This is a genomic window from Prevotella sp. PTAC, assembly GCF_013166535.1.
In the GTDB taxonomy this organism is placed as follows: Bacteria; Bacteroidota; Bacteroidia; order Bacteroidales; family Bacteroidaceae; genus Prevotella.
Genome location: NZ_JABKKK010000006.1, coordinates 1 through 57,671 on the forward strand (window position 1 = coordinate 1; position 57,671 = coordinate 57,671).

General features: G+C 47.9%; 48 protein-coding genes (1 of these 48 running past the window's edge). 20 read left to right on the forward strand and 28 right to left on the reverse strand.

What is annotated here, in order from left to right:
- Positions 1 to 583 precede the first annotated feature (583 nt).
- Complete coding sequence (locus tag HPS53_RS05490) at positions 584 to 1,054, reverse strand: helix-turn-helix domain-containing protein (protein ID WP_104368840.1); 471 nt, start codon at positions 1,052 to 1,054, stop codon at positions 584 to 586.
- Positions 1,055 to 1,830: 776 nt separating this feature from the next.
- On the reverse strand, positions 1,831 to 2,856 hold the full coding sequence (holA, locus tag HPS53_RS05495) for a DNA polymerase III subunit delta (RefSeq protein WP_172204929.1): 1,026 nt from the start codon (positions 2,854 to 2,856) through the stop codon (positions 1,831 to 1,833).
- Positions 2,857 to 3,098: 242 nt separating this feature from the next.
- On the opposite strand from holA, the gene HPS53_RS05500 reads away from it, so the two are divergent.
- Positions 3,099 to 3,551 carry a type I restriction enzyme HsdR N-terminal domain-containing protein gene (locus HPS53_RS05500; RefSeq protein WP_172204932.1) on the forward strand — a complete coding sequence of 151 codons (453 nt, stop codon included), beginning with the start codon at positions 3,099 to 3,101 and terminating at the stop codon, positions 3,549 to 3,551.
- Positions 3,552 to 3,879: 328 nt separating this feature from the next.
- On the opposite strand, the gene HPS53_RS05505 is transcribed toward HPS53_RS05500, so the two are convergent.
- A complete protein-coding gene (locus tag HPS53_RS05505) occupies positions 3,880 to 4,725 on the reverse strand; it encodes a zinc ribbon domain-containing protein (RefSeq protein WP_104368843.1) in 846 nt (281 codons plus the stop codon).
- 9 nt (positions 4,726 to 4,734) lie between these two features.
- The gene (locus tag HPS53_RS05510; protein ID WP_104368848.1) at positions 4,735 to 5,520 is read right to left on the reverse strand and encodes a Nif3-like dinuclear metal center hexameric protein; all 786 of its coding nucleotides are present in this window, start codon (positions 5,518 to 5,520) and stop codon (positions 4,735 to 4,737) included.
- 171 nt (positions 5,521 to 5,691) lie between these two features.
- Here HPS53_RS05510 and HPS53_RS05515 point away from each other — a divergent pair, with 171 nt between their 5' ends.
- Positions 5,692 to 6,945: a TlpA disulfide reductase family protein gene (locus HPS53_RS05515; protein ID WP_172204935.1), complete on the forward strand. Its 1,254-nt coding sequence runs from the start codon at positions 5,692 to 5,694 to the stop codon at positions 6,943 to 6,945.
- Here the strand turns inward: HPS53_RS05515 and HPS53_RS05520 are convergent.
- The 3 genes from HPS53_RS05520 to HPS53_RS05530 are packed head-to-tail and all read right to left on the reverse strand — an operon-like array spanning position 6,940 to position 9,245.
- On the reverse strand, positions 6,940 to 7,788 hold the full coding sequence (locus tag HPS53_RS05520) for a DNA/RNA non-specific endonuclease (RefSeq protein WP_172204938.1): 849 nt from the start codon (positions 7,786 to 7,788) through the stop codon (positions 6,940 to 6,942). The genes HPS53_RS05515 and HPS53_RS05520 overlap by 6 nt on opposite strands.
- A 17-nt stretch (positions 7,789 to 7,805) precedes the next feature.
- Complete coding sequence (locus HPS53_RS05525; RefSeq protein ID WP_104368846.1) at positions 7,806 to 8,594, reverse strand: ABC transporter permease; 789 nt, start codon at positions 8,592 to 8,594, stop codon at positions 7,806 to 7,808.
- 3 nt (positions 8,595 to 8,597) lie between these two features.
- Positions 8,598 to 9,245 carry an ATP-binding cassette domain-containing protein gene (locus HPS53_RS05530; protein WP_172204941.1) on the reverse strand — a complete coding sequence of 216 codons (648 nt, stop codon included), beginning with the start codon at positions 9,243 to 9,245 and terminating at the stop codon, positions 8,598 to 8,600.
- 1,170 nt (positions 9,246 to 10,415) lie between these two features.
- On the opposite strand from HPS53_RS05530, the gene HPS53_RS05535 reads away from it, so the two are divergent.
- From HPS53_RS05535 to HPS53_RS05550, 4 genes are all read left to right on the forward strand, one after another.
- On the forward strand, positions 10,416 to 11,192 hold the full coding sequence (locus HPS53_RS05535; RefSeq protein WP_104368961.1) for a dihydroorotate dehydrogenase electron transfer subunit: 777 nt from the start codon (positions 10,416 to 10,418) through the stop codon (positions 11,190 to 11,192).
- Positions 11,180 to 12,091, forward strand: coding sequence for a dihydroorotate dehydrogenase (locus tag HPS53_RS05540; RefSeq protein ID WP_172204944.1), 912 nt, complete (start codon positions 11,180 to 11,182; stop codon positions 12,089 to 12,091). Before HPS53_RS05535 ends, HPS53_RS05540 begins: the two co-directional genes overlap by 13 nt.
- Before the next feature lie 150 nt (positions 12,092 to 12,241).
- Positions 12,242 to 15,712 carry an autotransporter-associated beta strand repeat-containing protein gene (locus HPS53_RS05545; protein WP_172204947.1) on the forward strand — a complete coding sequence of 1,157 codons (3,471 nt, stop codon included), beginning with the start codon at positions 12,242 to 12,244 and terminating at the stop codon, positions 15,710 to 15,712.
- Between the two features lie 215 nt (positions 15,713 to 15,927).
- Positions 15,928 to 16,263, forward strand: coding sequence for a hypothetical protein (locus HPS53_RS05550; protein ID WP_172204950.1), 336 nt, complete (start codon positions 15,928 to 15,930; stop codon positions 16,261 to 16,263).
- Here the strand turns inward: HPS53_RS05550 and aroC are convergent.
- Complete coding sequence (aroC, locus tag HPS53_RS05555; protein ID WP_253942827.1) at positions 16,258 to 17,343, reverse strand: chorismate synthase; 1,086 nt, start codon at positions 17,341 to 17,343, stop codon at positions 16,258 to 16,260. The genes HPS53_RS05550 and aroC overlap by 6 nt on opposite strands.
- A gap of 9 nt (positions 17,344 to 17,352) precedes the next feature.
- Positions 17,353 to 17,946: a peptidylprolyl isomerase gene (locus HPS53_RS05560; protein WP_172204956.1), complete on the reverse strand. Its 594-nt coding sequence runs from the start codon at positions 17,944 to 17,946 to the stop codon at positions 17,353 to 17,355.
- 377 nt (positions 17,947 to 18,323) lie between these two features.
- Between HPS53_RS05560 and HPS53_RS05565 the strand changes: the two genes are divergently transcribed.
- The 3 genes from HPS53_RS05565 to HPS53_RS05575 all read left to right on the forward strand — a co-directional run bounded on the left by HPS53_RS05565 (position 18,324) and on the right by HPS53_RS05575 (position 22,002).
- Positions 18,324 to 18,686: a hypothetical protein gene (locus HPS53_RS05565; protein WP_104368820.1), complete on the forward strand. Its 363-nt coding sequence runs from the start codon at positions 18,324 to 18,326 to the stop codon at positions 18,684 to 18,686.
- Between the two features lie 177 nt (positions 18,687 to 18,863).
- Complete coding sequence (locus HPS53_RS05570) at positions 18,864 to 21,071, forward strand: S8 family serine peptidase (RefSeq protein WP_216651891.1); 2,208 nt, start codon at positions 18,864 to 18,866, stop codon at positions 21,069 to 21,071.
- A 55-nt stretch (positions 21,072 to 21,126) separates the two neighbouring features.
- Positions 21,127 to 22,002: a M48 family metallopeptidase gene (locus tag HPS53_RS05575; RefSeq protein WP_104368822.1), complete on the forward strand. Its 876-nt coding sequence runs from the start codon at positions 21,127 to 21,129 to the stop codon at positions 22,000 to 22,002.
- A 424-nt stretch (positions 22,003 to 22,426) separates the two neighbouring features.
- Here the strand turns inward: HPS53_RS05575 and HPS53_RS05580 are convergent, their stop codons facing one another.
- The 5 genes from HPS53_RS05580 to HPS53_RS05600 form a co-directional block, all read right to left on the reverse strand.
- Positions 22,427 to 23,221: a prephenate dehydrogenase/arogenate dehydrogenase family protein gene (locus HPS53_RS05580; protein WP_172204962.1), complete on the reverse strand. Its 795-nt coding sequence runs from the start codon at positions 23,219 to 23,221 to the stop codon at positions 22,427 to 22,429.
- A complete protein-coding gene (locus HPS53_RS05585) occupies positions 23,218 to 24,282 on the reverse strand; it encodes a bifunctional 3-deoxy-7-phosphoheptulonate synthase/chorismate mutase type II (protein ID WP_104368347.1) in 1,065 nt (354 codons plus the stop codon). The genes HPS53_RS05580 and HPS53_RS05585 overlap by 4 nt, the downstream gene beginning before the upstream one ends.
- Positions 24,283 to 24,333: 51 nt before the next feature.
- Complete coding sequence (locus tag HPS53_RS05590; protein WP_172204965.1) at positions 24,334 to 25,515, reverse strand: pyridoxal phosphate-dependent aminotransferase; 1,182 nt, start codon at positions 25,513 to 25,515, stop codon at positions 24,334 to 24,336.
- Positions 25,496 to 26,338, reverse strand: a complete 843-nt coding sequence (locus HPS53_RS05595; protein ID WP_104369261.1) for a prephenate dehydratase — start codon at positions 26,336 to 26,338, stop codon at positions 25,496 to 25,498. The genes HPS53_RS05590 and HPS53_RS05595 overlap by 20 nt, the downstream gene beginning before the upstream one ends.
- A gap of 432 nt (positions 26,339 to 26,770) precedes the next feature.
- The gene (locus tag HPS53_RS05600) at positions 26,771 to 27,646 is read right to left on the reverse strand and encodes a lipopolysaccharide assembly protein LapB (RefSeq protein WP_104369260.1); all 876 of its coding nucleotides are present in this window, start codon (positions 27,644 to 27,646) and stop codon (positions 26,771 to 26,773) included.
- 290 nt (positions 27,647 to 27,936) lie between these two features.
- Between HPS53_RS05600 and HPS53_RS05605 the strand changes: the two genes are divergently transcribed.
- Positions 27,937 to 29,973: a cation-translocating P-type ATPase gene (locus HPS53_RS05605; protein ID WP_104369259.1), complete on the forward strand. Its 2,037-nt coding sequence runs from the start codon at positions 27,937 to 27,939 to the stop codon at positions 29,971 to 29,973.
- A 131-nt stretch (positions 29,974 to 30,104) separates the two neighbouring features.
- Here HPS53_RS05605 and HPS53_RS05610 read toward each other — a convergent pair whose 3' ends face one another.
- On the reverse strand, positions 30,105 to 31,490 hold the full coding sequence (locus HPS53_RS05610; protein WP_371741796.1) for an aminopeptidase C: 1,386 nt from the start codon (positions 31,488 to 31,490) through the stop codon (positions 30,105 to 30,107).
- Between the two features lie 360 nt (positions 31,491 to 31,850).
- On the opposite strand from HPS53_RS05610, the gene HPS53_RS05615 reads away from it, so the two are divergent.
- Positions 31,851 to 32,381, forward strand: coding sequence for an outer membrane beta-barrel protein (locus tag HPS53_RS05615; RefSeq protein WP_172204968.1), 531 nt, complete (start codon positions 31,851 to 31,853; stop codon positions 32,379 to 32,381).
- Between the two features lie 90 nt (positions 32,382 to 32,471).
- Here HPS53_RS05615 and HPS53_RS05620 read toward each other — a convergent pair whose 3' ends face one another.
- The 6 genes from HPS53_RS05620 to HPS53_RS05645 all read right to left on the reverse strand — a co-directional run bounded on the left by HPS53_RS05620 (position 32,472) and on the right by HPS53_RS05645 (position 40,301).
- Entirely contained in the window at positions 32,472 to 33,092 is a 621-nt protein-coding gene (locus tag HPS53_RS05620) for a superoxide dismutase (RefSeq protein ID WP_172204971.1), read from the reverse strand.
- Between the two features lie 413 nt (positions 33,093 to 33,505).
- Positions 33,506 to 35,407 carry an ATP-dependent DNA helicase RecQ gene (locus HPS53_RS05625; RefSeq protein ID WP_172204974.1) on the reverse strand — a complete coding sequence of 634 codons (1,902 nt, stop codon included), beginning with the start codon at positions 35,405 to 35,407 and terminating at the stop codon, positions 33,506 to 33,508.
- A gap of 37 nt (positions 35,408 to 35,444) precedes the next feature.
- A complete protein-coding gene (gene recJ, locus HPS53_RS05630; protein WP_172204977.1) occupies positions 35,445 to 37,172 on the reverse strand; it encodes a single-stranded-DNA-specific exonuclease RecJ in 1,728 nt (575 codons plus the stop codon).
- 200 nt (positions 37,173 to 37,372) lie between these two features.
- The gene (locus HPS53_RS05635; protein WP_104369254.1) at positions 37,373 to 37,615 is read right to left on the reverse strand and encodes a hypothetical protein; all 243 of its coding nucleotides are present in this window, start codon (positions 37,613 to 37,615) and stop codon (positions 37,373 to 37,375) included.
- Between the two features lie 62 nt (positions 37,616 to 37,677).
- Entirely contained in the window at positions 37,678 to 38,883 is a 1,206-nt protein-coding gene (locus HPS53_RS05640; RefSeq protein ID WP_172204980.1) for an aminopeptidase C, read from the reverse strand.
- Positions 38,884 to 38,906: 23 nt separating this feature from the next.
- The gene (locus HPS53_RS05645; protein ID WP_172204983.1) at positions 38,907 to 40,301 is read right to left on the reverse strand and encodes an aminopeptidase P family protein; all 1,395 of its coding nucleotides are present in this window, start codon (positions 40,299 to 40,301) and stop codon (positions 38,907 to 38,909) included.
- Between the two features lie 1,066 nt (positions 40,302 to 41,367).
- On the opposite strand from HPS53_RS05645, the gene ffh reads away from it, so the two are divergent.
- The 7 genes from ffh (at position 41,368) to HPS53_RS05680 (ending at position 46,677) form a co-directional block, all read left to right on the forward strand.
- Entirely contained in the window at positions 41,368 to 42,711 is a 1,344-nt protein-coding gene (ffh, locus tag HPS53_RS05650; protein WP_104369390.1) for a signal recognition particle protein, read from the forward strand.
- A gap of 140 nt (positions 42,712 to 42,851) precedes the next feature.
- On the forward strand, positions 42,852 to 43,730 hold the full coding sequence (folD, locus tag HPS53_RS05655) for a bifunctional methylenetetrahydrofolate dehydrogenase/methenyltetrahydrofolate cyclohydrolase FolD (protein ID WP_104369391.1): 879 nt from the start codon (positions 42,852 to 42,854) through the stop codon (positions 43,728 to 43,730).
- Complete coding sequence (locus HPS53_RS05660) at positions 43,730 to 43,909, forward strand: tetratricopeptide repeat protein (RefSeq protein ID WP_104369392.1); 180 nt, start codon at positions 43,730 to 43,732, stop codon at positions 43,907 to 43,909. The genes folD and HPS53_RS05660 overlap by 1 nt, the downstream gene beginning before the upstream one ends.
- Positions 43,910 to 43,977: 68 nt before the next feature.
- A complete protein-coding gene (locus HPS53_RS05665) occupies positions 43,978 to 44,211 on the forward strand; it encodes a 4Fe-4S binding protein (protein WP_104369393.1) in 234 nt (77 codons plus the stop codon).
- A gap of 4 nt (positions 44,212 to 44,215) precedes the next feature.
- Positions 44,216 to 45,304: a 3-methyl-2-oxobutanoate dehydrogenase subunit VorB gene (locus tag HPS53_RS05670; protein ID WP_172204986.1), complete on the forward strand. Its 1,089-nt coding sequence runs from the start codon at positions 44,216 to 44,218 to the stop codon at positions 45,302 to 45,304.
- 8 nt (positions 45,305 to 45,312) lie between these two features.
- A complete protein-coding gene (locus HPS53_RS05675; RefSeq protein ID WP_172205198.1) occupies positions 45,313 to 46,074 on the forward strand; it encodes a thiamine pyrophosphate-dependent enzyme in 762 nt (253 codons plus the stop codon).
- A gap of 60 nt (positions 46,075 to 46,134) precedes the next feature.
- Positions 46,135 to 46,677, forward strand: coding sequence for a 2-oxoacid:acceptor oxidoreductase family protein (locus HPS53_RS05680; RefSeq protein WP_104369431.1), 543 nt, complete (start codon positions 46,135 to 46,137; stop codon positions 46,675 to 46,677).
- Between the two features lie 126 nt (positions 46,678 to 46,803).
- Here HPS53_RS05680 and cobC read toward each other — a convergent pair whose 3' ends face one another.
- Entirely contained in the window at positions 46,804 to 47,334 is a 531-nt protein-coding gene (cobC, locus tag HPS53_RS05685; protein ID WP_104369395.1) for an alpha-ribazole phosphatase, read from the reverse strand.
- Between the two features lie 286 nt (positions 47,335 to 47,620).
- Here cobC and fucO point away from each other — a divergent pair, with 286 nt between their 5' ends.
- On the forward strand, positions 47,621 to 48,775 hold the full coding sequence (gene fucO / locus HPS53_RS05690; RefSeq protein ID WP_172204989.1) for a lactaldehyde reductase: 1,155 nt from the start codon (positions 47,621 to 47,623) through the stop codon (positions 48,773 to 48,775).
- Between the two features lie 254 nt (positions 48,776 to 49,029).
- Here fucO and cobS read toward each other — a convergent pair whose 3' ends face one another.
- From cobS to HPS53_RS05705, 3 genes are read right to left on the reverse strand one after another with little or no spacing between them, the layout of a single operon-like run.
- Positions 49,030 to 49,818 carry an adenosylcobinamide-GDP ribazoletransferase gene (gene cobS, locus HPS53_RS05695; protein ID WP_104369397.1) on the reverse strand — a complete coding sequence of 263 codons (789 nt, stop codon included), beginning with the start codon at positions 49,816 to 49,818 and terminating at the stop codon, positions 49,030 to 49,032.
- Complete coding sequence (cobT, locus tag HPS53_RS05700; protein ID WP_104369398.1) at positions 49,793 to 50,863, reverse strand: nicotinate-nucleotide--dimethylbenzimidazole phosphoribosyltransferase; 1,071 nt, start codon at positions 50,861 to 50,863, stop codon at positions 49,793 to 49,795. Before cobT ends, cobS begins: the two co-directional genes overlap by 26 nt.
- The gene (locus HPS53_RS05705; protein WP_104369399.1) at positions 50,850 to 51,401 is read right to left on the reverse strand and encodes a bifunctional adenosylcobinamide kinase/adenosylcobinamide-phosphate guanylyltransferase; all 552 of its coding nucleotides are present in this window, start codon (positions 51,399 to 51,401) and stop codon (positions 50,850 to 50,852) included. The genes cobT and HPS53_RS05705 overlap by 14 nt, the downstream gene beginning before the upstream one ends.
- 239 nt (positions 51,402 to 51,640) lie before the next feature.
- On the opposite strand from HPS53_RS05705, the gene HPS53_RS05710 reads away from it, so the two are divergent.
- Positions 51,641 to 52,786 (forward strand): OmpA family protein, encoded by a 1,146-nt coding sequence (locus tag HPS53_RS05710; protein ID WP_172204992.1) that lies wholly within the window; start codon positions 51,641 to 51,643, stop codon positions 52,784 to 52,786.
- A gap of 694 nt (positions 52,787 to 53,480) precedes the next feature.
- Here HPS53_RS05710 and HPS53_RS05715 read toward each other — a convergent pair.
- The 3 genes from HPS53_RS05715 to ilvC form a co-directional block, all read right to left on the reverse strand.
- Positions 53,481 to 55,874: a glycoside hydrolase family 2 TIM barrel-domain containing protein gene (locus tag HPS53_RS05715; RefSeq protein ID WP_172204995.1), complete on the reverse strand. Its 2,394-nt coding sequence runs from the start codon at positions 55,872 to 55,874 to the stop codon at positions 53,481 to 53,483.
- A gap of 186 nt (positions 55,875 to 56,060) precedes the next feature.
- Complete coding sequence (locus HPS53_RS05720; RefSeq protein ID WP_255401893.1) at positions 56,061 to 56,504, reverse strand: HIT family protein; 444 nt, start codon at positions 56,502 to 56,504, stop codon at positions 56,061 to 56,063.
- A 231-nt stretch (positions 56,505 to 56,735) separates the two neighbouring features.
- Positions 56,736 to 57,671, reverse strand: partial view of a ketol-acid reductoisomerase gene (ilvC, locus tag HPS53_RS05725; RefSeq protein ID WP_104369403.1) — the 3' portion only. Its footprint extends 114 nt past the window's final position; only the last 936 of its 1,050 coding nucleotides appear in the window; its start codon lies beyond the right edge, outside the window — the gene reads right to left on this strand; it ends in the stop codon at positions 56,736 to 56,738.

A 57,671-nucleotide genomic window follows, 5' to 3' on the forward strand; every position in this document is an offset into this window, starting at 1 on the left:
GTTTTTAAGGATGCCGAGCGGGCTTTGTCATTTTGCAACGGGCACCTTATTGGCCTGCATTTAGATACCCGTTGCTCTGCGATTAGCGTCTAAACGTCTTTCATTTACTTGCCAATCACGTTCCAACGAGCGTCCCGTTGCGGCAAAAACGAATGTTTTTCACCTCACCGCAAGTATGCTATCGCGTTATGTATAGCCCTGTATATCGTGCGGATTTTTCTGTTTCGAAGAAAATAAAGATGCCTTTTTAATGATATTTTTATTACATTCCGACAATAGGTTTCACGCTTAAAAACACCATACACTATCTTGGCATTATATAATCATCACCACGCCAAGAGCAAATTATCACATTCCTGGACAGCAATTGAAACATAACAACATCCTATATACCCGAATATACGAACTGCCTCATCAATATCAATTACGTAAAACCCGGCAATACCCATAAAAAGTCACAATGTCCTAATGATTTTACTCATTACTTCTCATAGAAAAACAAGCCTGATAAATATCATTTTTTATGGTTTATACATTAAATAATTGAATAGTAATAGGTGACATTATGAGATAAAAGAAACACTTATTTACCTTTTGACGGTACAAACGTCTCGTATGTAAGGTCATCGAAATAAATCTTTATCTCGGTGATTTTTCTTTGTGGCCTGTCAATATATTTTATCTCTTCACGGATAATTTCGGGACGTGTATTTCTTACACCATTCCCTAAGCTGTCCGCCTGAACCATCGGCGGGGTAGCGGCAGGACTCTCGTCATCGAAATCAAGAGTGGCTTCAATTCCTATCTCTGCCTCCTCCTTGCCAATGGCGGGAGTACTGTCACGTCCTGTAAACATCTCTCCCGAACCGAACATAAGCCAATCTGTATTTATGTTGGGAATTTTCTTTTTTATGGCTTCGACTATGTTCAGGGTGGGACGGGTACGTCCGTTGAAGATACTGCTGAGCGAAGCCGGTGACATTTCAATGAACTGGGCGAACACTTGCTGGCTCATGTGCTGAGCCTCCATTATCTGTCTTATTCTATCTTTCATTACCGTAAAATAACTGTTTGAGGGCTTTTAGCCCAAATTTTCATTGCGTTTACAAAGATAAACCTTTTTTCTTGTATACGCAACAAATGTTGATTGAATTTTAAATACTGATATTTGGATTTGTGTTTTTAAACTTGTAAACTATAAACGGGTAAGGCTTCATATCATTAGTTGTGATTTGTAAATGTGAATAATGTATGTAAACAGATAATAAACATGAAATAAAGATTATTTAGTTAAAGTACTGGTTGTTAGCTAAGTATCAACATATATATTACGGGGATATGTGTTATAACAGGTGAATATTGACTAATAAAAGGACATTTAGCCGTGTTCTACTTCAATATTTATATACAAACAATTGGATTTTAGATGTTTATAGTGAATAAAAAGACCTGTATTTTTATAAATTTAAATATCCGAATAGGAGTGTTTGGATTTTAATATTTACATTTTACAACTCACATATTTGTCTTTATAAATGTAAATACAATACATTTTTAATTCATTTAGTGTTAATTGTGTTTTGATTTACATTTCAATATTCAAGATATTAAACCTTAATAAATGCGAACACTGAATTTCTCAAGAGCCAAAACAAGAAAATTCGAGAATACGGGGAAATTTCGAACGACGGTCCGAAATAAAAAAAATAAGCGAGTTTTGAATGGGGTAAAAACACCCGAAATGCCTGATTTATATAGGAGTTAGGTATAAAAAAAGCACTCCTTACGAGTGCTCAATCTAGAAAAAAACAGTCATTAAAAAGCCGTTTTTCAATGCAAAATGAAGAAAATAAGCTCTTTCATCAGCTCTCCTGCAGGCGTATTAGGGTTGTCAAGTCCCTTACTTTTGGCATCTGTCTCTCTAATTCGGGAAATAATCTGCATAACTTTCATTCCCGTGTAATTTCGCATGCCTGTCATATAGTCTTTGGCGGCCCACGGATTGCGTAGATCCAGCCACTTGGCAACCTGCTCCGGACTGTTCTTTTGAGGACAATAATATGCTATCAGCAAATTCTGGAAGTAATTGAAGAGCATCGGAAGAAAACCGTATATGCTTCCGGCCTTGGGATTTTCGTCAAAATATTTCATTATCTGATTTGCCTTGAATATGTTGCGGTTTACTATCGCGTCACGCAACTCAAACGAATTGAAATCCTTGCTCACCCCTATCTGCTGCTCTACCAGCGCCGGTGTAACCCTCCTGTCATTCTCTGGCATGGCAATTAGCAATTTTTCAAGCTCGCTCACAAGTCGCAACAAGTCTGTACCTATAGAGTCTGCAATTATCTGTTGCGACTTTGGATCGATAGAGGCTCCTCGTCCACGGAGGTATGTTTCGATAAAAGGAGGAAGATCCCGTTCACGAAGTTTCTTGCTCTCAAAGATTATTCCAACCTTGTCTATCGACGAAACTATTTTCTTCCGCTTATCGAGCACTCCGTTTTTATGACACATCACAAGCACAGTCGATGTCAGCGGATTTCTTAAATAAGCATCGAGAGCATCCAAGTTCCGTATGTTCTGAGCCTCTTTGACTATGACAACCTGACGTTCAGACATCATCGGATAACGCTTAGCCGCATCCACTATCTGAGCCGCCGTCACGTCTGAACCGAAAAACACAGTCTGGTTGAAGTCTTTTTCCTCATCAGCGAGCACATTTTCCGCTATATAGTCAGCAATCTTATCTATATAATAAGGTTCGTCGCCCATCAGATAATATATCGGAGCATACTTGCGGGCTTTCAAATCTCGCATTATTCCGTCATAAGTCACTGTTTTTAATTCAGCCATTTTTCTTTTCGGTTATTATTTATTACTTTTGCAAAGGCAATTGACTACGGCTAAAGCAAACGCCCGTCAAAGCCATCCGGATGACTATCCGGCTCATGCCGATACTGGTTTAGCCCCTGCAAAGTTAGCGCAAATCGAGAGCAAGGAAACTTGTTTCTTATTGCCGAGATGAAGCCTAACTTCTGCAAAGTTAGTGCAAATCGGATGGAATACAAAACAAAAGCAAACTATTTTGGTTTCTTATGACGTACAGATTAAACCTGCCACGGTTTGACGCAAGAGTGGCTAAAAACGGTGACAGATACACCATTCTCGACACTCTGCGACGCAAATACGTGGCGCTGACACCCGAGGAATGGGTCAGACAGCACTTCATACATTATCTCATAGAGCATAAAGGCTATCCGGGAGTATATCTTGCCAACGAGATCGAATTACGTATAGGCGATAAAAAGATGCGGTGTGACAGCGTTTTATACGACAGCGACCTGCGACCGCGCATAATAATGGAATATAAAGCTCCAACCGTTCAACTCACCCAAAAGGTTTTCGACCAAATAACGGCATACAACATGCTTCTCCACGTAGACTATATTATAGTGAGCAACGGAATACAACATTATTGCTGCCGCATGGATTACGAAAACAACAGCTATTCTTTCTTACACGAAATACCAGATTACAGAAATTTATAAGGCATCAAAATGGTGATTGTTTCAATATTGAAAACAATATGTCCAATATAAAAAAGACTTGTTAAAATCCATAAGAAACAAGAATTTTAATGCGCAAAAACGCTTCGATAAAATCACAAATGCACTTAAATAAGAATAGGAATACACCTCGATTAAAACAAAAAAGAACTTCAATAAAAATTAAAAAAGAACTTCAATAAAAATACGAAAACAATATATTCAGACACCGAAATACTATAAAAAAGCAGAAAAGCCATACCGTCCAAATACAAAAACACTCCCGTCAGGATTTTCACTATTCTGACGGGAGTGTTTATTTCACTTGTATTTAAGCCTCTGTCTCGCTCTCTTCGGTCTTCGCCGTCTTGCGAATGGCACGCTTGCGGGTCTTCTTTTTATCTTCCATTGCGCTTGGCTTCTCTGTCTTCACACCGGCCAACTCAGGATCGATAAGTATTCGTCCGCAGTATTCGCACACGATAATCTTCTTGTGCATCTTGATGTCGAGCTGCCTCTGTGGCGGTATTTTGTTGAAGCATCCGCCGCAAGCGTCACGCTGTACGTATACGACGCCAAGTCCGTTGCGCGCATTTTTGCGTATACGCTTGAACGACATGAGCAGTCGTGGCTCTATCTTCGCCTCGAGTTCTTTCACCTTTATCTTCAGTCTTTCCTCCTCGGCACGTGTCTCTTCCATTATCTCGTCGAGCTCGTTCTTCTTCATTTCAAGGTCGTTACGGCGCTCTTCGATAATCTCCTCACTTGCCTTGAGGTCTGCTTCCCTGTCGCTGATACGTGCGGCAGCCTCGCGGATCTTCTTGTTGCAAAGTTCGATTTCAAGCGATTGGAACTCTATTTCCTTGCTCAAAGTGTCATACTCACGGTTGTTTTTCACATCGTTGAGCTGTGTCTTATAACGCTCCACACTTGCCTGAGCCTCAGCAATCTCCGCTTTCTTCTGGCTTACAGCCTTTTGGAACTCGTCGATCTCCGTGCGGATTTTCTCTATTCGGATGGAAAGCCCTTCTATTTCGTCTTCCAAATCCTGAACTTCAAGAGGCAACTCGCCTCTGAGCGACCTCTTCTCGTCAATTTCCGACAATGCCGATTGAAGTTGATAGAGAGCTTTCAATTTCTCTTCCACAGACAAGTCTGTAATTTCTTTCTTTGCCATGATTATATCTTAAATATAGATTATTGGGTTGGTGCATGTCCCGGCGATATGCAACGGCAATGCCGGACACGCCTCCCCGATTATTGATTTGAATATCTCGCTTGTATATTGCTCGCTCTGGTAATGGCCTGTCACGCATATCTGGATTTGCTGTTCGCGACCGAAAAACACATGATAATGCATCTCGCCGGTGATGAACGCATCCGCACCGGCAGCCACCGCGTCGTCAATAAGGAAGTCGCCGGCCCCGCCGCATATCGCAACGCGATGTATCGGTCGGTTTAACAGCTCGTTACACTGTGCACACTGCACGGCAAACTGCCTTTTCACCAACTCCACGAAGTCGCCGGCAGCCATCGGTTCGGTCAGCTCACCCACCACTCCGCTGCCTGCTTCCACGCTTCCGACAGTCTTCCCTGCCATAAACCTGACACCGGTCAGGCCAAGTTTCTCTGCTATCTTGAAGTTGACCCCGCCCCGTGCATTGTCCATATTGGTGTGCATCGAGACTACGGCAATATCGTGCTTTATCGCTTTCATCACCGTGCGTTGCACGTAGTCGGCACCGGATATGGTCTTCAAACCACGGAACAGCAACGGGTGGTGCGACACGATGATGTTGCACCCCTTGCCTATCGCCTCGTCGACGATAGCCTCGTTCACGTCAAGACACAATAAAGCCCCTGACGCTTCCGCCTCCGTCAATCCGATTTGCAGGCCGGCATTGTCCCAACCTTCCTGCAATGGCAGAGGCGCGAATGTTTCAAGGGCGCTCAACACTTCCTTTATTTTCACGCTGTAATATTGCTTTTTCCGCATGCAAAGTTAATAAAAAAGCTTGAATTGCAAGTATTTATCACGCAAATTAACCGTTTTTTATGACCGGACAGCCTATTTGTCGGTATTTTTATGTACCTTTGGCACATACGAACCGGAATAACAATACATTATTATATACATAGCATCATGACAAAGACGTATCTCATTCTTGCGGCAATCGCACTGTCGTCAATATCCGGCGCGGCCCAAACCGCCAAAAACATAACCCGCATCGAAGGCACGGCCGTGAACTATCCGAAATGCGAAACGCTTTTGGTCTCCGAGACGGGAACGGATGTCCGCGTGAACAAAAACGACACGATACAAGTGGTCGACGGACGCTTCTCATACGACCTGATTACCGAAGGAATACCGACTGTATATGAAATTGTGCCTCTCAACGAGCATATAAGAGGCTCGCATCCCGTCACAGAGTTCTTCGCGGAGACCGGAACAGTCAACATCACGTTCACCGACGATGGCAAACCGCGGGTCGTAAAGTCGGACGCGCCGCTCAACGCCGAGTACATCAGCTTCAAAAAAGAAAGCAAAAGACTGTTCTTTGACAAGATGAGACACCTCAGTGACAGTATCGACAGTAACGGGCTGAGATTCACTCCCGAGGCGAACATCCTGATAGACAAGACCAAAAAGACGACAGACAAACATGAACTCGACTCCCTCAGACTATTACTTGGTGAGCTTGAAAAACATAACAAAGTATACTCGCAGGCTCATTACGACCTTGAAAACGCATGGAAAAAAACTTTCCGCAAGCATATAGAGTACTCACTGGCTTACGCCGAGAACAACGTTACACCCGTAGGACTGTACGTTATAAAAGATGCCACGACGAATAAAAGGCTCTTTGACGAGCGGCTCTTATCCGAAACAGCCGACGTTTTCAACCGCATCTACGCGAAAAAATATCCCGACCACCCGATGAGCAGAAGTATACGCAACTTCATCGCCTCGCAATCCATAAAGCCGGGAGGCCGCTTTATCGACTTCACCGCACCCGACATCGAAGGCAGAGAACACACCATCTCCGGGGAGATAGCCGGCAAAGTGGCCCTGATAGACTTCTGGGGGTCGTGGTGCGGGCCGTGCCGCAGGCTGTCGAAGAGCATGATTCCCGTATACGAGGCATACAAAGACCGCGGCTTCACGATTGTGGGCATAGCCCGGGAGCGCAAGGCGGAAGACATGACGAAAGCCATTGCAAAAGACGGTTATACGTGGCTTAACCTCCTTGAACTGAACGACAAGGGGCGTATATGGGAGAAATACGGCATCAGCGACCGCGGCGGCACCACGGTATTAGTAGACCGCGACGGCAAAATCCTTGCCGTCCACCCCTCGGCCGAAGAGGTGAAGGCTATACTGGAAAAGGTGTTATAGCCAGTCGTCGATATCAGCGTCGGCTTCAACGACAGTCTCTATATCATCTGGAAGTGCCGGGAAAAAGTCGTAACCGGTGATTCGTTCCACCTCATCCACGGTGTTCACGTAATCGCCTTTCGGCCTGTTTCCCGACATATTCTTATATATAAAACCGATGGCCGAAGGATTGTCGCCCAACCGCAAAACCACCTTGAAAAACGCGTCAGGCACCACAACTTTGCTCTTCCCTATCCTCTTATGCTTCCCGTCATACAGTATCGGCCCGCAAACGATATACAGACTTCCGTATTTCTCCGCCCAACGGCGACACATTATCTCCATTTCATTCCAGTCACCGGAATTCAGTCCCTGGACCTGCGGACAGGCATTTGTAAACAGGAACGATTCCGATTGGGCCGCCTCGCACCACTTACAGTCTGCCGATGGGCACATGTGCCCTCGATCATAACCCGAGTTATAGTAATCCCTGTCTGTCGCCCGAGGTTCCGGCACGTCCACGTCTTCACGGAATTTCAGTCCGGCGCGCTTGAATGGGCCGTCTGTATGATCGGCAGTGAGGTTCCACGCCACCCAATTGGGCAGTCTTGTATCCTTATTATAAGACACCGTATACGCCGTACGTCGCAAGATCTGTTCACCCGATGCCGGCCTGAATGCAGGCAGCGCGATATCCGCCATGTCGGGCAGGGGTTCCTTTTCCAAAACGACTACGGTATCTTCCGTCTCGCCACGGCCTATGTCTCCGCCCATCAGTGGCTTGCCACCGGTAGACATGTTGCACGCCGACAGCACCGGAACTAAGGCCATGGCATATATGGCAACCACATTTCTTACAGTCATTTTCCTCTTTATCATGTTCAAGATCTCCTGCGTATGTCTTTCAACCGCCCGTATATGTCGAACGAACGGCGGTCGGCAAGATATAGCGTGACCACAAGCGACAAAGCCGAGGCCACAAAAGCAATCACTACAATCATCATCTGGTACTTTATGGCTACACCCGGAACAGAGCCGCCGAGTATCTGTCCGATCATCGTGCCCGGCATGGCTACAATCCCCATGACAGCCATGTTGGCAACACAGGGGGCGAACGACTTTTCCACCGCACGCCGCACGAAAGGCATCACAGCCTCAACATGGCTTGCACCGTTGCCCAACAGGTAATAGTACAGCCGGCGGTCGCCCTGCAATCCGTCGTAATATGTATTTAAGGCCATCACGCTCACACCGAGCATGTTGCCAACAAGAAGCCCGATGACAGGCACGAAATAACGCGCGTCAAACGGATTTGACAGTCCGAGAACGAACATCAGAAAATAAAGCCCGACAACCATTGCCGAGCCGCAAAACCCTCCAAACAGCGGAACCACGGCAAAACCGAACCGCAAGCGGGTACGCTGAGCCACAGTAAACGAGGCCACAAGCACGATCAGAGCCACCCATGCAAGATTTATCCACGGGTCGTTCCACTCGAAGAGATACTTCAAGTATAGACCTATCAAGAAAAGCTGCACAACCATACGTACAGCCGCTATCACCGTGGAACGCACGAGACGCACTCCGAGCCTATGAAAAAAATATATCGGCATGGCAAGCAGCAGCAATCCCACGCCCAGTCCTAAATATGATATATCTATCGTGTTCATCGTCTATAATCCTCTATCATGATATGTGTCGCCCATCGTTATTCTCCTGTCGCATGCCTCGGCAAAAGCAGTGTCGTGGCTCACCAGCAGCGCAGCGCATCCCCGCGAAGCCATGTCCCGGATATACCCGGCCACGAGGGCGGCCGAATGCTCATCGAGCGCAGATGTCGGCTCGTCGGCTATAAATATCGGTTTGCGCAGCAATCCGCACACCGAGAGCGCAATACGCTGGCGTTGACCGCCGCTTATCTCGGTCACCTTCTTATCGTACAACCCAGTGTCAAGCCCCAGCCGTCCCCACTCTTCCATCAGCCTGTCTTTCGAAAAGAGCAGGTTTCTGTTGGCTTTCAGTCCGAAAGGCAAAGCCACCATTTCACGGACGCTCTCCACCGGAAAAGCAAGTTCCTGCGGCAAATACGACATCTGCTTGCGAAACTCAACCGCCGAAGATGGCGTGAGTAATTCACCGTATATACTGATATGGCCTTCCGAAAGCGGCACGAAACCGAGCACGGCACGCAACAATGTCGTCTTTCCACATCCCGACCCTCCGGTGACACACACCATCTGTCCCTCACCGACAGACAACGACAAACCAGCGAAAAGCTTTCTGTCGTCCATCCTCACCGATGCTTTATTCACTTCTATCATTATTATCCGTCTGTTTATTCGGTCATGTCTGTTAAAGCGCCTTCCGGTTCCGGGCACCCGGACATGCCAATGGCCGGAAACCTTTTACGAAAGACAGACACAAAGGTAATCAAAATGAGCGGAAACAGCAAGGAACCATTCTCTTTTTGAACCTTCCGGTTTCATATCCCTCCATTCTCAAACCCGCGGCTTGTAATAAAAATATCATTAAAAAGGCATCTTTATTTTCTTCGAAACAGAAAAATCCGCACGATATACAGGGCTATACATAACGCGATAGCATACTTGCGGTGAGGTGAAAAACATTCGTTTTTGCCGCAACGGGACGCTCGTTGGAACGTGATTGGCAAGTAAATGAAAGACGTTTAGACGCTAATCGCAGAGCAACGGGTATCTAAATGCAGGCCAATAAGGTGCCCGTTGCAAAATGACAAAGCCCGCTCGGCATCCTTAAAAACGTAAGCAAGCGTATTATATTGATAAACAGAACGTTGCGAAAACATCAAAATATGCCGATATTTTCGCCCACGGGATTATAATTTTGAAATAAACGAATTATAAAAGGGCTTTTGTCAATATTGTTGATAATGATATAACATTTATCCAAAATTATTGTTTAACCTGCCTGCGTATTGAATATAGGGGTTAATCAAGAAAGAAACTCAATAGATGGATATATCAAAAGACACTATTAGGACGACAAACACAGATTGATTATTGCTCTGTTATCACCCAAAATGTCCACTCAGCACTTTTGCTATGCAATCCATCCCCCCCCCAAAAAAAAAATGTCCAACCTGCCGAAAAATTTTAATTATAATCATTATTTAGGATCTTTGGGGATAGGGATGCCGCATAGTCCTAATAAAAGCGTGGTTTTACAGTCTCCCGAATAAGACCGGAAGTCATGTGTTTTTTATTGTCAGACAGGTGTAAATACATTATTAATATATCGTCTTGCTGATAAAAAAATAGTATCTTTGCAGGCGTAAAACAGTGCGGATATGCTACTTTGCTGGTATTTGATATGGCAGAGCTCCTGTTTGGCGGCTCTCGATTTGCGCTATCCTTGAATACGCCCTGTTGGGTTCCGGTATGCTGAAATGCAGGCAGGGAGCATCCGGGTTGGAATTACCAATGATGAAAAGACCATAATTTGAAACAGAAAATATGAAGAAATGCATTCTCGACCTTACGGTCAGGGCAGTGGAGAAGGTCAGTGAAAAGTATGTGCTTATACGGCTGACAGATGACAAACCGCTGCCCGACATGCGGCCGGGGCAATTTGTGGAGGTACGTGCCGACGGTACGGCCGACACTTATTTGCGCCGCCCTATATCAATAAATTTTGTAGACAGGGATGCCAATGAGCTGTGGTTGCTTGTAGCCATGATTGGCGACGGTACCAGGGCGATAGGCTGTGTGAGTGCCGGTTGCAAGTTGAACTGTGTGCTTCCGCTCGGAAACGGTTTCACCATGCCTCATACTCAGGCCGAACGGGTGCTCCTCGTGGGTGGCGGTGTCGGTGTGGCTCCGCTTCTGTATATGGGTGCCGAGATGCGCCGCATGGGTTGCGAGCCTGTTTTTCTGCTCGGTGCGCGCCGTGCCGCCGACTTGCTCATGATTGGCGAGTTCGCTAAGTACGGTCGTGTGTGCGTCACCACGGAAGACGGGTCGGCCGGGGAAAAAGGTTTCGTCACCAATCACTCCGTGCTCACGGCCGAGCGTTTTGACCGCATCGCCACGTGCGGTCCTAAGCCGATGATGATGGCCGTGGCCCGATATGCGCACGGTGAGGGCATTGAGTGCGAGGTGTCTTTGGAGAATACTATGGCTTGCGGCATCGGGGCTTGCCTTTGCTGCGTGGAGAAAACTGTGGCCGGCAACCTCTGCGTATGCAAGGCCGGGCCGGTGTTTAACATAAAAAAACTATTATGGCAGCTTTAAATGTGAAGATAAGTGACGGGCTTGAACTGAAAAATCCCGTGATGACAGCCTCCGGAACGTTCGGTTACGGCATTGAGTTCGCCGATTTCGTGCCTCTCGACGGCATCGGCGGCATCATCGTGAAAGGAACAACGCTCAATCCCCGTGAGGGCAACGACTATCCCCGCATGGCCGAGACGGCTCACGGAATGCTCAACTGCGTGGGGCTGCAAAACAAAGGGGCAGACTACTTCTGTGAATACATTTATCCGCAGATAAAGCATATAGACACCAATATGATAGTGAACGTGAGCGGCTCGTCGCCCGACGATTATGCCGAGTGCGCGTCAAGGATAGACACTCTTGAGGGCATCCCAGCCATCGAGCTGAATATATCGTGCCCCAACGTGAAAGACGGCGGCATGGCTTTCGGTGTCACATGCGAGGGCGCGGCGAGCGTGGTGCGTGCCGTGCGCAGGCGCTATGGCAAGACACTCATTGTTAAACTGTCGCCCAACGTGACGAACATCGCCGACATAGCCCGTGCCTGTGAGGCAGAGGGTGCCGACAGCGTGTCGCTGATAAATACTCTAATGGGAATGTCGATAGACATAGAGCGGCGTAGTTCACGTTTGAGCATCGGCACCGGCGGACTGAGCGGACCGGCCGTGAAGCCTGTCGCCCTGCGCATGGTGTGGCAGGTGGCGAAAGCCGTAGATATTCCGGTGATAGGTCTTGGAGGCATCAGCAACGCCACTGATGCGATAGAGTTTATCATGGCCGGTGCCACGGCTATAGAGATAGGCACGGCCAATTTCGTGGATCCTGCGGTGACGATAAAGGTGCGCGACGGTATAAACGAATGGCTCGACAATCACGGTTGTGCCTCGGTAACGGAGATTATCGGTGCGTTGAAATAGGCTGTGGCAGTGTACGGTATATTGCCGGGTGACTTTCTCTTTCCATAAATATTTGATGTAAGTCATCAATAAATGTCTGTGATAAAGTATGTATAGTCGAAAATAAGTATATTTGTAAATTGAACTATTAACATGTAAACTATTTATATAATGAAAACTAAGACAAAAATGATGTTGTGCTTGCTGCTTGCAGGAAGCACGCTGAGCGTCGACGCACAGCAGTTGGCGTTCCCCGGAGCGCAAGGATGGGGACGTTTTGCCACCGGCGGACGCAATGGCACGGTCTATCACGTGACCAATCTTAACGACAGCGGCACCGGTTCGCTCCGCGACGCTGTGAGCCAGCCGAACCGAATAATCGTGTTCGACGTTGCCGGAGTGATAAAAATCAGCAGCCGTATCGTGTTCAAGAACAATCTCTATGTTGCAGGCCAGACGGCGCCGGGCGAGGGAATTACCGTTTATGGAAACGGTGTCTCGTTCTCGGGCGCGAGCAACATAATTGTCCGCCACATGCGTTTCCGCATGGGACGCAAGGGTGACTCCGGTAAGGATGCTGCCGGAATAGCAAACGGTACGAACATGATTTTCGACCATTGCTCGTTCTCATGGGGATGCGACGAGACCTTCTCCATCAATCCCGACGGTAAGGGCGCAAACCCGGAGAACATTACAATCTCGAACTCTATCATGGGGCAGGGACTCATGGACCACTCTGCCGGCGGACTGATGCAGAGCAACAACATCACGCTCTACCGCAACCTGTATTGCGACAACGCTACACGTAATAATAAGGTGAAAGGCGTTAACCAGTATGTCAACAACCTTGTGTATAACTGGTCGAATGCAGCCTATATCATGGGAGGCGACTCTGATGGGCAGTCGTACTGCAACATCGAGAGCAACCTCTTCATGAACGGTCCGGCAAAGGGCGGGGCGGCTTTCACGGGCGGTAACTCAAATTTCCATTTCTATGGCGACGACAATTGGCAAGACCGTAATATGGACGGTGTGTTCGACCCGACAATCGTGACGGATTATTCTGCGTCCGACCGTCAGTCTAAGCCTTATGACTATCCCGAACTTGAAAAGTTCCCAGGTAATTCACTCGTCGAGAACCTCTTGCCCACGGTAGGTGCGTCTCTGCCTTACCGTGACTATGCCGACTATTACATGATAGACGAGGTGATGTCATTCGGCAAGAAAGGCGCGCTCATATCCAATGAAGAGACTCTTATATATGGCGCTCCCGACACATGGAAAGTGTGGGGCGGCGAGAAACGGGTGGATACTGACGGCGATGGAATGCCCGACGAGTGGGAGATTGCCAACGGAACAGACCCGAACAAGAACGACGCCATGGTGAAAGCGGCAAACGGATATACCAATATTGAGAACTATATCAACAGCATCACCGTAGAAGACCGCGACTATTTCCTGCGCGTTCCGATGTGCGTGGAACTGAATACAGCCACCACTACGACGTTGAAGATAGACTGGCGCGATTATACTTATGAGGAAGAAGGGTTCGCAATAGAGATAAAGCAGGGCGACAACTTCGTAGAAGTAGGTCGTACCGAGGCTAATGTTAGCTCTTATACAATCACAGGATTGGAGCCGGGTACACAGTATATTGTACGTCTGCGCGCTTTTGCCGGCGACAAGACATCAGAATATACTCCGGAGATTAAAATGACGACACGTCCTCTCGAAGTGGGTGTTATAGACATAGACACTTATGAACCTGATCTGACTTGGGACAAGAAAGTGGCTTCATGGGATTTCACTACCCAGGGATGGAACGGCGGTAGCGATGTTTTTGCCGACGGTAAGACCGTGCTTTTCGATATGGCGGAAGATGCTGTGGTGACACTCGACAACTCAGTGGAACCTGCCGCGGTCGTGGTTAAAGGCGATGCGGACCTTACAATCAGCGGAACGGGCTCTATCGGTGGAGCGTCCACATCGGTGAACAAGGCCGGTAATGGCACATTGGCACTCAATACTGTCAATAACTATAAGGGTGCTACCGTGCTGCATGGCGGTGTATTGGAGTTCAACACACTGAAAAACGGCGGTGAGCCGAGCGCGATAGGCGCAAGCGTGGAGTTCGCGCAAAACTGGTTGTTCGACGGAGGTACTTATAAGTATACCGGAACATCGACCGCCACAAATCGTGCGGCCAAGATAAACCGTGAGACCGAGCTGAACATTGCAAACAAGACTGCTACTGTCACTGTCAGCGGAACGTTTGAAGGCGACGGTGATTTCGCTCTCGGCGGCGAGGGACAGCTCACTATCAGCACACCTAAATTCTTCGGTTATAAAGGTGCCACTATCCTAAATGGATGTACAATGTATCTCAGCACAACAGAAATAACAAAGGCCGGTATCGGTTCTTCGTCCAAACTCGTGATGGCCGGCGGTCATTTGAAGACCAAAGGAGAGTCGAAAGGAGATGAGACATACTCATTCCCCATTGAAGTGAAAGAGGGAACGAAGTCTCAGTTCAGCCCCAACCGCAATTGTTATATCAAGAGCAATGTGACCGGTAGCGGCGAATTACAGCTTAATATACCGTATCTTCGCGAATATATAAGTTCGGAATGGAAAGACTTTACCGGTCGCCTGATTGCGAACGGTGTGTCATCGGAGAAAGAAGGCTCCCTGTTGCTTTACAATAAGGGTGTAGCTAATTTCTCTTATGTAGTCACATTGACTGGTAATGCACGTATAGGAAGTTGGAATACAACGGAGACAAACATGTCACTCGGCGGTCTGTCCGGTACGAGCGGAACATATCTTGGCGGTGCAGGTGGAAAGAATACGAGGAATGTAAAGACCACCTGGACAATAGGAAGCGCTAATACGCACGAGACTTTTGCCGGAAAGATAAACAACTGGTCTCCAGGCGGATCCGCATATTCAGGTACAGTGAATATAGTAAAGGTAGGAACAGGCGACTGGCGCCTTACCGGAGCTAACGACTACAAGGGAACCACGAAAGTAAACGGAGGGGCGCTTATTGTCAATGGCAACAACTCTGGTACAGGTGCTGTGTCTGTTGCGGCTGAGGCGGTATTGAAAGGTAAGGGAACTGTTGCCGGAAAAGTTACTGTTGCCGAGGGTGCGACTGTATATGCCGGTGATACCCTGATAAATAACGAGACATTGAAGCTCACGGGCGGATGCACGGTAAATGCCGGCGGTATAGTTGAGATACCGTTGTATTCGGACGGTGAGACGGCAAGGGCTAACAAGATTAAGGTCGGCAAGCAATTCGAGGTCAACGATGCCGTGCTTAATCTCAATCTGAATGAGGCAGAGGATATAGCCGATGACCAGGTGTTCACAATCTTCGACCTTACAGGAACGACCGTAAGCGGTACCGGATTTAAGACCATCCAGCCTGAGACTCCTTCCGGAACTCAGCATTGGGACACTCATGAACTTCTCGTGACAGGAAAGATTTATGTCCGCAATAACAAGACATCATCAGTTGATGGAGTGAAGGCTGACAGCGACAAAAACGCACCCAAATATGATCTTAGCGGCCGTCGCACAGGCGATGTATCCAAAGGATTATATATACAAAACGGAAAGAAGTACGTGAATAAATAAATTGTATGAGCATTTTGAAATGCCGGTAAATAAAGGCTGTAAATGACTGATAATGGTCTGAGCGGTCGCAATCGGTAGAATTACAATAAAAAGCGGAGATACAAGACGCATGGTGATGACAATCTAATCACTGGCACTTGTATCTCCGCTTTTTATTTTGTATCCTGTGTCCCCGTCACTGCTTATACGATAATGACAATACCATTTTTTTGATTATGGTTATTGTTGAAATTATGTGTTCTTGCCAATGGCTGACTGTCCACGCTACATTTATCGGGTGGACCCAATCCGGTGAGCCAAACTATATGCGTAAGCCCCCTATATTTATCGAGTGGTCACATCCGCTTCATGACTTAAGTGAGTTGAAAATCGATGGTATAAAAATGGAGGCAGTCAACCGACTGCCTCCAACCAACACAAAAACTAAACTAGACTTAACTAAAACTATTAACGATTTTCACAAACCCTCAATAGCGATACAAAGATACGCTTTTAAAATAAAAGCAGCAAAGATTTTTGCTGCTTTTTTATGTTTAAACGCTTTTTTATGATGTTTTTACCGCTTTATGAAGCAAATAGTAATCTAAAATAGTAATTGCTGCCATGGCTTCCACTATCGGTACCGCTCTCGGAAGAACACACGGGTCATGTCTGCCGCGGGCAGTCAATGTAGTGCTTTCTCCGCCGATGCTTACAGTATCTTGTTTCATCAACAGTGTGGCGACGGGTTTGAAAGCCACTCTGAAATAAATGTCTGCCCCGTTGCTTATGCCGCCCTGTATTCCTCCGCTTCGGTTGGTACCGGTCTTTATTTGGCCGTCTTCGGTTGTGAATATGTCGTTCTGTTGCGAGCCGCGCGATGCCACGCAGTCGAACCCTTCGCCATATTCGAATCCCTTGACGGCATTTATTCCGAGCATTGCCGCACCGAGAGCTGCGTGAAGCTTTCCGGCTTCCGGCTCTCCGAGTCCGGACGGGCAACCTTTAATCACGCATGTGATGATTCCTCCAATGGTGTCTCCGTCCGCCTTAACGTCCTTTATCAATCGTTCCATTCGTGCGGCGGCGTCTTTATCGGGACAACGCACCGCATTTGTCTCGGTCTTCGACAGGTCGTGTTTCCGATAGTCCTTGTCGATGGATATGTCGCCTACCTGCGAGGTATAAGCCTGAATGCTGATGCCAATCTGCGTCAAAGCGAGCTTTGCGAACGCTCCAGCCACGCAGCGACTTATTGTTACTCGTGCCGATGAGCGTCCGCCGCCGCGGTGATCACGTATCCCGTATTTATTATGATATGTATAGTCGGCGTGTGACGGCCTGAACACGTCACGCATGTTGTCGTAGTCGTGCGAGTGCTGATTGGTGTTGCGAACGATAAAGCCTATGGGGCAACCGGTCGTCTTTCCTTCGAACACACCGCTGAGAATTTCCACTTTGTCCTCTTCCTTTCGTCCTGTTGTAATGTCGCTCTGCCCCGGGCGTCTGCGGTTGAGTTCATGTTGGATGAAGTCCGTGTCGACCTCTATTCCTGCCGGCATACCGTCTATCACCCCTCCGATCGCCTCACCGTGGCTTTCGCCGAATGTGGTCAGCGTGAATATCTTACCGAATGTGTTCATGTCGTTCATTATGTTTGGTTAATGGCAGTGGCCGCATCCGCAATCATGGTCGTGATGCTCCCCGCATTCACCGCCGCATCCGCCTTCACAGTCTCCGCATCCGCAACCGCATCCTTCTCCGCTCAGTCGGTTTATCATACCTTGTATCTCGCTGTTCGTTGCTTCCCGGTTCTCAAGTATGGTGCCTTTGAAGTTGAGCGATTTTCCTGCAAGAGGGTGGTTCAAATCCATTTTCACCTTATTCTCGTCCACACTCATCACACGACCGTAGAATCTGTTGCCGTCTTCGTTTTGCAGGGGAACTATGGCGTCTTTGAATATGTGTTCATGGTCGAAATGACCGTTGATGCAGAACATTTCGCGTTCGAGGTCGAGAACACGTTCCTGTTCGAAGTCGCCGTAAGCCTCTTCTTTTGTCAGTGTGAAGTCGAAGGTATCGCCCTTTGCCAGTTCCGAGATGTTTTTCTCGAATGCTTCAAGCGTGATGCCGAAGCCGCTGATAAACTGGAACGGACGTTCCTTTGTTGTCTCTTCCACCAGTTCGCTCTCTCCGTTTTCTGCCGTGTACAATTTATAATCCACGGCAATGTACTTATTTATCTGTTTTTCCATAATTCTTTTTGTATTTCTTTTCTTCCTGCAAAGATAATACTTTTTATGCTTGCAGCGGCATATAAAACTGTATTTAAGGCTGAAACACAGTGATTTTTAGCATAAGGCCGATAGTGGTAACTGGTTTAACGGCTAAAGACAGATAATCATTTTTAAAATGATTGTTTCTTTGATTTACGTCAACAAAAGCCTACTGTGTGCGCAAACAGTGGCAAAAAAGTATTGCAGGTATATTAAACCGTCGTAACTTTGCACTGTCAAAAAGACAAAAGGATAACACATTTGAATTATTGGATTTAGGTTAAAGAGAATTATTCTCAAAGTGACTTTTAAGGTAAAAAGATTGTTTAACGTAAAGAAAAGAAAGGGTAACAAAGATGAAAAGATTTTTTTTAATGGTAGTGGCTGTATTGAGTATGACAACAGTATTTGCCGAGAATGAGAACACAGAGAATGTTGCGGTTGTCAATACCTATGATATGAGTGTGAACATGCGTAAACTCGGAGGCGTGCTCGGTCTTACTACCGACCAGATGGAAACAGTAAGTAATATTCACCGCACGTTTTGCGGTGAGATGATGATAGCTTCTCAGGCTCACAATGATGACCGTAAGACTCTTGTCAAGGAGGCTGTCGCTAAGGATTTGAAGTATATGGCTTATGTGCTTACACCCGCACAGATGCACACTTACGAGCTTCTGCTCAATACTACGCTTGAAAACAGAGGCTTGAAAGACTGATATCAATATTCAAGAGACATGCTCTCTTGACAGCATATACAAGTACCGCGAATGCGGCCGATAATCACGAAGCAGTCATTTCCTTCGTGGACATCGGCGGCATTCGCGGCTTTATTTTTTGTTTTTCTCGCTTTTTTTTCTTTCTTTTGCACATTATATTAATGTATGTATGTTTCTATGACATTAAAAATGTTTTGTGCGAAAGCGATGTTTCCTGCCATAGCCTTTATGGCATGCCTGTCTTCCGTGTATGCCGGAGACCGGCAAAAGATGTCATGCCTTGTGCGTCTTGCCGCCTCACGTGCGGTTCCGCATATCCGTCATGGTCTTATAGATAACAGGCCGGGGCTTATATGTGTTTTCGTGAGGGTAGATCCCGCAGCAGCCGACAGTGTTTTCTGCGCTAACGGATGTACCGTTTACGACCGCCGGGAAGATATTTTCATAGTCGGAATACCGCTTTCAAACCTCGACTCTGTGGCTGGTGCCAAGTCTGTGAGCCGTATCGAGGCCTCATCGTCAGCATGGATTACCACAGATACAACTGCCGCAATCACTTCGGCCGACATTTCCCATTCCGGTGTTTCCCTTCCACAGGCTTTCACCGGCAGAGGCGTTGTCATGGGAATAATGGATGTTGGTTTTGACCTTACCCATCCTACATTCTATAATTCCGACTTTACTGATTATCGCATAGGGGCATTTTGGGACCAGATAGACCGTGATACTGTCGGCAGCGTGTTTCCCGTGGGGCGTGATTATCGTGGCAAGGACGAGATTTTGGGCAAACAGTGTTCTACCGATGCTGCGTTGCTTTCCCACGGAACCCATACTCTCGGCATTGCCGCAGGCTCGGGAGCGGGCGGCCGTTACCGCGGTATCGCGTTTGAAAGCGATATCTGTGCCGTGAGCAATGCCGTCACCAAGGATATCGAACTGATAGACTCCGCTGACATATACAAGTATACCACGGCTACGGACGCACTTGGTTTCAAGTATATTTTCGACTATGCCGACAGTATGGATATGCCATGCGTGATCTCGTTCAGCGAAGGATATAGTCCCGGTTTCGACTCGGAAGACAGTCTTTTCTGTGAGTATCTCAACCGTATTTGCGGTCAGGGACATATCATTGTGACTTCCGCCGGCAACGAGTCCTTATATATCAGGCACTTGCCAAAGCCAGCCGGAAAACAGTCGGCCGGCTCGTTTGTGGTCTGCGGCGACCGCATGGCCTCGTTCCGTGCTTTGTCCGACTCTCCGTTCACAATCAGTCTTGTGGGCTATGGGGTGTCGAGGGATACCGTGACGATAAGTTCCGCCGACTGCATCGAAGGCTCGGTAGTGTCGTTCCATGGTGATTTTCCGTCATCGGGACAGTCTGTAGACATTGAAGTGCAACGCTATCATTCGGCTGTATATGCCGGAGATACCGTATATTCGATAACCGTTCGCTCGGCCGTTCCCATCGGTTCTGATGTACCCATGGCCTTAATCATCGGCGGCTGTCAGGCCGAGGCATCCTTGCGGGCCGTATCAAATGCCGTTTTCATCAACGGGCAGGCCGACCCTTCGCTTTCCGATGCCGAGCCGGGGCACAACATTCTCGCTCCCGGGTGCTACCCTGGCCTGATAACGGTGGGAGCCACCATGCACCGTCCCGGTTTCAGGAACAGTCGCGGAGAGTGGATATACACCAACGATGCAGGACTTGCCCCGGGTGAGCGTGCGGCCTACTCGTCGATGGGACCGGTGGCCGACGGTGCGGTGAAACCCGATGTGGTGGCTCCCGGCAACAATGTGATATCGTCTTACAGCAGTTTTTATATAGAGAAAAATCCTGATGCGAGCGATATAAACTCATGCGTGGAATTTTTTGATTTCGGCGGTCGCCGCTACGCTTGGGCGGCAGATACCGGCACGTCAATGGCCGCACCCGTTGTGGCCGGTGCGGTGGCTTTGTGGCTTCAAGCCGTTCCCACGCTCACGCCCGCCGATGTGATGGACGTTATCAGGAGCACGAGCCGTCGGCGTTACGCCTCGGCTCACTATCCGGACAATGAGTACGGCTATGGCGAGATAGACGTGCATGCCGGTCTGTTGCATCTGCTCGGGCTCACTTCTGTAGACGGTCTTGGCACTGACAGTCCGAGCCGCGTCTCTGTGGAGTATTCCGCCGGTAGGCTCAGGCTTGATTTCAGCGGTCTGCGACCAGCCGAGGTGTCAGTCCGGGTGTATGCCCTTTCGGGACGGCAGGTTTTCGGCAGTGTGGTAACAACAGTTGAGGGGGCTGCCACCGACATTGCGTTGCCTCCTCTTTCGCCAGGAGTATATGCCGTGCAGATAGATTGTAGTGGCGGCGGGTCGGTTCTTATAAGGGTGTGATGAATGTTGGTAATATGGCGGATATAATCAAATTAGTATTAAATCATAACGGAAAATGAGAAAAACAAGATTTATTCTGACGGTCGTCTTTGCCGCCGTTCTGGCAAGCTGCGGTACCACGAGTACGGTGCCCATTACCGGCCGCAAGCAACATCTGCTCGTGAACGACGAGCAGGTGCTCAGTCTGAGCAACCAGCAGTATCAGGAGTACATGAAGACAGCCCGTCCGTCGGTCAACGCCGCAAATACGGCTATGGTGAAGCGGGTGGGGCAGCGCCTTGCTTCCGCCGTGGTGGCTTACCTCAATGCCAATGGGCTTGGTAGCGAGGTATCTCAGTATAAGTGGGAGTTCAATCTTGTGCAAGACAAGAACGTGAACGCTTTTTGTATGCCCGGAGGCAAAATAGTGGTCTACGAGGGATTGCTGCCCGTCACGGGCGATGAGGCTTCGCTTGCCATTGTGCTCGGTCATGAGATAGCGCACGCCGTGGCAAAGCATTCGGCCGAGCGTCTCAGCAATCAGGTGCGTCAGCAATATGGCGGTCAGATTCTCGGATCGGTGCTTTCCGGTTCGGGTGCGAGCGACGGACTTCAACAACTCGGCGCTACGGCTTTCGGTCTCGGTGCCACTCTCGGTTCGGCCGCCTATTCGCGTAAGCAGGAGAGTGAGGCCGACCGTCTCGGTATCATTTTCGCCGCCATGGCCGGTTATGATCCTCGTGTGGCTGTATCTTTCTGGCAGCGCATGTCTTCGGTTTCCGGCGGAGGTTCGTCATCGCTTTTCAGCGATCACCCGAGCGATTCGAAGCGTGTGGCAAGCATACAGGAGTGGATGCCTGAGGCGATGAACTACTATAAGGGTTGCGGTACGACGACTGACAGGCAGATACCGTCGGTCACCAAGACTATACACATATCCACGAAAAAATAGATATGTCATTGTGAACAATATTTACAAAACACCTCAGAATACTCGAAAATTTTGAAAAATCAATCCTGTATCTCGAAATTTTCGAGTATTTTGTGGTTTTAAGTAATTTATTGATAATCAACGATATAGGCTAAATGCACTTTGTGCGGCTTTTTGTCCTTTGCCGATTGATACCCCGTTGTAGTGCGTTTAGCGTCCCGTTGCTCTGCATTGGGCTACCCGTTGTCTTGTAACGGGACGCTAAACGCACTACAACGGCGTGCTAAATGCGGCGCAACGGGATGCCTAATGCAAAAACGGCCGCTTTACGAACCCTTATTCTCGTAAAGCAACCGTTGTTGTATCGCCTTGTATATATATTTCGTTTCTCTATTTCATGAAAAACGAGAGGCGTTTTTTTTGTGACTTTATTATTACAGGCATTCTATTTTATGCTGTCTATGTCCCGCCTCACGTTGCTTCTTATTTTCGTGAGATAGGCTTTGATGCCGGCAGCGTCTTTCCGGTCGATGATGCCAAGCAACTCTTTAAGTTCGTTGCGTATCTGTGCCACCTGTTCGCCGGTATAGGGGTTGAAGAGGATTTCTTGCAGCAGATAGTCGTCTTCGTTGAGCACCCCTTTGGCTATCTTCATGTGCCGCTTGAACGTGGTGCCGGGCGCATCCTGATGCTTCATCACGGCGGCGAACACGAATGTGCTCACGAACGGGATGCTCAGCGAGTAGGCCACGGTGCGGTCGTGCTCATCGAAGGTGTACTCGTAAATGTTCAGGTCGAGCCGGCTGTACAGGTCTTTGAAGAAGATGCGCCCCATGTAGTCTCCCTGACTTATGATTATCGCGTTCTCCTCGCTCAACTGTTGCAGGTTGGCGAATGTAGGGCCAAACATAGGGTGTGTCGACACGAAAGGATGGCCGCACTGCTTATAGTACTCGTGCAGTCCTGTTTTTACGGACGATATGTCGCTGACGATGCACTCGGGCGGCAGGTAGGGCATGACCTCTTCAAACGCCGTTATGGTGTATTTCAATGTCACGGCGTTGATGACAAGCTCGGGGCGGAAGTCGCCCACCTCGCCGAGCGATGTCATTCGCCGGCAGTTGTAGGTGAACCGCATCCGTTTAGGATCTTTGTCGTACACGGCCGTCTCGTGGTCGAAACTGAGCAGGTCGAGGAAGAAGCTTCCCATCTTACCCGCTCCCAATACCAGTATTCTCATTTGTTGATGATTTCAAGTTGCTGTTTTACCGACTCCTCGTGTATGTTCTCGAACACTTTTGCCACAAAGTCGGCACCCATGCCGCACAGTGTGCCCTGAGCGCCGCGTTTTTCGAGTATCTCGCTGTAGCGCGCCGATTGCAGGATTGTCATGTTGTGCTCTTTCTTGTACTGTCCGATCTCACGGCATACCCGCATGCGCTTTGACAGAAGATCCATCAGTTGGTTGTCTATCTCGTCTATCTGCTTACGCAACTGGCCGATACCTTCTGTGCTCACGGTTTCGTCACGCACCACGATGAGGCTGAGGATATAGTCGAGCACATCCGGTGTGACCTGCTGTTTGGCGTCGCTCCATGCCTTGTCCGGCTCGCAGTGGCTTTCCACTATCAGTCCATCGAAACCGAGATCCATGGCCTGCTGGCACAGCGGGGCAATCAGTTCGCGGCTGCCGCCGATGTGGCTCGGGTCGCAGATGATGGGCAGGTCTGGCATGCGTCTGTGCAGTTCGATGGGTATCTGCCACATGGGCAGGTTGCGGTATATCTTCTTGTCATAGCTCGAAAAACCGCGGTGTATGGCCGCCATGCGCTTGATGCCGGCCTGGTTGATGCGCTCCATGGCCCCAATCCACAGTTCAAGGTCGGGGTTTACGGGGTTTTTGACGAATACCGGCACGTCGGCTCCCCTGAGGGCGTCGGCCAGTGCCTGCATGGCAAACGGGTTGGCAGACGTGCGTGCTCCCACCCACAGTATGTCGATGCCGTATTTCATAGCCAGTTCAACATGCTCTGGCGTGGCTACCTCTGTGGCTATGAGCATTCCGGTCTGTTCTCTCACGGCCTTCATCCAAGGCAGGGCGGCTTCTCCGTTTCCCTCGAAACCTCCCGGCTTGGTGCGCGGTTTCCACACTCCGGCTCTGAACATCTTACAGCCTTTGGCTGCGAGTTGCATCGCGGTGGTCATCACTTGTTCTTCTGTCTCGGCAGAGCAGGGGCCTGCCATGACGAAAGGGCGTTTGTTATCACTTGGCAGTTTGAGCGGTTCTAATTCCAATTCCATAATATCATTGTTTTTGCTGGGTTTGCATGTATGTCTGTCTGACGGCTTTTTTTACCATGCCGACAGTTTTATTCTCTTTAAAGCTTCTTGCAGTTTCTCTTCTTTTGCGCACAGTGAGATGCGTATGTAGCGGTCACCGTTCGACCCGAAGATGAATCCCGGGGTGATGAACACACGGCACTCGTGTAGCACACGCTCGGTGAGCTGTTCGGCATCGGTGTATTTCCCGGGTATTTTTCCCCAGAGGAACATTCCCACCTGCTCGGTGTCGAACGTGCATCCGAGTGTCTGCATGATGCTCTCGGCATATTGGCGGCGGCGCGAGTAGGTCTCGATGTTTGCCCGGTGGTGCCATTCGGCATCATTGGCGTAGGCCTCGGCTGCGGCGAGTTGCAGGCCTCGGAATGTGCCGCTGTCTATATTGCTCTTCACTTTCAGTATCCAGCCGATGAATGCCGGATTAGACGCGCACATGCCTACACGCCATCCCGGCATGTTGTGGCTCTTGCTCATCGAGTTGAATTCAATGCAGCAGTCTTTCGCTCCGTCTATCTGCAATAAAGACATAGGCTTGTCGTTGAGTATGAAAGAGTAGGGATTGTCGTTCACTACCACTATGCCGTGGCGGCGGGCGAAAGCCACAAGCCGCTCGTATGTATCCCGGCGGGCGTTTCCTCCGGTTGGCATGTTGGGATAGTTGGTCCACATCAGCCGCACGTCGGTGAGGTCCATGTTTTCCAGTTCGTCGAAATCGGGCTGCCAGCCGTTGTCCTCGCAAAGGTTGTAGTTTACCACTTCGGCACCGAGAAGCCTGCTTAGCGAAGTGTATGTGGGGTATCCGGGATTTGGTACGAGGACCCGCTCGCCAGGATTTACGAATGCCAGCGTGACGTGCAGGATGCCTTCTTTCGAGCCGATGAGCGGCTGTATCTCCGTTGACGGGTCGAGCGCCACGCCGTACCAACGCTTGTAGAAGTCGGCCATTGCTCCGCGAAGCTCGGGCGTGCCTATTGTCGGTTGGTATCCGTGTGCGTCAGGGCGGTGTGCCACCTCGCACAGTTTTTCTATCGTCTGTTCTGACGGCGGCATGTCGGGACTGCCTATCGCCAGACTTATAATGTCGTGTCCATCGGCGTTCAGCCGTGCCACCTCTTTGAGCTTGCGGCTGAAGTAGTATTCGCTCACAAGGCCGAGCCGGTCGGCCGGCTTTATGTCAGTCACTTTGTCTTCCATTTATGTATTCTCCTAATATCTTTAATTCTTTTGTAAGCGGTGTTATGGCATCGATGCTCTGGCGGTAGCGTGTGAGGTTGTCGTAGGTCACGTCTACGTAGAACATATATTCCCATTCGCGCCCTATGATAGGCAACGACTGTATCTTTGTCATGTTTATTTTATAGAACGAAAGTATGCTCAGTACCTGTGATAGCGACCCTTCCTCGTGGGGCAGTGAGAAGACGAGGCTCGACTTGTCTGTTTTCTCTATCGGGCGGAGGAAGTCGGCCTTCCTCGGGTCGCAAACAACGAGAAACCGTGTGAAGTTATGCTTGTTGTCTTCGATATGGTTTTCGAGTATTTTCATACCGTACATTTCAGCTGCCGCGGCACTGCAAATGGCTGCATGGCCGTGCCGTCTGTTCTCGAAAATCTCTTTTGCCGAGCCGGCGGTATCCTCGTTTTCCACGGCTTTCATTTCAGGATGGCGGGAAAGGAAGCCGCGGCACTGCATCAGCGCCACCGGGTGAGAGTGTATTTCGGTGACAGTGTTCCAGTCATCGTCGGGCATACAGCATATACAGTGTGATATGTGCAATTTATGTTCGCCAACAACCGATGTGCCGGAGTCGCGGAGCAGTTCGTAGTTGTGAAGCAGGCTGCCTGCTATGGTGTTCTCTATTGCCATCATTCCGATAATGGTAGGGTCTTGTTTTATGTTTTCGAAAACTTCTTCGAAAGTGGCGCAGCATATCAATTGTGTCTGTTCTCCTTCGAAGTACAGGTTTGCGGCAATGTCATGAAACGATCCTCTCAATCCTTGTATAGCTATTCTTTTCATTTTGTTACTGTTCGTTTTAAATCGAAAATCCCGCCTCATTGTCGTGAAGCGGGATTTGACTATATATCATCTTTGTGATGTTTGTCTTGTCATAAGTTGAAATCTACACGCAACTTCCCGCTTCGCAATTCCTTGCAAAGTAGAAAAAAAAGTTGTAAAAGTATGCGTGAAACTTCTTCATTATCGTATCTGTTTTATTTATTTGCTTTTTGGTATTCCTTATCCGATAAGTTTATATCATTTGTCCGGCATGCCGATATCGTATGTACGGTGTTTTTATGTCTTCCGTTTGATATTCTTATATCGTTTAATTGATATTCTTATATCGTTTAATTGATATGTTTATTTTATTTGTCTGATTGCAAAAGTAAAGTTTTTTGGTGAAATAAACAAATAAAACATTGTTTTTTTTGTCTTTTGCTTACATTTTAATTATAATCCGAGCGGATTTATAAAACTGGCCTTGTGCATCTTGTGTTCAACGCCCTCTGCCGAGTATTCGCCTGTGATACCGCTCGCTTGGTTGGGATTCAGTTCGAGTACTCTCTGCATGTCGGCCTGGGCTCCCGTCATGTCGCCCTTGCCGTATCTCACCGCTCCGCGCTCACGGAAAGCCTCTGTGCAGAATGGATTGAGTTCCGTCACCTTATCATATATGTCTATTGCGGCGTCGTGATGGCCTGCAGCAGCCTCGGCTCTTGCTTTAAGCATCAGAGCGTCTTCATTTTCACCGTATGTCCCGATGAGCTTGTCGGCATCTTTTCCGGCTCCGGCTGTATCGCCCATTTTAAGGAGCAACTGTCCGCGGAGCAGGTAGGCGGCACCGAAGTCGGCGTCTAATGCGATGGCGCGACTGACTGTTGCCACCGCTCCTACCGGATTGCCGAGCCCGGCGTATGCACGGGCATACAGATAATTGCCGCGCGGGCATTCGTTGTCTATTTCAAGAATGCGTGCGCACAGGTCGGCCATTTTAGAGTAGTCTTCCATTAGGTAGGTAATGTCGGCCATGCGGATAAGTATTTCTTTATTGCATGGTTGAGCTTCGTTAAGCACTTCCAGGTGTGTCATGGCTTCGTCGAGCCTGTCTGTGTGTATCAGTGATTGGGCGATATAGTCGTGTGTCTCGGGATCGTCATGTATGGCTAGCGCCTCGTTGTAGCATTTGACGGCATAGTCATGTTGTCCCATTCTGGCGGCTTTCACACCGTCATATTTGAACATGTCAAATCTCTTCGCCTTGTCGGCTTTCTGTTTTTCCTCGGGTGTTTCCTCTTCTCCCCCGAACAATGCCTTGAAAATATTCATCGCTTTAAATTCTTTTTTAGATGCGTATCTTTTTATGATACGATGGTGTCATTATTTTGTTTGATAGATGCAAAAATAGCAAAAAAGCGGAATATATCATTTGCAGATACTTATAAAATAGGTAATTGAGGCAAATAAAGCGGTTAAAAAATGTCTTTGCAATCAGGTTGCAGTAATTTTTAGATACCTTTGTGACCGGTAAATTAAGCCTCTAAGCGCGTTTGCGGCCGGTAATTATGGCGTGAGACACGGTTTGCTGGGGGATATTATAAGTGAAAAACAGATAGTTTATGGAAAAGAAAACAATAGCGGTGTTGGGAATGATGTGTGCCGGTTGCGCGGCCAATGTGGAGCGTAGGCTCGGAGCGATGGATGGCGTTGCCTCCGCCTCGGTAAACCTTCCGGCGCGCACAGTGCTTGTGGAGTATGAGCCGGCGGTGGTCTCTCTCGATGATATGAAAGCCGAATTGGGACATATCGGTTATGAGATGGTGATAGAGGAAGACCGTGACGTAGAGGCGATAGAACGCCGTGAGTACGTTATTCTGCGACAGAAGGTGATATGGTCGTGGCTTTTTGCCATTATGACGATGAGTCTGTCGATGGGGTGGATAGATGTAGGCAGCGGGGCAAATGTGCTGCTTATGATTATAGCGGCGCTAAATATCGCTTACTGCGGCCGGTCTGTATATGTATCGGCGTGGCGCCAGCTTGTTCATGGAGCGGCCAATATGGACACCCTCGTGGCCATGAGTACCGGCATATCTTTTGTTTTCAGTCTTTTCAATACCTTTTGGGGAGATTCTTTTTGGGGTGCGAGAGGTATTGAGTGGCATACCTATTATGATGCCTCGGTGATGATAATAACCTTTGTGCTTACGGGGAGGATGCTTGAGGAGAAAGCAAAGGGCGGCACGGCAACGGCCATACGGTCACTTATTGGCCTTGCACCGAAGACGGCCCACCTTGTTGACGGGGCGTCTATTGCCGACGCGCCTATTTCCGCTTTGCGTCCCGGCGATATTATAGAGGTAAGGGCAGGGGAGAAAATTCCTGTTGACGGAGAGGTTGTTACCGACGATTTAAATGCTTCCCAAGCCGGTATCGGGTCTCGTTCGTGTGATGTTGGAGTGCGGTCGGATATTATCGCCGGTGGTTATCCGGCTGTAAATGCGAAAAATTCCGGTTGTATTACGGCTCTTTCGGCTGACGGCATTCTTTCTTCCGATAACTTGTATCATAATGCTTGCAACGTGTTGATAGACGAGAGCATGATAAGCGGAGAGTCGGTCTCCGTATGCAAGACAGGAGGCGACAAGGTGCTTGCCGGTACGATAGTGAAGAGCGGAATGTTAAGGTTTCGTGCAGAGAAGGTTGGAGCGGATACAGTGCTTGCGAATATAATAAAGATGGTGCGTCAGGCGCAAGGCTCTAAGGCTCCCGTTCAGCGAATAGTGGACAAGATTGCCCTTGTGTTTGTGCCCGTGGTGATGTTTATTGCCTTGGTTACATTTGCCCTTTGGCTCGTGTTTGGCGGTATGTCAGCATTGCCGCAAGCCGTGTTGTCGGCTGTATCGGTACTTGTTATCGCATGTCCTTGTGCCATGGGGCTTGCCACTCCGACGGCCCTTATGGTCGGCATTGGAAAGGCTGCTGAGCGAAACATACTGATAAAAGACGCCACGGCATTGGAAAACCTGCGTTTAGTGGATGTACTTGTGACCGACAAAACGGGTACTGTCACCATACCTTCCACCGATGGTAAAAGCCGGGAAATGCTTAAACCCCATGCACGTGAGGCTGTGGATATGCTTAAAAAGCGCGGAATAGAAATTTACATGATGAGCGGTGACAGTGAGGATGCGGTGAGACGGGTGGCAGATGAGGCCGGAATAACAAACTATCGCAGTCGTGTGATGCCTCAGGATAAGGAAGACCTTGTTAGGAAACTGCAAGCTGAAGGTCGCAAGGTTGCAATGACAGGAGACGGAATAAATGATAGCCAGGCTCTTGCGGCAGCCGATGTGAGCATTGCCATGGGGCAGGGTACTGACGTTGCGATGGACGTTGCCCAGGTGACGCTTATGGGAACAGATCTCAGGCGCATCCCGGAGGCCATAAGACTGTCGGAGCGTACTGTATCCATGATACGCCAGAACCTGTTCTGGGCATTCATATATAACATCGTTTGCATACCACTTGCGGCGGGAGCGTTACGCTGGGTGACCGATTTTCAGATAACTCCTATGTGGGCAAGCGCATTAATGGCTATGAGCAGCATAAGCGTTGTGCTGAACAGCCTGAGGCTTTTAAAGGTAAAAAAGTAAAAGGGTAAAAAGGTAAAAAAGCCGTGCGGCGTGATTTATATTGTGTCAATACTATTGTTGTGCCAATACATGACCATATAAAAACTGACCGCACGGCTTTTTTACCTTTTTACCCTTTTACTTTTTTACCTTTAAAAGTCTTTCTGAAAAAGCGGATCCTCTGGCATTACCATGATAGGCTTCTGCTCGTTCATCTTCAATATGTCTTCGGGGACGTATTTCTTGTCTATCACAAGGCGGAACATGTATTCCCTGAACCAGCGGTCTGACATTATCATGCAGCCGCCTTGACCCCATGTCGCGCCCCAACTGTTTTCCACTTTCCATTTCTTTGCGTTTCCTTTCTCGTCGAGGTCGACGGCCGTAAGCGTCATGGCATGTGTTGAGCCGCTGTCGAACGTGCTGATTCGCTGTGCTTTGTCCATGCCGAATGTCACGCCGAATAGCGAACCGTAGTCGAAGTTTTCCGTATCTCCGTATCCGCGCTGGCGGTCAAGCATCTTTCCTACGTCATACGAGCTGTACATTTTCCGGCCGTCTTTTAGCGAGGCTATTGCCATTTTCTCAATGTCGTCCATCGGCAGGTTGATGTATTTCCAGTTGTGCCCGTCGTATGTGTGTCGGTCATATTCAACTTCGTAAGTCTTGTAGTATGGGCGGCGCGGGTCGTTCATGGCCATGATGAAAGAGCCGTTTATCTGGTTTCCTACCACCTCGCGGTAGAATTCCTGCGGTGTGTATGTTTTCGTTTCGCCCACAGTACGTCCCTTGTCGTTGCGGAAAGCGTATGTAAACTGTGTAGGTGGCTCGCCTATTGTCATTGCGAGCATGTGATAGACCGTTCCGAGCATCTTTGTCTTGGCCGCATTTATATCTGCCTGTTTCTTGCCGTCGGCCGCCATTTGGCGTAGTTGCAGGCCGTATTCGCGCAGTTTGGATGATATCAGTCGGGCCATGCGCGATGTGTTGTCGCTCGAATAAGTCTCTGGCATTACAGATTTGGGCACGAGACCGTATTTGTCAGCAAGATCCGCCACGCCACAGAATGTGCCGCCGTCGTTGATGGGATTTTTGAAGAAAAACTGCACTCGTGTGTCGTCCATCGGTTTTTTGGCCGTGTCTATCACGCCTTGAAGAAATAGGTTCGCTTTTTCCAACTGATCCCAAAAGAACAGGTAGCTGTGCGATAGATCAACCGTAAGTGAATCTGTACGTTTGGCGAAATTGGCTCTTATGACGTTAAATCCGCTGAACATCCAGCAGCGGCCTGAGCTTTGTTGGTCCGTTATCGACTGTTTTTTGGTCTCCACGCTGAAATAAGTGTCAAGCTCTCCGGCATTGACATGGTTTTTAGCCAGGTTGTCAATGGCATTTGAGGCTATGGCATTTGCTATCGCCCTGTCTGCCGTTGTCATTTTTTGTGACTTGCGAATATCGCTTATCATCTGTTGCGAGATGCCCCCGTCTCTTGTCTGTGCGATGGTGGACAGAGGAGATAGCACGGTCATGCAAAGCATTGCCGAACCCAAAATCACTGCAGTCTTTTTACTTGTCATTTTGTCGTAATTTTATTGTTTACTTATTTTAAACTGGTTTTCAGTCGTGGTTTTTCTTGTTGATAATCACTTATTGACGATTATTGCCACTTTCATACATTATTATATAATATACAGCCGTATGCCTATTAAATCCATACAAAAATACGAAATACAAATGATAATAGAGTATTTTATCCTTTTTTTCTGTTTTTTTTGTCTTAAATCAATATACAGGAATTATAGTGTTAACTTTTTTGTAGATTCTTTTGGCTATGTTAAATAAATGGAATATCTTTGCCTCAGATAATAACTCAATTATTAATCAAAAAGGAAAAAATTATGAAAAAGTTATTTTTGATGGCAGCATTCGTTGTTGCTTCTGTTGCTGCAAGTGCACAGATTTACGTTGGTGGTTCACTGGGTTTCGAGTCTTCTAAGGAGAATAAAGATGCAGATGCTCTTACATCTTTCTCTATCCTTCCTGAGGTTGGCTACAACCTGAGCGACAATCTTGCTGTTGGTATCCAGCTCGGATATGCTTCACAAGAGCAAGGTGACGAGTATACTGTAAGTGCATTCTCTGTTGCTCCATACGCACGCTATACATTTGCTAAGAGCGGTGCAGCTTCTTTCTTTGTTGACGGTGGTATAATCTTCACCGCTTATGGAAGCGATGCTGAGGGTTCTAACTTCGGGGTAGGTCTCCGTCCCGGCGTGAAGTTTGCCGTATCAGACAAAGTTGACGTAGTTGCTAAGACCGGTTTCCTTGGGTATTCAAAGAATAGTGAAAAATTTAATGGTGGCGGTTCTGCTTTTGGTCTCAGCATCGACAATACAGACCTTACACTCGGTATATTGTTCAACTTCTAATTTATAGAACAGAAGTTTAAAACTCTATAAATGATAACGCCCGGACGATTGTCCGGGCGTTTCTTTTTAATATATCCGATAATTATATTGTTATTTGCAGCATCTGCAACATATAAACCTTCTTTCTATCGTTTCCCAGTTTACTATCTGCCACATCTTGTCGAGATAGTCGGCGCGTCTGTTCTGGAAATCCAGATAGTAGGCGTGCTCCCATACGTCGAAAGTGAGTAGCGGGCGAAGGCCTTGGCGTATAGGATTTCCGGCGTTAGACTCTTGTGTTATCACGAGTTTTTTGGAGTTGTCGGCAGACAGCCATACCCATCCCGACCCGAAAAGGGTGGATCCTTTCTTCACGAACTCTTCCTTAAAGGCTTCGAATGAGCCGAACTGGCAGTCTATCACCTCGGCCAGTTTACCTTTGGGCACGTTGTTTTCCCTTGGCGGGCACAACTGGGTAAAATACAGGTTGTGATTGAGTATCTGTCCGGCGTTGTTGAACACGCCGCCGTCGCTCGTCTTTACTATTTCCTCGAGCGTCATGTTCTCATATTTGCTGCCAGACAGGGCAGCGTTGAGATTGTTTATATATGTTTGCAGATGCTTGCCATGATGAAATCCGATTGTAGCCGAACTGATTACCGGTTCCAGGCTGTCGGTTCCATAGGGTAGTTTGATAAGCTCAAATTTTCCGTTTACTTGTTTTGTTTCCATAATGAATAATGTATTAAGTTAGACAATAAATATCGTTTCCTGAAGTAATCTTTTTCTGCTGCAAAGATAGTGACCGTTACTACGATATTATGCTTATGTGCTGTTAATTAAGGCCAATTTGTTTTTAAATTGTCTTACACTTATGATTTTTTTGCGTTCTTTTTCTAAACGGAGGTTGGATGACTGTAATATGGCGGGTGATAAAAATGTCAAATAGTGCCGATAAATTCTCTTTCTCTCCTAAAAAAGAAGCCCCCAAAAAGTTATACATAAAACTTTTTGGGGGCTTCATTACAAATCTGCCTGTTTATTCTTTAAGCCATTATTGCCGCTTTTACAGTCATAAAACAAATCTTGGTTCTATTCTGCCGGTAGCTTTTCTATGCTTTATATGTTGTTTGGAGGTATTTATCTCAGTTACCGATGAATATCATTCCGTCCATGCGGTATATCTTTTCCTCATTTATGAGATATGTCTGGGCAGTATCGATTTGTTCGTATGGTCGTTTGATGGTGTTCAGTTCTGTAATCGGATGTGGCTTCATGTCGCTGAGTATTGCCATTATCTCTGCTTGTGTTTCGGTGGTGGCGTCACCGTGGTTGTTTTCTTTTCTGTGCTCCATGCACACATCGCATGAATCGCAGTCATGGTCGGTATGTTCTCCGAAATATTCCAGCAACATTCTGCTGCGGCATGTGTCATCGGTCGCCGCATATTCAATCATTGCGTTGATGCGCTCGGTGAATTGCCTTTTCCTCTCCTCGTACACTTCTTTTGGAAACATCAGGTGTTCGGTGTTCTCCCGTCTTTGTGTGTAACGGATATAGGGTGTCTTTTTTCTCGGTATGAACTTGATGATGTGTTTGGCCGCGAGCAGTTTCAGTGTGAGATATACTTCGTGTGATTTCAGTCCTGTCTGCATGGCTATAAGGCTCTCGTCTATGAAGTTGTAGTCGCTGAACAGCCCTCCGTAGTTGCGTAACAGTGTCACAATCACTTTATCTTCGTTCTCCGAGTTGTTCTCGAGTCGGTAGAGAGTGTCGCGCGACACGGTGAACATCACTCTTGCTTTGTTGTCCTGTTCATCGGTGTACTCTATGTATCCGGCACGGTTCAGTATTTTCAGCGCGGCGTCGGCCTGTATAGGGAAGTGCTTGAAGTTGTGGCAAAACTTTTCTATGTTGAATTCGAATGTCATTCCGTAACCTGCACCCGCGGCCACCTGATAGAAATAGGCCAAGTGCTCGTAGACCTTTTTTATATATTCTTTGTCGGGGAATGTGTCGCTTATCCGCTTTGTCAACTTGTTCCTGTCGCTGTCGTTATACAACATCACGGCATATCCTTTGTTTCCGTCTCGCCCGGCCCGGCCGGCCTCCTGGAAGTACGCCTCTATGCTGTCCGGGCAGTCTGTGTGCACCACTATGCGCACATCGGGCTTGTCTATGCCCATGCCGAAAGCGTTTGTTGCCACCATCACCCGCACTTTGTCTTCCTGCCAGTCTTTCTGTCGTTTGTCTTTCTCTGCGCTTTCCAGTCCGGCGTGATAGAAAGTGGCCGGCAGTCCGTTCTCGTTCAGCATTACGGCGATTTCTTTTGCCCGTCTTCTGCTGCGTACATATACGATGGCGCAACCCTCCACACATTCCAATATGTGTATCAGCTCTCCCTGCTTATCCATTGTCCGGCGTACCACATAGGCCAGGTTTTTGCGTTCAAAGCTCATCCTGAACACTCTTCTTTCTTTGAAACCGAGCTTTTCTTGTATGTCGTCCACCACATTCGGGGTGGCCGTGGCGGTTAGTGCGAGCACCGGAACGTCGGGATGCAGTCTGCGTATATCGGATATTTTCAGGTAAGATGGCCTGAAATCATACCCCCACTGACTTATGCAGTGAGCCTCGTCTATGGCGAAGAAACTCACTTTAATATGTCTGAGCTTGGTTTGGAATATTTGTGAAGACAGGCGTTCGGGCGATATATAAAGTATGCGGACTGCGCCGAACACACAGTTTTCCAGAATGGTGATGATTTCCGTTCGCGACAGTCCGGAGTATATTGCTGCGGAAGAGATGCCCCGCCGCTTCAAGTTCATTACCTGATCTTTCATCAACGCTATCAGCGGCGTGACTACGATGCACACCCCGTCGGCGGCAAGTGCGGGAACCTGAAACGTGACAGATTTGCCGCCCCCGGTGGGCATAAGTCCGAGCGTGTCTTTCCCGGAGCCTATGCTGTCGATTATTTCACGTTGTATGCCCCTGAAATCATCGTATCCCCAATATCGGCGTAGTATTTCTCTATATTTGTCCATCCTTGTCCCGTGGCTTGCTTTAATAATGATAAAAGCGTCATTGCGGTTCTTCCGACGGTTTGATGTCTTCTATTTGCAGTTGTACCTCGTTGCGTTTGTATGCGTTTTCTTCTATTGTATATACTATATCAAACGAGCGTTTGCTCTTGATGTACCTTGCGGCCGCGCTTTGTCCGAACGCTATTCCGTTCATCACATTGCTCGAACGGCTGTCCACAAGTTCCAGTTTGATGTGCTCCTGATGGCGTCCCACAACCTTGCTCGTGCCGTAATCATATACATTTTGCGTGCAGAACAGCGGCTTCGGGTTGCATGGTCCGTGCGGTGCGAACTTTTTCAGGTCGGCATGCATCTTTTTTGTTATATCCTTGAAGTCAATGACAGCCTCTACGTCAAGTATGGCCTGTGTCTGTTCCGGCATGATGTGGTTGACAACATACTCTTGAAACCTCCGGCGAAATTCTGGTATGTTCTCCTCTTTCATCGACAGGCCGGCTGCGTATGTGTGCCCTCCGAAGTTGACCAGGAGGTCACGGCAGCTCTTTATGGCGTCATAAATGTCGAATCCCGCCACGCTGCGTGCCGAACCGGTGGCAATGCCGTCGCTCATTGTGAGCACCACCGTTGGGCGGAAGTAGATCTCCGTCAACCTTGATGCCACAATTCCGATCACGCCTTTTTTCCAGTTTGCGTCATATAATACAATAGATGACAGATGCTTCTGGCTTTCCAGTTTCTCAACGATGGAGTTCGCCTCTTCCGTCATCTGCTTGTCAATGTCCTTGCGTTGCTCGTTATATTCGTTTATCATCCCTGCCTCGGCCATTGCCCTCATAAAATCTTTCTCCACGAGAAGCTCTACCGTTTCCTTGCCGTTCTGCATCCGTCCGGACGCGTTTATCCTCGGACCGATTTTGAACACGATGTCGCTCATAGTCAGTTCGCGGTTAGACAGTCCGCAGATCTCAATGATTGCTTTCAGGCCTGTTGATGGATTCTGGTTCAGTTGCTTAAGCCCGTGGAATGCGAGTATGCGGTTCTCACCTGTCACCGGAACAATGTCCGACGCGATACTTACTGCGCAGAAGTCAAGCAGCGGTATCAGCCGGGCGAACGGTATGCCGTTGTTTTTGGCGAACGCCTGCATCAGTTTGAAGCCGACGCCGCACCCCGAGAGGTGGTGGAACGGATAGGTGGAGTCGGGCCGTTTGGGGTTCAGTATGGCCTTGGCCGGCGGCATTTCCTCATCAGGCACGTGGTGGTCGCATATTATGAAATCTATTCCTATGCTTTTGGCATACGCTATCTCTTCGATTGCCTTTATTCCGCAATCGAGCACGATGATAAGTTTCACACCTGTTTCTTTCGCATAGTCTATGCCCTTATAGCTCACACCATATCCCTCTTCGTATCTGTCGGGGATATAGTATTCTATATTCGAGTAGAACTGTTGCAGAAACTTGTACACCAGAGCCACGGCCGTACATCCGTCCACATCGTAATCTCCGTAGACCATGATGCGCTCCTTGCGTCCCATGGCATCGTTCAGCCTGTCTACGGCTACGTCCATGTCGTTCATCAGGAATGGGTCGATAAGCTCGTTGAGCATAGGGCGGAAGAAACGCTTTGCCGCCGACTCGGTCTTTATACCGCGTCGGATGAGCAGGTTGGCGAGAGTCGGACTCATGCCGATTTTCTCTCCCAGTTCCTTAGCTGCCTTTTGTGTCTCCGGTGTTGTTGGTTCGTAATTCCATTTGAAGTACATTATATTTATTTTTTTTATTTTCTTCGCTTGTAAAAGTAGCCTTGAAAAGGCGTATATGGGTGTAAAGTTACTAATAAAAAACAAGAAATTGGAATATTGACGTGTAAGTTTTTGAGTTTTTAAGTTTTGCGATAAAAAACAAAGTGCCGGCCGGATGACAACCGGTCGACACTTTGTTTGTGTATGGATTTGTTCGTTTTTTATCCTATTGTATATGCGATAATCACGGCAATGAGCATCACGGCTGCTGCCACTACCATTGCGTTGAAGAGATATTTCTGCATCTTCTTCTTTCTTGCTATCGACCTGAGACTGCGTCTTTTCCACTCGCTTACATCATTTTTGCCTCTTTTGTGGTGCTTTGAGTGTCCGTGATGATGTCCGGACGAATGGCTGTGGTGGCTTGACGAATGGCTGTGATGATTTGATGAATATTCAGACATTTCGTTATATTATGTTTTCTGTAAATAAATTAATCTCTGATTTCATTGCGTTTTGCTGCTTCTCAGATGCCGAGCTTCTTGCGTATGTCTTTCGGTATTGCGTTCTTATTGACCATGTAGTCCATTGTGTTTGCCGCTATGAAAGTCTTGGTCATATACCAGATGCCTTTGTAGTCACCGAATTCACCCCATGAGTTCTTCACCATGTAGTACTCCTTACCGTTCTGGTCTTTGGCTATACCGAATATCAGCATGCCGTGGTCGTCTGTCAGTTCCCAGTTGTCGAAACGCTCCTGGCGCATCTCTTGTGTGGGAGTGATTTCCGGTGCTGTGCAACCAAGCGAGTCATACAATTCCGCTTTCTTTGTTCTTTCCAGTCTGAGCCATTTTGCGGCATCGCTTCCGGAAAGTCCCTGTATTTTCTTTGTGTCGTAAGCGTATGCCAGTCCTTTGCGTGTGAAACCCTCTTCGCTCACGTCGCCGCCCCATGCGATGCAGTAACCCTCGCTGATTGCGTTGTCGATTATGCGCATCATCTCGTCCATGGGCACATTATAAGACAGAGGGTTGCGCCAGTTGTCCTGTACTTCAACCGCAAACTGTGTATAGAACGGGTGGTGTGTATAAGAAGTGATGGTCACGTAGTCATCGAAATTGAGGCCGAGACTTGCCGCAAACGACTTCGGTGTATACTCCTTGCCCTCATACTTGAACTTTTCAGGGCATTTGCCGAGGTATGCGTCAAGGATGCCTTGTAATCCCACTTTCCACTGGGAGCTTATTTTCTTTTCCGAACTTTTGGCTATCGCTGCGACATACGGCTCCATGAGAGAGAAGAACTCGTTGAAGTTGTTGAGTGAGTCTCCGTAGAGTGTGCCGGGCAGAGGCATGGCTTCTTCCGGACATATACCGTAGTGTTTCAGGCAGAAGAGAGGGTCGTAGCATGAACCACCCTGTGAGAACTGGCAGTCGCCGTGCAGTCTTACCACCTGGATGGCACGATCCATGTATGTCTTGTTGGCTACGAAAGATTCACAGAGGTCGTATGTCTTGCCTGTCTTTTTCAGTATCTCGCTCTCGAAATAAGACAGGGTCGAGTAAGCCCAGCAAGTGCCGCTGCGGTTCTGATCCTTGATACTTGTGATTTTGTTCTCCTTGATTGTGGTGAACACAGGCTTGTTCTTGTTCACCGAGTCTTTTTTCCCTTCCTGGGCATAAGCGCCCGTGAATGTCAGGGCAGCCAACGCCAAAGCTAAAAACTTCTTCATTGTTGATTTTCTTTTGTTATTTATTAATATTTGTTCATATATTCTTCCACGTCTTCGGGATGGTATGGTATGCGCTTGTTGCCGAGGAACCGGCATCCGTCCTTTGTTATGAGTATGTCGTCTTCGATGCGTATTCCTCCGAAGTCCTTGTATGCTTCGAGCATGTCGAAGTTAAGCCATTCCTTGCAGTGTCCCTTGGCACGCCATTCGTCTATGAGCGCAGGTATGAAATATATTCCCGGCTCATCGGTCATCACAAAGCCTTCTTCGAGTCGTCTGCCCATACGCAGGCAGTTTGTTCCGAACTGTGTTGAAGGTTGAGTCTCATCGTCGAAACCCACATGTTTTTGTCCCAGTCCTTCCATGTCGTGCACATCCATACCCATCATGTGGCCGAGGCCGTGCGGGAGGAACATGGCGTGGGCACCGGCTCTTACCGCCTCTTCGGTGTCACCTTTCATAAGGCCGATCTCTTTCAACCTGTCGGTCATCATCCGGCATACGTCCATGTGTACGTCATACCATCTGACACCCGGTTTTGCCACTTCAATGGTATAGTCGTGGCATGCTTCCACGATGCGGTAAATGTCGAGTTGCCGATCAGTGAACTTTCCCGACACGGGGAATGTGCGTGTATGGTCTGAGCAGTAATCGTCGAGTTCGCATCCGGCGTCGCACAGTGCCAGCCGCCCCGTTTCCAGGATATTCTCCGACGGGCAACCGTGCATGATTTCTCCATGTTGCGTGAAGATGGTGGCGAAACTCACTTTCGATGACAGCGAGCCGGCCATACCGTCAACCTGCCCTCCCACGAAACGTTCTGTCACTCCCGGGCGTGTCGTTCTCATGGCCGTGGTGTGCATCATGTAGCCGATGTCGCATGCCCGTTCAATGGCCGCTATTTCCTGAGGTTCTTTTACGGCGCGCATTTTTATTACCGCCTTTATCAGTTCGAGCGATGCTTCTTCTCTCTGCCTGACCGGGTGAATGCCCGTCAGGTCCATTATCTGTATCATCGTGTCGTGCCTGTATGGCGGCAGGAAGTGTAGCTTCCTGCCGGCTTTCATCGCATCGGCGCAGATCGTTTCGAGCGATTTCATCGGCGCCGTATGGCGCACGCCAACCTGTGCCGCCATGTCACTCACGCTGTCTACCGAGCCGAACCACACGATGTCTTCAATGTCAATATCGTTGCCTACGAGTGTCTCCGTGTCGTTGTCTATGTCTATAACGCCCGCAAGACCGTCACGGTGCTGTCCGAAATAGTATATGAACGTGGAATCCTGCCTGAAAGGATAATATGCGTTGGCAGGATAGTTGGCCGGTGCGTCGTTGTTGCCGAATAGTATCACGATACCTCCGCCAACGAGTTTTTTCAGTTCTCCGCGCCGGCGGATATATGTCTCTTTATCAAACATGATGTTTAAGAATATTTAGTAATGTGCAAAGTTATATATTTTTTGTCGAAAAATTATATAAAAAGCGTTTTTTAAGTAAAACTTAATATATCGGAATGTTTTTTCGGATGTATCGTGAAGTGTATCGCATCGGAATTTGTTTTCAGCGTTTTTTTGAAGTAAATTTGTGGACTAAAAAACGTTTTAAAAACACGAAAACTATGATAATAATTTACAAAAAGTTTATGATTTTCCAGTCATTGATATCTGAAAGCGGCTGTAAGTCTGCTTTGAAATGTATATTTATGCAATCGGATCTGGCTGTGATTTTTGATAAATGTACTGTGTCGGCATCCGGTTTGCTGATGTCAGATGCCGGATATATATAATGTCTTGGCTATATATGCGTCGTGTATTGTGTCATGACAATTCGTATGTGGTGATTTGTTTCCGCATATATGTATATGCTGGGTGAAACCGAAATGCTTCCGGGACTTTGTTCCGGAAGCATTTTTTCTTTGTTGGAGACATATTTTTGCCTTGTATTAAGGTATTGGTCGGGTTGCGTTTAGCGTCTAAACGGAAGCTGACGGGACGCTAAATGCATTCCAGTTAGTATCCCGTTGCATGACAACGGGATACTTAATGCAAATGGTCGCCGATATTTCGCTTTACGGGTTGTTGGCCGTTCGGCTCAAATCGTTGTTTTGTCATTTTTCAATGGTGGAATTTTCGTTGTCCTTGGCGTTTGTGCATAAATATTCAAAATGCAGATGTGATTTCGATTGCTGTCCATATCGCATTGTGTCGTGATATTTTGTTTACATATAAGTGGCTTTCGGATGTTCTTCTTGAAGTTTTGATTGGCAGTATGTCATCAGCGTTAAAGCCGGTCGTCGTAAAATTTCTGATGCGGCATTCGGGAAAATCATTGTGTGTGTATAATTATTGCACATTAAGATGTAAATGTGCGCAATTTAAAAGACCGACGTTTTAAAATAGTTTAAAACACAGATAACATATTCGTTTTTTCTGATAATATAGCGTAATTTTGCAGAAAAAGCAATAATAAAGACACATTATATATATGTTTGAAAATTTAAGCGACAGACTTGAACGATCGTTCAAAATTCTCAAAGGCGAGGGAAAAATCACCGAAATCAATGTTGCGGAAACGCTTAAAGACGTGCGCAGGGCGCTGCTTGATGCCGACGTAAACTATAAAGTGGCCAAGACATTCACCGACACGGTTAAGAAAAAGGCTATGGGTATGAACGTGCTTACGGCCGTGAAACCGAGCCAGTTGATGGTAAAGATAGTGCACGATGAGTTGGCGGAACTTATGGGCGGAAAGGCGGTCGACATAAAAATCGAGGGCCGTCCGGCGATAATCCTGATGTCAGGACTGCAAGGTTCCGGAAAAACGACGTTCAGTGGTAAACTGGCCAACATGCTGAAAAACAAGAACCGCAAGAACCCTCTGCTCGTGGCTTGCGACGTGTATCGTCCGGCTGCTATCGAGCAGTTGAAGGTTGTGGGGCAGACAGTAGGTGTGCCGGTATACTCGGAACCTGAAAGCAAGAACGTGGTGGAGATTGCCGCCAATGCCATTCGTGAGGCCAAGGCCAAGGGACACGACGTGGTTATCATAGACACCGCCGGCCGGTTGGCTGTCGATGAGGAGATGATGGATGAGATCGAGAAACTGAAGAATGCCGTAAACCCCGATGAGACCCTTTTTGTTGTAGACTCGATGACGGGTCAGGACGCTGTGAACACGGCCAAGGAGTTCAACGACCGTCTCGATTTCGACGGAGTTGTGCTCACCAAACTCGACGGTGACACACGTGGCGGTGCGGCGCTTTCCATACGTACTGTTGTGACGAAGCCAATCAAGTTTGTCGGAACGGGCGAGAAAATGGAGGCTCTCGATGTGTTCCATCCCGAGCGTATGGCCGACCGTATTCTCGGAATGGGAGATATCGTCAGCCTGGTGGAGCGCGCGCAGGAGCAGTTTGACGAGAAGCAGGCCAAGGAGCTGGAAAAGAAAATACGCAAGAACCAGTTTGACTTCAACGACTTCATGAGCCAGATACAGCAGATAAAGAAGATGGGTAACATCAAGGACCTGGCAGCAATGATTCCCGGTGTGGGCAAGGCTATTAAAGACGTTGATATAGACGATAACGCGTTCAAAGGCATCGAGGCCATCATCAACAGCATGACCCCGAAGGAGCGTTCCAATCCCGACATCATCAACCAAAGCCGCCGAATGCGCATAGCGAAAGGCTCGGGTACGAACATTCAGGAGGTAAACCGCCTGTTAAAACAGTTTGACCAGACAAGAAAGATGATGCGCATGGTCACCGGCACGTCCAACAGCAAGATGATGCAGATGGCAAACGCAATGAGAAAGATGAGGGGGATGTAAATGATGTAAATCTTAGTATAGGGAATCGAAAGAGTTAAAAGGAAACAGCCACAGGCCTCAGCCAGCGTATTGCTTTTAACTCCTTTGACTCAACAAGGAGAATACTATAACTCCCAACCCAAAATATAAATAAAAGAAATATGCGACTGATAGACGGAAAGGCTACCGCGGCCAAGATAAAGGAAGAGATAGCGGAGGAAGTGAAGGCAATAGTGGCTTCGGGAGGCAAACGCCCGCATCTGGCGGCAGTGCTTGTGGGTCACGACGGTGGCTCGGAGACATACGTGAAGAATAAGGTGCTGGCTTGTGAGGCTTGCGGATTCAAGTCTTCTCTGATACGGTTTGAAGACAATATCACGGAAGCTGAATTGCTCGAATGCGTCGACAGACTCAATAATGATGATGATGTGGACGGATTTATAGTGCAGTTGCCGCTTCCGAAGCATATTGATGAGCAGAAGATAATAGAGGCGATAGATTATCGTAAGGATGTGGACGGGTTTCATCCGATAAATGTCGGGCGGATGGCAATTGGCCTGCCGTGCTTCATTTCGGCCACTCCTCTTGGTATAATAACTCTCCTGAAAAGGTATGGGATAGAGACAAGCGGTAAAAAGTGTGTCATCCTCGGTCGCTCGAACATAGTGGGCAAACCCATGGCCCAGCTCATGATGCAGAAGCAGTATGGAGATGCCACGGTGACGGTATGTCACAGCAGGTCGCAAAACCTCAAGGAAGAGTGCAGGCAGGCGGACATTATCATAGCCGCCATCGGTCGTCCCGACTTCGTGACGGCGGACATGGTGAAAGAAGGAGCGGTAATTGTGGACGTGGGCACGACCCGTGTTCCGGATGCGACTCGCAAGAGCGGCTTCCGTCTCAACGGTGATGTTAAGTTTGACGAGGTGGCTTCTTTGTGCTCTTTCATAACTCCAGTACCCGGCGGTGTTGGCCCGATGACAATCTGTTCGCTGATGAAGAACACGTTGGCGGCAGGCAAGAAAGAGTATTACGGATAATGACGGCGCAGGAGTATTACCGTTTGGGAAACCGTTTCCGCCGTGAGGGCAACTGGCAGGAAGCCATCAACAATTATATTGCGGCAATAGCTCTCGACCCTGACAGCCCCGCTGTCGAGGCCAAGCGCATGCTCGAAGATATATTAAACTATTATAATAAGGATATGTATAATCCTTGATTCATCGTGGAGCTGACATGCAGTAAAAACCGTGATGGATATTCCTGTGATAACAAAAAGACTGATTTATGAGTAAGATTATTGGCGCTGTCGTGGTAGATACGGGACGTTGCAAAGGCTGTTCGCTATGTGTGGAGGCTTGTCCGAAAGACGTACTTGCCATGGCAAGCAAAGTGAATGTCAACGGATATCAATACGTTGAGGCGGTCGCTGCCGACGCATGTATCGGTTGCGCGTCGTGTGGCATAGTGTGTCCCGATGGATGCATAACCGTTTACAGGAAAAAAGTGGAGGAACAATAGAACTATGGCAGAACAGGAAGTGACACTGATGAAAGGTAACGAGGCGATAGCCCGTGCCGCAATCCGTTGTGGAGTCGACGGATATTTCGGTTATCCGATAACGCCGCAGAGTGAGATAATAGAGACGTTTGCGCTCGACAAGCCTTGGGAAACAACGGGTATGGTCGTGGTGCAGGCAGAGAGTGAGGTGGCGTCGATAAACATGGTATATGGAGCGGCGGGCGCGGGAAAGCGGGCGTTCACGTCTTCATCGAGTCCGGGTGTGGCTCTTATGCAGGAAGGCATTGCTTACATGGCGGGAGCGGAGATTCCCGGCGTGATTGTGAACGTGCAGCGCGGAGGCCCGGGACTGGGAACCATCCAGCCGTCGCAGAGCGATTATTTCCAGGCTACCCGTGGCGGTGGAAACGGTGATTACAATGTGATAGTGCTCGCTCCGGCGTCAGTACAGGAGATGGCCGACTTCGTGGAGCTTTCTTTCGATCTCGCTTTCAAATACCGTAATCCGGCAATGATACTCAGCGACGGTGTCATCGGGCAGATGATGGAGAAAGTGGTGTTGCCGCCATATAAGTCCCGTCGCACAGAGGAAGAGATACGGAAGGAATGTCCTTGGGCTACTATCGGACGGTCGAAAGACCGCAAGCCGAACATAATGACATCGCTTGAATTGAAGCCCGAGGTGATGGAAGAGCACAACATACACCTGCAAGAGAAGTATGCCGCAATCCGTGAGAACGAGGTCAGATACGAGACAATGCTTTGCGATGACGCCGATTATGTCATAGTGGCTTTCGGCAGTGCCGCGAGACTGGCACAGAAAGCTATCGGCATGGCCCGCGAGGAAGGGCTGAGGGTGGGGCTTTTCCGCCCGATAACCCTGTGGCCGTTCCCCGAAAAGGAGATTGCGGCGATGGCAAATGGTAAGAAAGGTGTGCTCGTGGTGGAGATAAATGCCGGCCAGATGGTGCAGGATGTGCGTCTGGCGGTTAATGGAGAGGTGCCGGTCGGGCACTACGGACGTCTCGGCGGAATAGTGCCGGAGCCTCATGAGATATTGGAAGCATTGAAGACAAAACTGACAGAACGATGAACAACGATATGACCAATCATATAATATCACCCGAAAATCTTGTATACAAGAAGCCGGAGCTGATGAATGACACACAGATGCATTATTGCCCTGGATGTAGCCACGGCGTGGTGCATAAACTTGTGGCTGAGGTAATAGAGGAAATGGGTATGGAAGAGAAGACCGTTGGAGTGTGCCCCGTGGGCTGCGCCGTGTTTGCCTACCGCTATCTTGACATCGACTGGCAGGAAGCCGCGCACGGACGGGCACCGGCAGTGGCTACAGGCATAAAACGGCTGTGGCCGGACAGGCTCGTATTCACTTACCAGGGAGACGGCGACTTGGCGTGTATAGGTACTTGCGAGACGGTACATGCCCTCAACAGAGGAGAGAATATCGTGATAATATTCATCAATAACGCAATATACGGAATGACGGGCGGACAGATGGCACCTACGACTCTGATGGGGCAGAAGACCTCCACATGTCCGTATGGTCGTGTGGCAGAGCTTCATGGATATCCTCTCAGGATAACCGAGATGGCCGCGCAACTTGAAGGAACGTGCTATGTGACACGCCAAAGCGTTGATACCGTGGCTTCGATACGTAGTGCCAAGCGTGCAATAAGAAAGGCGTTCGACGCTTCAATGGCGGGAAAGGGCAGCAGCCTTGTTGAGATAGTGTCTACCTGCAACAGCGGGTGGAAAATGTCTCCAGTGAAAGCCAATGAATGGATGCGCGAGAATATGTTTGAGTTCTATAAGAAAGGAGATTTGAAAGATACCATCTGATGAGTGCTTATCGGTGGCACGGCTATCGGTAAAAACTCCTTGATACATAAATATAGGAACATGGAAAAAGAGATAATAATAGCCGGTTTCGGCGGTCAGGGCGTGCTCTCAATGGGTAAGATACTGGCTTACTCGGGACTGATGGAAGATAAAGAGGTGACGTGGATGCCGGCTTACGGACCCGAGCAGAGGGGTGGAACGGCCAATGTGACGGTGATAGTGAGCGACGAGCGGATTTCATCACCGATACTGAGTACATACGATATAGCGATAGTGCTCAATCAACCGTCGCTCGACAAGTTTGAGGATAAAGTGAAACCGGGTGGCGTTCTTATTTATGATGGTTACGGGATAATAAACCCTCCGCGGCGTAAAGACATCACAGTATATCGAATTGATGCCATGGACAAGGCTGCGGAGATGAAGAACGGCAAGATATTCAATATGATTGTGCTTGGCGGACTGCTTGAAGTATGCCCTGTTGTGAGTCATGCTGGTATTGAAAAGGCACTATATAAGACGTTGCCTGAGCGTCATCACGGACTTATTCCGCTTAATATTCAGGCACTGAAAGCCGGAGCGGAGATAATAGTGAAAAATTGATTTGTATAAAAACAGGATTTGCGGGCGCGATGTTTCTTTATCGTTTACGATTTATTTGATAGAGAACGGTGCCTGCAAATTTTGTACATATCCACAAACCGACTTCCCAAATACTTGTTGTAATCGTTAAACGCTGATTTTCATTATCCCTCCGTAAGGCACGAGGTGTTTGAAACAATCGTTCTTTGGAAACAATCCGCCATATATTCCGGCGCACATCATTACTCCGCCATGTGCAAAGACAGAGACACGTTTGTAGCTATTGAGGCGTATCTCATCAAGAAAAGCTGCCACACGGGCGTACAGCACAGGAAAGCTCTCGCCGTTTTTGGTAGCCGCATGCATGTAATCGTCGTACCATTCTTGCAGTTCCTTGTCTTTTATCTCATCGAATTTGCGCATCTCCCAGTCGCCCATGCTCATCTCTTTAAGCCTGTTGTCGATAGTGGGTGAGGGGTAGCCGCAGTATTCAGCCAGTTTGCGTGCTCTTGTGAGTGGTGATGAGAACACGGCGTCAAACTTTCCATATTCCATCAGATTCTTTTTGGTTACGGCCGCTTCTTGTTCGAACGTATCGTTAAGCGGTACGTCGGTGCGTCCGTAACATGTGCCTTTCGGCACGTTGACACTCGTATGTCTTATAAAGATTATATCCATATCGGTTTATTGTTTCTGAAAGTACAAAGATAAATGATTTTCGGGTAAACGGCAAGCTGCATTCCTTTTTATTTCCTAACCAAAAGTATAGAATACCGAATATTCTTCGTATATTTGCAGAAGATAGGCTGCGTCTCAGTAATTTGAAACAAATTTCATTACAATTTGACTTGCACTATCTTTGCAGAAGATAGGCTTCCCATTGGCAATTTAAGCGGTTTTGGTTGCTTCCGGTTTGCGCTATACAGGCAGAATATTATTCAATCTAAAACAATAAGTATTAATTATGGTAAACAGATTTATTTTAAACGAAGTTTCATATTTCGGACCCGGCGCACGAAAAGAATTGCCGAATGTTGTAAACCGCTTTGGATATAAGAAAGCGTTGGTCGTGACGGACAAAGGACTTATGAAGTTCGGAGTGGCTAAAATGGTGCTTGATGAACTTGACACCGCCGGAATAGCATACGATATATTTGATGACGTGAAGCCTAATCCGACCGTGACAAACGTGAAAGAAGGTATCGGGGCGTGCAAGACAGCGGAAGCCGATTTTATAATAGCCATTGGCGGCGGATCTGCCATGGACACTGCAAAGGGCATCGGTATTGTGTGCAACAACCCTGAATTTTCCGACATTGTTTCTCTTGAAGGCGTGGCAGACACGAAGAAAAAGAGCCTTCCTATTATTGCCTTGCCAACAACGGCCGGCACGGCAGCGGAAACGACAATAAACTATGTGATAGTCGATGAGGAAAATCAGAAGAAGATGGTATGTGTCGATCCCAACGACATACCGGCTGTTGCCATTGTTGACGCGGAATTGATGTATTCGTTGCCCAAGGGGCTCACTGCTTCCACCGGAATGGACGCCATGACACATGCCATAGAAGGCTATATAACGAAAGCAGCGTGGGAGATGAGCGACATGTTTGAAATAAAGGCAATAGAGATGATCCACAAATACCTGCCGATAGCAGTCAACGAACCGGAAAATCCGGAGGGACGTAACGGTATGGCGGTGGCTCAGTATATCGCAGGTATGGCGTTCTCGAATGTTGGTCTCGGTGTGGATCACGGTATGGCTCATCCCATGAGCGCACTGCATGATGTGCCGCATGGTGTGGCTTGTGCCATACTTCTGCCCGCGGTGATGCGTTTCAATGCTCCTGCCGCAAAGGAAAAATATGTAGAGATTGCCAAGGCTTGCGGTGTGTATAAGGATGGAATGACGGTCGATCAGGCCGTTGAGGCTGCTTGCGAGGAGATTGCCAACCTGTCGAGAATAGTGGGAATACCGGCTCATCTGTCAGAACTCGGTATCAAAGAAGAGGATATTCCGGCACTTGCCGAACAGGCTATCAATGATGTTTGTACTCCCGGTAATCCGCGTGAGGTCACAAAGGAGGATATTATAGCACTGTACAAGTCTATCTTGTGATCGGCCTTTCCTTTGTGAGAAGAAGTTAAAGACAATGAGAATGAGGGATTTATTATCCGCATAGAGGTTTTCATGCGGTATTCCTCATTCTCATTTTTCCTTTTGGTTATTTGTTGAAAAACAGTAATAGTCGTTCTGCTTATTATTTTTTAGTATGTGTAAGTATACGGCTGATTGTTTTTTACAGTCCTGGTAATCCCCGAAACAGCCATATTATATACTTTGAGACAGGCATCAGGAATATTCGGTAATGACTAAATCATTCCTGCGACAGTGATATATATGCTCAGTTCGACAAGCAGAAACAACGCACCGCAGCAGTCACCGGTATATCCCTTCAGTTTGTTCCATATCATGAGATATAGGAAATACATGACGATGCACGGAGTGAACACAAGCAGTTGCCAGTCTATATGAACATACATAATATATATATATGCAGCAAGTGGTAATAAACCTTGTGCCGCCAGGCTCAGTGACGCGGTGACGTTCATTTTGCGATATACGGTCTTTGCTTTCGATTCTTCTTCCGTTCTGGCATAGGGCATCATCATTATAATCTGTCCGGCAATCATTTTAGCGTATGGATCGGCAGCAAGTATCGTGAACGCCGCAATTTTTGGAGGCATCGAATAGAGAGCGGCCGCAAGCAAGGCAATGTAAAGCACTATGCCCAGTACTCCGTAAGTACCTATACGTGAGTCTTTCATTATCTCGAGAATGCGTGCCTTGTTGCCGCCACCGCCGCCGAAGCCGTCGAAAAAGTCGCACAGGCCGTCTTCGTGTAATGCTCCTGTGAGCAGTATACGGGAGGAAACAGCCATGATAATGGCGACGGGATAGGGTAGAAACATGCTTCCGAAATATAGAGTGGCGGCCATCACTGCCCCCGTTATCCATCCGGCAAGCGGCCAGTGTTCAACGACAGTGCGATAGCTTTCGTGTGGAGGTTGATGTATTCTCCATAGCGGAAGACGTGTGAAAAATATCATCGCAGCCCATATATTATCGTACCATTTAGAAGTATTTAGTGATATTCGCATTGTCAAAATTATTCATTTCATTGATCATTCTTACGGCACTCTCGATAATAGGGTAGGCGCATAATGCCCCGGTACCTTCGCCGAGACGCAGGCCGAGGTTCAGAAGAGGCTCCGCTTTGATGATGTCGAGCATCCGGCGGTGCCCGTTCTCGTCACCGCAGTGCCCGAATACCATGTATTCTTTTGCGGCAGGATAGAGCTTGATTGCAGCCACGGCGCAAGCCGTCATTATAAATCCGTCCACCATTATAATCATGTTCCTCTCGGCGGCACGCAGCATTGCGCCGATGGCTCCCACCATCTCGAATCCTCCGAAGTAGCGTATGGTGTTGATAGTCTCATTTGTATTGTTATTGTTTTCTGGCTGTGTGGCGTTCCATTTCCGGTAATTCGTCACCGAGGCTTTCAGTATCTCGCGTTTATGCCGTATGCCGTCGTCGGCAAGTCCGGCTCCCGCTCCTATGCATTCGTCAAGTGGAATATTACCGAAAATACTCATCCAAATGCTTGAAGGAGACGTGTTTGCAATACCCATTTCCCCCATACATATTATGTTGCATCCCTTGTCGGCGCATTCATCTGTCTGTTCCGCACCGATTTTGATTGCCTTTTTAAACTCTTCTTGGCTCATGGCTGGCTCATGCAGGAAGTTCTTTGTACCGTTTGTGATTTTGCGGTTGATGATTTCCGGATACTTGCTAAGATCATAATCGACACCGATATCGATGATGTTCAATTTAAATCCGTGTTGCCGGCAGAACATGTTTACGCCTCCGCCACCTTGCGTGAAGTTTATCATCTGCTGCCAGGTGATTTCTCTTGGTGATACGCTTACTTTCTCACGCTCGATGCCGTGGTCGCTGCCGAAGAGCAGATGGTGCGGTTTTTTGAGCGTTGGGCACAGTGATTGCTCTATCAGGCATATCTGTTCGGCGAGTGTTTCCAATCTCCCCAGAGATCCTTTGGGCTTGTTGAGATTATCTATCTTTTCGCGTATGTCGCCCAGCATGGATTTGTCGGGACTTTTTATGTTAAACTTTATCATCGTTGTCAGATTTTATTACCACAGGAATACCGCTTACCATAAGCACCACCTCGTCTGCCCGGCTTGCCACGTATTGGTTCATCCACCCTTCAAGGTCGGTAAACCGTCGCTGTATCGAGTTGTCGCTCACTCCTCCGCTTCCAATCTCGTTGGTGACAAATATAAACGTGGCGTCTTGCGCCGTAAACCTGTCAAACTCGGATTGTATTGCAGCCAGTGCCTCTTCGACCGATGGTTGTTCCCATTCGGCCTTGCTTCGTGAGAAGAAAAAGTTAGTACACCACAGCGTTATGCAATCGATTACCGCTACCCTTCCGCTTATGTTGTGGCGGCTAAGTTCTTTTTCCTCTTCGATATTAGTCCATTGGTCGCCGCGTCGCCGCTGGTGTATTTCCACACGTTTTCTGAACTCATCGTCCCATACATGTGCCGTAGCCATGTATACAGGGCTGTTACTGAGGCTCAAAGCCAGTTTTTCGGCATATTGGCTTTTTCCAGAGCGTTGTCCGCCCGTAATCATTATTATTCTTTTTTTCATTACCCGCAAAGTTAGCTTAAATATAAGAAACAAAGAATATAACCAATGTTTTTTTCATACTTTTTTACCATATAAGTGTAAAAAAAGAGATACCAAATGTTTTAATATCATGAATAATGACCTTTTGTGCAAATATTTACTTAAAAATTTGGTTGATGGTGGATTTTGTATTTACTTTGCAACGCAATCAAAGCAAAGAGAATAGTTAAATTAGAGTATTCATTAAAAACATTAGACGTATGAAAAAAGTATTTTTTACGCTTGCAATTGCAGCGTTGTCTGCACAAACAATGTCTGCTCAGACTGTTGAGGAGAGCAAATTGACAGACAACTGGTATATTGGAGTGAATGGAGGTCTTAATACAAAGACAAGTCACAACGCACTATTTAAGAATGTCAATCCTTCCGCAGGTCTGCGCATCGGTCGTAATTTCACTCCGGTATTCGGACTGGCAGCAGAAGGTGAGGTTTATTTCAACAACAAAGGAAGCGAGTTCCGTCCTCTCGGAACATTTGTTAAGGGTATGAACCTGTCGCTGCTCGGTACTACCAATTTCAGCAACTGGTTTGGCGGTTATCCGGGATCACCACGCGTATTTGAGGTAATCGGTGTATACGGTCTCGGTTGGGGACACGCTTTCCACACACAGAGTGTCCAGGGCATGGACGAGAACGTGCTCACATCTAAATTCGGTCTTGACTTCGCTTTCAACTTCGGAGCTGACAAAGAGTGGCAGGTTTATGTAGAGCCTAACATCACTTACGGCATGAATGCAGGTGACAAGATACAGTTTAACTCAAACCATTCGGCACTTGGTGTACTCGTAGGTGTGAACTATAAATTAGGTAACAGCAACGGTACTCACAACTTTAAGGTTGCCGAACTCCGTAATCAGTCGGAAATCGACGCTCTGAACTCAAAGATCAACGAGCTTCGTGCTGACAACAGCAACAAAGACAACACTATCGGTAACAACAACAGAACAATTGCCGATCTCCAGTCTCAGCTTGCAGCGGCGAAGAACCAGAAACCGACAGTTGTGGTTAATGAGAACAAGAACGTTCTGCAGCCTACCGTAATCTTCCAGCAGGGCAAGAGCACGATCGACGCTGCTCAGTATGCAAGCATCTCAATGATTGCCACATATATGAAGAACCACAAGGAGGCTAAGATCCTTATCAAGGGTTACGCATCTCCCGAGGGTAGTCTCGAACTGAACCAGAGACTGTCTGAGGCTCGTGCAAACGCAGTTAAATCAGCTCTAATCAAGCGTTACAAGGTTTCTGCAAACCGTCTTTCTGTACAGGGTATGGGTGCTACCGACAAGTTGTTCGATGAGGTTGACTTCAACCGTGTGGTAACTTTCACTGACACTACGAAGTAATAGCAGACTGCTTTTTCAGAATAGGAAACAGACTTCCCCGCAATCAAAAATGGTTGCGGGGATATTTTTTGTTATTCTGCCGTTTTATGTGGATGAACGTTGAGTAGTCCTGATATTGGATATGCTGTGGGCTAATGGATTTGCCCATAGGTTTTGTGTGGTTTGAAGTTTAGGTTATTAATCATTTATTATAAAGCGCAGTTTGTTTTTATTGTTAGTCATAATGCTGAAAAAATCATACAAACGATCGTTTATATTTCGATTGTTTTGAAAAAACAAATCCTATGACCGAAAATATCGGCGTATTTTCAATATTTGCGCAACTGGCTGTTTGTCAGTCTGATATGCCGGTTTGGCCGGAAAATGTTTCCAAACAGATCTGACCCTCATTGCTGTTTTTTTATAACAAGTGTCTTATTGGTCTGCATTTAGACGCTCGATGCATTGCGTTTAGCAATCAATTGGAAGCCAACGGGCGGCTAAACGTCTTGCAATAACGTGCCAATTGCGTTCCAACGAGCGTCTGAATGCAAAAAAGCCGATTTCCCACTAATTTAGGGAGATCGGCTTATCGTGTTGTATATCGTGATTTGTATGGTGCAAATCGACTTAGATTGAGTAAAAACAAAGTGTTAAATTTGTGACTTTATTATTACAACCGATTTGATTTGCGTGCCAATTTTCCGTCATCGGCTCAAATAGTCTTTATGTCTATCGACTTGGATATGTTCCGTTGTTTGTCTTTTACGGTGAGTGTCATCGTTCCTGCCGTTTTAGTGCTGCGTACTATGACGACAAGCTGGCCGGCAAAGAGTTTCATGGTCGGCTTGGTGAACGGTTCGAGCGATGTGGCGTCGCCATTGCAGGCAGCCTGAAATGCTCCGCAGCCTTCCACCTCGAATGTCAGTCGGTCTGCTCCGTCGGGTACGATGTTTCCGTCTTTATCGCACAGACTGACTGTGACAAAAGCCATGTCATCTCCGTCGGCAGAGATGTTTGTGCGGTCGGCTTTCAGTGTTAATTCGGTCGGCTTGCCGGCTGTGCGTCTCGTGTCGCGGCCCGTTTCCCTGCCTTCTGCGTCGTAGGTGACGACAGTAATTTCGCCGGGTTCGTATACCACATCATTCCATCTCAGTCGGTAGCGGTCGAGGCGGCTATCCTTATTCTTGCGCACACGTCCTTGACTTTTGCCGTTTACAAACAGCTCGCCTTCAGTCCCGTCTGTATAACAGTATACGGGAGTTACTTTTCCCTCTCGGCCGGGCCATGTCCAGTGTGGTAACAGGTGGGTGGTGTGTTTCTTTGTGTTCCACTTGCTGCGATACAGGTAGTAGCGGTCTTTCGGCAGTCCGGCAAGGTCGCATATACCGAAATAGCTGCTGCGGCTCGGCCAGTATTCGTCATAGGGTGTAGGTTCGCCAAGATAGTCGTATCCCGTCCACACGAACTCACCTATCACTTGCGGGTAGTCGTCTTGCCAGCGCCAGTCATCGTCAGGCAGATTGCTCCACGGGCAGTATTCCGTGTCGTAGCCGCTGCATTGACCGTCGGCGTATGTCCTGTTTGATGCCACTTCTACCGGAAATTTATATACGCCGCGGCTACTGACGGTAGACGCCGTCTCACTTCCGAGCAGGAAACCTTGCGGTAACTCTTTCAGTCCTTTGTCATATTTGTGCAGCCGGTAGTTAAATCCAGGTACGTCCATCACTTGAGCGAACCCGGTCTTCATGGCGTTGTCAACCCTGTCCATTCCCTGGGTCACCGGGCGGGTGGGGTCAAGTCTGTGGCAGATGTCTTGAAGATTTTTGGCCATCGTGGTTCCGCCTTTCATGCCTTGCTCCGGAATTTCGTTGCCTATGCTCCACATCACGATAGACGGGTGGTTACGGTGGTTGCGCACGAGATTTGCCATGTCTTTCTCCGCCCACTCGTCAAAGAAGCGCGCGTATCCGTTCTTGCACTTGGGATATTTCCACATGTCGAAACTTTCTGCCATTACCATCATGCCAAGTGAGTCGCAGATGTCCATCTGCATTTTGGAAGGCATGTTGTGTGCCGTGCGTATGGCATCGCAACCCATTTCCTTCATCATCTTTATCTGTCGGATTAGTGCGGCCTTGTTCACTGCCGCTCCGAGTGGACCGAGGTCGTGATGCAGGCATACTCCTTTTATCTTTCTGGTTACCCCGTTTAGTTGGAAGCCGCCTTCTTTCGTCACGCTTACTGTGCGTATTCCTACATTGACAGTCTGCTCGTCTATCAATTTATGGTCCTTATACAGTTTCGTGACGAGCTTGTAGAGATACGGTTTCTCGGGCGACCAAAGATTTGGCTTCTTTATATCGAGCACAGTGTGGACATCTCCCGATGGTGTGTTTTCGCAGTGGCTTTCGGCTATGATGTATCCTTTTGCGTTGTGTAACGCTATGTTTATTCCTATGTTTTCGCCTTTCAGGTCTCCCGAGACCTTGGTGTCCACTTCCACTTCTGCGTAGTTTTTGTCGGCTTTGGCTGTGCGGGCAAATGTCTCGAATGTATCAAACCTCGCCTTACCGGTGAGAACGAGGGTCACAGGGCGGTATATTCCACCTCCTGGATACCATCTGCTGCTTTCCTCGACATTGTTAAGATCTACCTCAATCGTATTCTCACCGCTCTTTATATATGGGGTGACATCGATGTTGAAGGCATTGTATCCGTATGCCCAATAGCCGGCCTGCTTACCGTTTATCTTTACGTTCGGCTCGCTCATGGCACCGTCGAATATCAGTTCGGCGTGGCTGTATCCGCTCGGTATGCTTACTGTTGTCTTGTAGTGGCCTTTGCCAATCCATGGCAGAGAACCCGAGCGACCTGATTTTTCTGTTTTCTCCTTCTCTCCGTTCTGTACGATCGCCACCGTCTGTAAGTCCCATTTCTTATCGAATGGGCCGCTGATGGCCCAGTCGTGCGGCACTCTTACTTCTTGCCACTGTGCTTTGTCGCGAGAAAACAACCAGCCTTCGCTTAGCGTTATCTCTTGTCGTTGCTGTGCGAAAGCGCCCCCGGCGAGTGACAATCCGAATAAAATAAGTCTTTTTCTCATCGCTGTTTTTGGTATGATTAAGTTTTAAGTAATTAAAAAGAAATATGTTTTTAAATAATATCCGCCTATAATAAATCGGAGGAGGACGGAACTCATTTTCCTGGCCAATGATGAGTGGGAACAGAAAATGCCGAATCCGTGCTTCTTCCGGTTTATTATAGTGTTGCCATAAGGGGCTTGCTACGATTATAATTCCTTGCGTAGCTTCTCTGCCATGTCGTTATATTCACCGTCGGTGAGGTATACTTCTTTAGGGTTCATGCGGAATACCCCACCGAAGTCGGGACCTCCCTTATATTTGGGGATGAGGTGGAAGTGGAGATGTTCGAGCGTGTCTGAGTATGCTCCGTAATTGATTTTATCGGGATTGAACACTTTTTGCATCGCTCTCGTCACTTTGGCCACGTCTGCCATGAACGCATTGCGATCTTCATCGCTAAGCAGGTTCAGGTCGTCTATGTGGTCTTTATATGCAACGAGGCACCGGCCGTGGTATGTCTGTTCCTTAAATATAAATACGCGCGAAACGTCCAGCTTCGCAATCTCAATCATAAGACTGTGCAATGTATCGTTGTTTTGGCAATACAGGCACTCTTTAGGATCACTTTTCATTTTGTATTTTTGTTTTATTGGTTAGTGTTTTGATTATTGCAAAATTACTAATAAAATCTGTAAATGGCGAACGAATGTATATAAAAACAGGGAATTGTCCTTACGGCAATTCCCTGTGATTATTATTATAATCCGGAAAAGGATTGTATTTCATGTCATAATGCCGGGATATTACGGTTTGCTCCTGTCAAATAAACTTTAAGCGCAAATGATGCTTTATCCCGTAATGCCATGATGTTATTGTGCGGTTCAGTCGGCACAGTTTTCCGGACGGAGTTGACGCACTGTCTCGGCTGCACGCCACATTTCCATGTTACGCATAGCTTCGAGTTCCTTGTTGAGTCCGTCGCGGTAGTCGGCTTTCGAGTTGCTGTCGATGGAAATCTGTGCCTCGTTGCCGGTCTTTACAGAGTAATACAGCCACTGCATCACCGGTTTGATAGCGTCGCGGAAGCGCGGTGCCCAGTCTAATGCGCCGCGTTGTGCCGTTGTGGAGCAGTTGGCGTACATCCAGTCCATGCCTTTCTGTGCGAACAATGGCATCAGGCTCTGTGTAAGCTCCTCCACTGTCTCGTTGAAAGCCTCCGACGGTGAGTGCCCGTTCTCACGGAGCACTTCATACTGTGCTTCAAGCAGTCCTTCTATAGCTCCCATCAGCGAGCCGCGTTCACCTGTAAGGTCGGAGGTTGCCTCGCGTTGGAAAGTGGTTTTAAACATATATCCCGCTCCTATACCTATACCGAACGCTATTGTTTTCTCCTCTGCGTTGCCGGATGCGTCCTGATATACGGCGTACGAGCAGTTAAGGCCGCGGCCTTCAAGGAACATTGTACGCAAAGATGTACCCGAACCCTTCGGTGCTACAAGAATTACATCTATGTCTGCTGGTGGTACCACGCCAGTGCGGTCGCTCCAGTTGATTGCGAATCCGTGAGAGTAATATAGTGTCTTGCCCGGTGTGAGGTATTGCTTTATTGTCGGCCAAGCCTGAATTTGTCCGGCGTCTGAAAGAAGCATGCAGATAATTGTGCCCTTCTGTGCGGCCTCTTCGATAGAGAACAGTGTCTCACCGGGCACCCATCCGTCGGCGACAGCCTTGTCGTATGTTTTTCCGGCACGCTGTCCCACAATCACGTTAAATCCGTTGTCGCGCAGGTTGCAGGCCTGTCCGGGACCTTGGATGCC

Excerpts from the sequence above, each read along its gene's own strand:
- HPS53_RS05705 (WP_104369399.1), bottom strand. The coding sequence starts at position 51,401 with ATGAAAAAAAGAATAATAATGATTACGGGCGGACAACGCTCTGGAAAA.
- cobS (WP_104369397.1), bottom strand. The coding sequence starts at position 49,818 with ATGCGAATATCACTAAATACTTCTAAATGGTACGATAATATATGGGCT.
- recJ (WP_172204977.1), bottom strand. The coding sequence starts at position 37,172 with ATGTACTTCAAATGGAATTACGAACCAACAACACCGGAGACACAAAAG.
- HPS53_RS05680 (WP_104369431.1), top strand. The coding sequence starts at position 46,135 with ATGGAAAAAGAGATAATAATAGCCGGTTTCGGCGGTCAGGGCGTGCTC.
- HPS53_RS05515 (WP_172204935.1), top strand. The coding sequence starts at position 5,692 with ATGACAAAGACGTATCTCATTCTTGCGGCAATCGCACTGTCGTCAATA.
- HPS53_RS05490 (WP_104368840.1), bottom strand. The coding sequence starts at position 1,054 with ATGAAAGATAGAATAAGACAGATAATGGAGGCTCAGCACATGAGCCAG.
- aroC (WP_253942827.1), bottom strand. The coding sequence starts at position 17,343 with ATGAACGACATGAACACATTCGGTAAGATATTCACGCTGACCACATTC.
- HPS53_RS05570 (WP_216651891.1), top strand. The coding sequence starts at position 18,864 with ATGACATTAAAAATGTTTTGTGCGAAAGCGATGTTTCCTGCCATAGCC.
- fucO (WP_172204989.1), top strand. The coding sequence starts at position 47,621 with ATGGTAAACAGATTTATTTTAAACGAAGTTTCATATTTCGGACCCGGC.
- HPS53_RS05610 (WP_371741796.1), bottom strand. The coding sequence starts at position 31,490 with ATGCTTTGCATGACCGTGCTATCTCCTCTGTCCACCATCGCACAGACA.
- HPS53_RS05620 (WP_172204971.1), bottom strand. The coding sequence starts at position 33,092 with ATGGAAACAAAACAAGTAAACGGAAAATTTGAGCTTATCAAACTACCC.
- ffh (WP_104369390.1), top strand. The coding sequence starts at position 41,368 with ATGTTTGAAAATTTAAGCGACAGACTTGAACGATCGTTCAAAATTCTC.
- HPS53_RS05715 (WP_172204995.1), bottom strand. The coding sequence starts at position 55,874 with ATGAGAAAAAGACTTATTTTATTCGGATTGTCACTCGCCGGGGGCGCT.
- HPS53_RS05545 (WP_172204947.1), top strand. The coding sequence starts at position 12,242 with ATGAAAACTAAGACAAAAATGATGTTGTGCTTGCTGCTTGCAGGAAGC.
- HPS53_RS05540 (WP_172204944.1), top strand. The coding sequence starts at position 11,180 with ATGGCAGCTTTAAATGTGAAGATAAGTGACGGGCTTGAACTGAAAAAT.
- HPS53_RS05520 (WP_172204938.1), bottom strand. The coding sequence starts at position 7,788 with ATGACTGTAAGAAATGTGGTTGCCATATATGCCATGGCCTTAGTTCCG.
- HPS53_RS05595 (WP_104369261.1), bottom strand. The coding sequence starts at position 26,338 with ATGAAAAGAATAGCTATACAAGGATTGAGAGGATCGTTTCATGACATT.
- HPS53_RS05580 (WP_172204962.1), bottom strand. The coding sequence starts at position 23,221 with ATGAGAATACTGGTATTGGGAGCGGGTAAGATGGGAAGCTTCTTCCTC.
- HPS53_RS05575 (WP_104368822.1), top strand. The coding sequence starts at position 21,127 with ATGAGAAAAACAAGATTTATTCTGACGGTCGTCTTTGCCGCCGTTCTG.
- HPS53_RS05600 (WP_104369260.1), bottom strand. The coding sequence starts at position 27,646 with ATGAATATTTTCAAGGCATTGTTCGGGGGAGAAGAGGAAACACCCGAG.
- folD (WP_104369391.1), top strand. The coding sequence starts at position 42,852 with ATGCGACTGATAGACGGAAAGGCTACCGCGGCCAAGATAAAGGAAGAG.
- holA (WP_172204929.1), bottom strand. The coding sequence starts at position 2,856 with ATGGCTGAATTAAAAACAGTGACTTATGACGGAATAATGCGAGATTTG.
- HPS53_RS05560 (WP_172204956.1), bottom strand. The coding sequence starts at position 17,946 with ATGGAAAAACAGATAAATAAGTACATTGCCGTGGATTATAAATTGTAC.
- HPS53_RS05505 (WP_104368843.1), bottom strand. The coding sequence starts at position 4,725 with ATGGCAAAGAAAGAAATTACAGACTTGTCTGTGGAAGAGAAATTGAAA.
- HPS53_RS05590 (WP_172204965.1), bottom strand. The coding sequence starts at position 25,515 with ATGGAAGACAAAGTGACTGACATAAAGCCGGCCGACCGGCTCGGCCTT.
- HPS53_RS05565 (WP_104368820.1), top strand. The coding sequence starts at position 18,324 with ATGAAAAGATTTTTTTTAATGGTAGTGGCTGTATTGAGTATGACAACA.
- HPS53_RS05660 (WP_104369392.1), top strand. The coding sequence starts at position 43,730 with ATGACGGCGCAGGAGTATTACCGTTTGGGAAACCGTTTCCGCCGTGAG.
- HPS53_RS05535 (WP_104368961.1), top strand. The coding sequence starts at position 10,416 with ATGAAGAAATGCATTCTCGACCTTACGGTCAGGGCAGTGGAGAAGGTC.
- HPS53_RS05640 (WP_172204980.1), bottom strand. The coding sequence starts at position 38,883 with ATGAAGAAGTTTTTAGCTTTGGCGTTGGCTGCCCTGACATTCACGGGC.
- HPS53_RS05585 (WP_104368347.1), bottom strand. The coding sequence starts at position 24,282 with ATGGAATTGGAATTAGAACCGCTCAAACTGCCAAGTGATAACAAACGC.
- HPS53_RS05615 (WP_172204968.1), top strand. The coding sequence starts at position 31,851 with ATGAAAAAGTTATTTTTGATGGCAGCATTCGTTGTTGCTTCTGTTGCT.
- HPS53_RS05625 (WP_172204974.1), bottom strand. The coding sequence starts at position 35,407 with ATGGACAAATATAGAGAAATACTACGCCGATATTGGGGATACGATGAT.
- cobT (WP_104369398.1), bottom strand. The coding sequence starts at position 50,863 with ATGATAAAGTTTAACATAAAAAGTCCCGACAAATCCATGCTGGGCGAC.
- HPS53_RS05525 (WP_104368846.1), bottom strand. The coding sequence starts at position 8,594 with ATGAACACGATAGATATATCATATTTAGGACTGGGCGTGGGATTGCTG.
- HPS53_RS05645 (WP_172204983.1), bottom strand. The coding sequence starts at position 40,301 with ATGTTTGATAAAGAGACATATATCCGCCGGCGCGGAGAACTGAAAAAA.
- HPS53_RS05500 (WP_172204932.1), top strand. The coding sequence starts at position 3,099 with ATGACGTACAGATTAAACCTGCCACGGTTTGACGCAAGAGTGGCTAAA.
- HPS53_RS05675 (WP_172205198.1), top strand. The coding sequence starts at position 45,313 with ATGACCAATCATATAATATCACCCGAAAATCTTGTATACAAGAAGCCG.
- HPS53_RS05605 (WP_104369259.1), top strand. The coding sequence starts at position 27,937 with ATGGAAAAGAAAACAATAGCGGTGTTGGGAATGATGTGTGCCGGTTGC.
- HPS53_RS05665 (WP_104369393.1), top strand. The coding sequence starts at position 43,978 with ATGAGTAAGATTATTGGCGCTGTCGTGGTAGATACGGGACGTTGCAAA.
- HPS53_RS05550 (WP_172204950.1), top strand. The coding sequence starts at position 15,928 with ATGGTTATTGTTGAAATTATGTGTTCTTGCCAATGGCTGACTGTCCAC.
- HPS53_RS05670 (WP_172204986.1), top strand. The coding sequence starts at position 44,216 with ATGGCAGAACAGGAAGTGACACTGATGAAAGGTAACGAGGCGATAGCC.
- HPS53_RS05530 (WP_172204941.1), bottom strand. The coding sequence starts at position 9,245 with ATGATAGAAGTGAATAAAGCATCGGTGAGGATGGACGACAGAAAGCTT.
- cobC (WP_104369395.1), bottom strand. The coding sequence starts at position 47,334 with ATGGATATAATCTTTATAAGACATACGAGTGTCAACGTGCCGAAAGGC.
- HPS53_RS05710 (WP_172204992.1), top strand. The coding sequence starts at position 51,641 with ATGAAAAAAGTATTTTTTACGCTTGCAATTGCAGCGTTGTCTGCACAA.
- HPS53_RS05635 (WP_104369254.1), bottom strand. The coding sequence starts at position 37,615 with ATGTCTGAATATTCATCAAATCATCACAGCCATTCGTCAAGCCACCAC.